General features: G+C 70.3%; 57 protein-coding genes, 2 tRNA genes and 2 rRNA genes (2 of these 61 cut by a window edge). 24 read left to right on the top strand and 37 right to left on the bottom strand.

The annotated features are described in order from the left end of the window. Together MILUP08_RS27890 and MILUP08_RS27895 are read right to left on the bottom strand one after the other, a co-directional pair. Window positions 1–1,063 (bottom strand): 23S ribosomal RNA (locus tag MILUP08_RS27890); it reaches 2,046 nt to the left of the window's first position. A gap of 387 nt (window positions 1,064–1,450) precedes the next feature. Then, window positions 1,451–2,964, bottom strand: a 16S ribosomal RNA gene (locus MILUP08_RS27895). The 16S and 23S rRNA genes sit together here, the layout of an rRNA operon. 634 nt (window positions 2,965–3,598) lie before the next feature. On the opposite strand from MILUP08_RS27895, the gene MILUP08_RS27900 reads away from it, so the two are divergent. Next, window positions 3,599–3,823, top strand: a complete 225-nt coding sequence (locus MILUP08_RS27900; protein WP_007464098.1) for a hypothetical protein — start codon at window positions 3,599–3,601, stop codon at window positions 3,821–3,823. A 4-nt stretch (window positions 3,824–3,827) separates the two neighbouring features. On the opposite strand, the gene MILUP08_RS27905 is transcribed toward MILUP08_RS27900, so the two are convergent. Together MILUP08_RS27905 and MILUP08_RS27910 are read right to left on the bottom strand one after the other, a co-directional pair. Further along, window positions 3,828–4,625: a carbon-nitrogen hydrolase family protein gene (locus tag MILUP08_RS27905; RefSeq protein WP_007464101.1), complete on the bottom strand. Its 798-nt coding sequence runs from the start codon at window positions 4,623–4,625 to the stop codon at window positions 3,828–3,830. A 39-nt stretch (window positions 4,626–4,664) separates the two neighbouring features. Then, window positions 4,665–5,498 (bottom strand): DMT family transporter, encoded by an 834-nt coding sequence (locus tag MILUP08_RS27910; RefSeq protein ID WP_007464103.1) that lies wholly within the window; start codon window positions 5,496–5,498, stop codon window positions 4,665–4,667. Window positions 5,499–5,539: 41 nt separating this feature from the next. Between MILUP08_RS27910 and MILUP08_RS27915 the strand changes: the two genes are divergently transcribed. After that, window positions 5,540–6,160 (top strand): helix-turn-helix domain-containing protein, encoded by a 621-nt coding sequence (locus MILUP08_RS27915; protein ID WP_007464105.1) that lies wholly within the window; start codon window positions 5,540–5,542, stop codon window positions 6,158–6,160. 27 nt (window positions 6,161–6,187) lie between these two features. Here the strand turns inward: MILUP08_RS27915 and clpX are convergent, their stop codons facing one another. The 5 genes from clpX to MILUP08_RS27940 all read right to left on the bottom strand — a co-directional run bounded on the left by clpX (window position 6,188) and on the right by MILUP08_RS27940 (window position 10,795). Continuing rightward, on the bottom strand, window positions 6,188–7,483 hold the full coding sequence (clpX, locus tag MILUP08_RS27920) for an ATP-dependent Clp protease ATP-binding subunit ClpX (RefSeq protein WP_007464107.1): 1,296 nt from the start codon (window positions 7,481–7,483) through the stop codon (window positions 6,188–6,190). A gap of 210 nt (window positions 7,484–7,693) precedes the next feature. Then, window positions 7,694–8,356 (bottom strand): ATP-dependent Clp protease proteolytic subunit, encoded by a 663-nt coding sequence (locus tag MILUP08_RS27925; RefSeq protein ID WP_007464109.1) that lies wholly within the window; start codon window positions 8,354–8,356, stop codon window positions 7,694–7,696. A 10-nt stretch (window positions 8,357–8,366) separates the two neighbouring features. Continuing rightward, window positions 8,367–9,008 carry an ATP-dependent Clp protease proteolytic subunit gene (locus MILUP08_RS27930; protein ID WP_007464111.1) on the bottom strand — a complete coding sequence of 214 codons (642 nt, stop codon included), beginning with the start codon at window positions 9,006–9,008 and terminating at the stop codon, window positions 8,367–8,369. Window positions 9,009–9,256: 248 nt separating this feature from the next. Then, a complete protein-coding gene (tig, locus tag MILUP08_RS27935; protein ID WP_007464113.1) occupies window positions 9,257–10,603 on the bottom strand; it encodes a trigger factor in 1,347 nt (448 codons plus the stop codon). 118 nt (window positions 10,604–10,721) lie between these two features. Continuing rightward, a tRNA-Pro gene (locus tag MILUP08_RS27940) sits at window positions 10,722–10,795 on the bottom strand. A 288-nt stretch (window positions 10,796–11,083) separates the two neighbouring features. Between MILUP08_RS27940 and MILUP08_RS27945 the strand changes: the two genes are divergently transcribed. Further along, window positions 11,084–11,157, top strand: a tRNA-Gly gene (locus tag MILUP08_RS27945). Window positions 11,158–11,252: 95 nt separating this feature from the next. Here the strand turns inward: MILUP08_RS27945 and MILUP08_RS27950 are convergent. The 5 genes from MILUP08_RS27950 to MILUP08_RS27970 all read right to left on the bottom strand — a co-directional run bounded on the left by MILUP08_RS27950 (window position 11,253) and on the right by MILUP08_RS27970 (window position 15,872). Then, a complete protein-coding gene (locus MILUP08_RS27950; RefSeq protein ID WP_144057029.1) occupies window positions 11,253–11,744 on the bottom strand; it encodes a hypothetical protein in 492 nt (163 codons plus the stop codon). An 11-nt stretch (window positions 11,745–11,755) separates the two neighbouring features. Next, window positions 11,756–13,348: a hypothetical protein gene (locus MILUP08_RS27955; protein ID WP_007464119.1), complete on the bottom strand. Its 1,593-nt coding sequence runs from the start codon at window positions 13,346–13,348 to the stop codon at window positions 11,756–11,758. A gap of 79 nt (window positions 13,349–13,427) precedes the next feature. Then, entirely contained in the window at window positions 13,428–14,270 is an 843-nt protein-coding gene (locus MILUP08_RS27960) for a hypothetical protein (protein ID WP_007464121.1), read from the bottom strand. Continuing rightward, window positions 14,270–14,776 (bottom strand): SigE family RNA polymerase sigma factor, encoded by a 507-nt coding sequence (locus MILUP08_RS27965; protein WP_007464123.1) that lies wholly within the window; start codon window positions 14,774–14,776, stop codon window positions 14,270–14,272. The genes MILUP08_RS27960 and MILUP08_RS27965 overlap by 1 nt, the downstream gene beginning before the upstream one ends. Before the next feature lie 100 nt (window positions 14,777–14,876). Then, on the bottom strand, window positions 14,877–15,872 hold the full coding sequence (locus tag MILUP08_RS27970; RefSeq protein WP_007464125.1) for an outer membrane protein assembly factor BamB family protein: 996 nt from the start codon (window positions 15,870–15,872) through the stop codon (window positions 14,877–14,879). Between the two features lie 118 nt (window positions 15,873–15,990). Between MILUP08_RS27970 and MILUP08_RS27975 the strand changes: the two genes are divergently transcribed. Further along, a complete protein-coding gene (locus MILUP08_RS27975) occupies window positions 15,991–18,138 on the top strand; it encodes a M14 family zinc carboxypeptidase (RefSeq protein ID WP_007464127.1) in 2,148 nt (715 codons plus the stop codon). A 58-nt stretch (window positions 18,139–18,196) separates the two neighbouring features. Further along, window positions 18,197–18,463 (top strand): hypothetical protein, encoded by a 267-nt coding sequence (locus MILUP08_RS27980; RefSeq protein ID WP_007464128.1) that lies wholly within the window; start codon window positions 18,197–18,199, stop codon window positions 18,461–18,463. A gap of 171 nt (window positions 18,464–18,634) precedes the next feature. Here the strand turns inward: MILUP08_RS27980 and MILUP08_RS27985 are convergent, their stop codons facing one another. Beyond that, a complete protein-coding gene (locus MILUP08_RS27985) occupies window positions 18,635–19,180 on the bottom strand; it encodes a hypothetical protein (protein WP_007464130.1) in 546 nt (181 codons plus the stop codon). Window positions 19,181–19,318: 138 nt separating this feature from the next. Between MILUP08_RS27985 and MILUP08_RS27990 the strand changes: the two genes are divergently transcribed. Next, a complete protein-coding gene (locus MILUP08_RS27990) occupies window positions 19,319–19,660 on the top strand; it encodes a hypothetical protein (protein ID WP_007464132.1) in 342 nt (113 codons plus the stop codon). 14 nt (window positions 19,661–19,674) lie between these two features. Here the strand turns inward: MILUP08_RS27990 and MILUP08_RS27995 are convergent, their stop codons facing one another. The 4 genes from MILUP08_RS27995 to MILUP08_RS28010 form a co-directional block, all read right to left on the bottom strand. Continuing rightward, complete coding sequence (locus tag MILUP08_RS27995; protein WP_007464134.1) at window positions 19,675–20,142, bottom strand: ribose-5-phosphate isomerase; 468 nt, start codon at window positions 20,140–20,142, stop codon at window positions 19,675–19,677. Between the two features lie 89 nt (window positions 20,143–20,231). Beyond that, window positions 20,232–21,431: a DUF1015 family protein gene (locus MILUP08_RS28000; RefSeq protein ID WP_007464136.1), complete on the bottom strand. Its 1,200-nt coding sequence runs from the start codon at window positions 21,429–21,431 to the stop codon at window positions 20,232–20,234. Window positions 21,432–21,520: 89 nt separating this feature from the next. Beyond that, window positions 21,521–22,198 (bottom strand): hypothetical protein, encoded by a 678-nt coding sequence (locus MILUP08_RS28005; RefSeq protein ID WP_039906724.1) that lies wholly within the window; start codon window positions 22,196–22,198, stop codon window positions 21,521–21,523. 182 nt (window positions 22,199–22,380) lie between these two features. Further along, the gene (locus tag MILUP08_RS28010) at window positions 22,381–23,004 is read right to left on the bottom strand and encodes a mycothiol-dependent nitroreductase Rv2466c family protein (RefSeq protein WP_007464140.1); all 624 of its coding nucleotides are present in this window, start codon (window positions 23,002–23,004) and stop codon (window positions 22,381–22,383) included. Window positions 23,005–23,224: 220 nt separating this feature from the next. Between MILUP08_RS28010 and pepN the strand changes: the two genes are divergently transcribed. Further along, window positions 23,225–25,774, top strand: a complete 2,550-nt coding sequence (gene pepN / locus MILUP08_RS28015) for an aminopeptidase N (RefSeq protein ID WP_039906726.1) — start codon at window positions 23,225–23,227, stop codon at window positions 25,772–25,774. A gap of 84 nt (window positions 25,775–25,858) precedes the next feature. Further along, window positions 25,859–26,422 carry a Uma2 family endonuclease gene (locus MILUP08_RS28020; protein ID WP_007464144.1) on the top strand — a complete coding sequence of 188 codons (564 nt, stop codon included), beginning with the start codon at window positions 25,859–25,861 and terminating at the stop codon, window positions 26,420–26,422. 57 nt (window positions 26,423–26,479) lie between these two features. On the opposite strand, the gene MILUP08_RS28025 is transcribed toward MILUP08_RS28020, so the two are convergent. From MILUP08_RS28025 to MILUP08_RS28100, 16 genes are all read right to left on the bottom strand, one after another. Continuing rightward, window positions 26,480–26,887 (bottom strand): DUF5130 family protein, encoded by a 408-nt coding sequence (locus MILUP08_RS28025; protein WP_039906728.1) that lies wholly within the window; start codon window positions 26,885–26,887, stop codon window positions 26,480–26,482. Continuing rightward, on the bottom strand, window positions 26,874–27,194 hold the full coding sequence (ctaJ, locus tag MILUP08_RS28030) for an aa3-type cytochrome oxidase subunit CtaJ (protein WP_449288942.1): 321 nt from the start codon (window positions 27,192–27,194) through the stop codon (window positions 26,874–26,876). The genes MILUP08_RS28025 and ctaJ overlap by 14 nt, the downstream gene beginning before the upstream one ends. Before the next feature lie 48 nt (window positions 27,195–27,242). Next, window positions 27,243–28,706: an amidase gene (locus MILUP08_RS28035; protein WP_007464150.1), complete on the bottom strand. Its 1,464-nt coding sequence runs from the start codon at window positions 28,704–28,706 to the stop codon at window positions 27,243–27,245. Window positions 28,707–28,760: 54 nt separating this feature from the next. Then, on the bottom strand, window positions 28,761–29,189 hold the full coding sequence (locus MILUP08_RS28040; protein WP_007464152.1) for a PIN domain-containing protein: 429 nt from the start codon (window positions 29,187–29,189) through the stop codon (window positions 28,761–28,763). Further along, a complete protein-coding gene (locus tag MILUP08_RS28045) occupies window positions 29,186–29,404 on the bottom strand; it encodes a type II toxin-antitoxin system VapB family antitoxin (protein ID WP_007464154.1) in 219 nt (72 codons plus the stop codon). The genes MILUP08_RS28040 and MILUP08_RS28045 overlap by 4 nt, the downstream gene beginning before the upstream one ends. A gap of 28 nt (window positions 29,405–29,432) precedes the next feature. Then, the gene (locus MILUP08_RS28050) at window positions 29,433–30,443 is read right to left on the bottom strand and encodes an amidohydrolase family protein (RefSeq protein ID WP_007464156.1); all 1,011 of its coding nucleotides are present in this window, start codon (window positions 30,441–30,443) and stop codon (window positions 29,433–29,435) included. Next, on the bottom strand, window positions 30,443–30,967 hold the full coding sequence (locus MILUP08_RS28055) for a 3-hydroxyanthranilate 3,4-dioxygenase (protein WP_007464158.1): 525 nt from the start codon (window positions 30,965–30,967) through the stop codon (window positions 30,443–30,445). Before MILUP08_RS28055 ends, MILUP08_RS28050 begins: the two co-directional genes overlap by 1 nt. Continuing rightward, on the bottom strand, window positions 30,964–31,395 hold the full coding sequence (locus tag MILUP08_RS28060) for a RidA family protein (protein WP_007464160.1): 432 nt from the start codon (window positions 31,393–31,395) through the stop codon (window positions 30,964–30,966). The genes MILUP08_RS28055 and MILUP08_RS28060 overlap by 4 nt, the downstream gene beginning before the upstream one ends. A gap of 151 nt (window positions 31,396–31,546) precedes the next feature. Continuing rightward, on the bottom strand, window positions 31,547–32,320 hold the full coding sequence (locus tag MILUP08_RS28065) for a 2-keto-4-pentenoate hydratase (protein ID WP_007464162.1): 774 nt from the start codon (window positions 32,318–32,320) through the stop codon (window positions 31,547–31,549). After that, entirely contained in the window at window positions 32,317–33,381 is a 1,065-nt protein-coding gene (gene dmpG / locus MILUP08_RS28070; RefSeq protein WP_007464164.1) for a 4-hydroxy-2-oxovalerate aldolase, read from the bottom strand. The genes MILUP08_RS28065 and dmpG overlap by 4 nt, the downstream gene beginning before the upstream one ends. Next, window positions 33,378–34,310 carry an acetaldehyde dehydrogenase (acetylating) gene (locus MILUP08_RS28075; protein ID WP_039906732.1) on the bottom strand — a complete coding sequence of 311 codons (933 nt, stop codon included), beginning with the start codon at window positions 34,308–34,310 and terminating at the stop codon, window positions 33,378–33,380. Before MILUP08_RS28075 ends, dmpG begins: the two co-directional genes overlap by 4 nt. Next, the gene (locus MILUP08_RS28080) at window positions 34,307–35,104 is read right to left on the bottom strand and encodes a 2-keto-4-pentenoate hydratase (protein ID WP_039906734.1); all 798 of its coding nucleotides are present in this window, start codon (window positions 35,102–35,104) and stop codon (window positions 34,307–34,309) included. Before MILUP08_RS28080 ends, MILUP08_RS28075 begins: the two co-directional genes overlap by 4 nt. Before the next feature lie 38 nt (window positions 35,105–35,142). Next, window positions 35,143–36,624, bottom strand: a complete 1,482-nt coding sequence (locus MILUP08_RS28085) for a 2-hydroxymuconic semialdehyde dehydrogenase (protein ID WP_039908914.1) — start codon at window positions 36,622–36,624, stop codon at window positions 35,143–35,145. A gap of 23 nt (window positions 36,625–36,647) precedes the next feature. After that, window positions 36,648–37,985 (bottom strand): FAD-dependent oxidoreductase, encoded by a 1,338-nt coding sequence (locus MILUP08_RS28090; protein WP_007464172.1) that lies wholly within the window; start codon window positions 37,983–37,985, stop codon window positions 36,648–36,650. After that, window positions 37,982–39,259, bottom strand: a complete 1,278-nt coding sequence (kynU, locus tag MILUP08_RS28095; RefSeq protein WP_007464174.1) for a kynureninase — start codon at window positions 39,257–39,259, stop codon at window positions 37,982–37,984. The genes MILUP08_RS28090 and kynU overlap by 4 nt, the downstream gene beginning before the upstream one ends. A gap of 14 nt (window positions 39,260–39,273) precedes the next feature. Then, window positions 39,274–40,176 (bottom strand): tryptophan 2,3-dioxygenase, encoded by a 903-nt coding sequence (locus tag MILUP08_RS28100; protein ID WP_039908916.1) that lies wholly within the window; start codon window positions 40,174–40,176, stop codon window positions 39,274–39,276. A 148-nt stretch (window positions 40,177–40,324) separates the two neighbouring features. Between MILUP08_RS28100 and MILUP08_RS28105 the strand changes: the two genes are divergently transcribed. From MILUP08_RS28105 to MILUP08_RS28115, 3 genes are all read left to right on the top strand, one after another. Next, the gene (locus tag MILUP08_RS28105) at window positions 40,325–40,789 is read left to right on the top strand and encodes an Lrp/AsnC family transcriptional regulator (RefSeq protein ID WP_007464178.1); all 465 of its coding nucleotides are present in this window, start codon (window positions 40,325–40,327) and stop codon (window positions 40,787–40,789) included. A gap of 96 nt (window positions 40,790–40,885) precedes the next feature. Then, window positions 40,886–41,407 (top strand): hypothetical protein, encoded by a 522-nt coding sequence (locus MILUP08_RS28110; RefSeq protein WP_007464180.1) that lies wholly within the window; start codon window positions 40,886–40,888, stop codon window positions 41,405–41,407. Window positions 41,408–41,482: 75 nt separating this feature from the next. After that, complete coding sequence (locus MILUP08_RS28115; RefSeq protein WP_039908918.1) at window positions 41,483–42,250, top strand: class F sortase; 768 nt, start codon at window positions 41,483–41,485, stop codon at window positions 42,248–42,250. Here the strand turns inward: MILUP08_RS28115 and MILUP08_RS28120 are convergent. After that, window positions 42,196–42,975: a TioE family transcriptional regulator gene (locus MILUP08_RS28120; RefSeq protein ID WP_007464184.1), complete on the bottom strand. Its 780-nt coding sequence runs from the start codon at window positions 42,973–42,975 to the stop codon at window positions 42,196–42,198. The two genes, MILUP08_RS28115 and MILUP08_RS28120, sit on opposite strands and share 55 nt — an antisense overlap. A 54-nt stretch (window positions 42,976–43,029) precedes the next feature. Between MILUP08_RS28120 and MILUP08_RS28125 the strand changes: the two genes are divergently transcribed. Further along, window positions 43,030–44,616 carry a DUF6194 family protein gene (locus MILUP08_RS28125; protein ID WP_007464186.1) on the top strand — a complete coding sequence of 529 codons (1,587 nt, stop codon included), beginning with the start codon at window positions 43,030–43,032 and terminating at the stop codon, window positions 44,614–44,616. Window positions 44,617–44,651: 35 nt separating this feature from the next. On the opposite strand, the gene MILUP08_RS28130 is transcribed toward MILUP08_RS28125, so the two are convergent. Further along, window positions 44,652–45,188, bottom strand: coding sequence for an HNH endonuclease (locus MILUP08_RS28130; RefSeq protein ID WP_007464188.1), 537 nt, complete (start codon window positions 45,186–45,188; stop codon window positions 44,652–44,654). Window positions 45,189–46,938: 1,750 nt separating this feature from the next. Here MILUP08_RS28130 and MILUP08_RS28135 point away from each other — a divergent pair. From MILUP08_RS28135 to MILUP08_RS28195, 12 genes are all read left to right on the top strand, one after another. Next, the gene (locus MILUP08_RS28135; protein ID WP_007464193.1) at window positions 46,939–47,250 is read left to right on the top strand and encodes a putative quinol monooxygenase; all 312 of its coding nucleotides are present in this window, start codon (window positions 46,939–46,941) and stop codon (window positions 47,248–47,250) included. Next, window positions 47,250–48,449, top strand: coding sequence for a helix-turn-helix domain-containing protein (locus MILUP08_RS28140; RefSeq protein ID WP_007464197.1), 1,200 nt, complete (start codon window positions 47,250–47,252; stop codon window positions 48,447–48,449). Before MILUP08_RS28135 ends, MILUP08_RS28140 begins: the two co-directional genes overlap by 1 nt. Window positions 48,450–48,636: 187 nt before the next feature. Further along, entirely contained in the window at window positions 48,637–48,969 is a 333-nt protein-coding gene (locus tag MILUP08_RS28145) for a hypothetical protein (protein ID WP_007464199.1), read from the top strand. A gap of 120 nt (window positions 48,970–49,089) precedes the next feature. After that, window positions 49,090–50,022 carry a hypothetical protein gene (locus tag MILUP08_RS28150; RefSeq protein WP_007464201.1) on the top strand — a complete coding sequence of 311 codons (933 nt, stop codon included), beginning with the start codon at window positions 49,090–49,092 and terminating at the stop codon, window positions 50,020–50,022. Between the two features lie 112 nt (window positions 50,023–50,134). After that, window positions 50,135–51,010 (top strand): FtsK/SpoIIIE domain-containing protein, encoded by an 876-nt coding sequence (locus MILUP08_RS28155; RefSeq protein ID WP_007464202.1) that lies wholly within the window; start codon window positions 50,135–50,137, stop codon window positions 51,008–51,010. Then, entirely contained in the window at window positions 51,007–51,192 is a 186-nt protein-coding gene (locus MILUP08_RS28160) for a hypothetical protein (protein WP_039906735.1), read from the top strand. The genes MILUP08_RS28155 and MILUP08_RS28160 overlap by 4 nt, the downstream gene beginning before the upstream one ends. Before the next feature lie 84 nt (window positions 51,193–51,276). Further along, entirely contained in the window at window positions 51,277–51,795 is a 519-nt protein-coding gene (locus tag MILUP08_RS28165; RefSeq protein WP_007464204.1) for a DUF6197 family protein, read from the top strand. Next, complete coding sequence (locus MILUP08_RS28170) at window positions 51,792–52,214, top strand: DUF6197 family protein (protein ID WP_007464206.1); 423 nt, start codon at window positions 51,792–51,794, stop codon at window positions 52,212–52,214. The genes MILUP08_RS28165 and MILUP08_RS28170 overlap by 4 nt, the downstream gene beginning before the upstream one ends. 776 nt (window positions 52,215–52,990) lie before the next feature. Beyond that, on the top strand, window positions 52,991–53,338 hold the full coding sequence (locus tag MILUP08_RS28180; protein WP_039908922.1) for an RRQRL motif-containing zinc-binding protein: 348 nt from the start codon (window positions 52,991–52,993) through the stop codon (window positions 53,336–53,338). Then, window positions 53,335–53,757 carry a DUF3307 domain-containing protein gene (locus MILUP08_RS28185; protein WP_007464209.1) on the top strand — a complete coding sequence of 141 codons (423 nt, stop codon included), beginning with the start codon at window positions 53,335–53,337 and terminating at the stop codon, window positions 53,755–53,757. The genes MILUP08_RS28180 and MILUP08_RS28185 overlap by 4 nt, the downstream gene beginning before the upstream one ends. Window positions 53,758–53,773: 16 nt before the next feature. Beyond that, window positions 53,774–53,989: a hypothetical protein gene (locus MILUP08_RS28190; protein WP_007464212.1), complete on the top strand. Its 216-nt coding sequence runs from the start codon at window positions 53,774–53,776 to the stop codon at window positions 53,987–53,989. Beyond that, window positions 53,986–54,872, top strand: partial view of a hypothetical protein gene (locus tag MILUP08_RS28195; RefSeq protein ID WP_007464213.1) — the 5' portion only. It continues 4 nt past the right edge of the window; the window shows 887 of its 891 coding nt (coding positions 1–887); it begins with the start codon at window positions 53,986–53,988; its stop codon lies off the right edge, out of view. Before MILUP08_RS28190 ends, MILUP08_RS28195 begins: the two co-directional genes overlap by 4 nt.

Raw genomic sequence — 54,872 nt, forward strand, 5'->3', positions numbered from 1 at the left:
TCCCTCTCGACTACGAAGCTTATCCCCCGCAGTCTCACTGCCGCGCTCTCACTTACCGGCATTCGGAGTTTGGCTGATTTCGGTAAGCTTGTGGGCCCCCTAGACCATCCAGTGCTCTACCTCCGGCAAGAAACACGCGACGCTGCACCTAAATGCATTTCGGGGAGAACCAGCTATCACGGAGTTTGATTGGCCTTTCACCCCTAACCACAGGTCATCCCCCAATTTTTCAACATTGGTGGGTTCGGCCCTCCACGCGGTCTTACCCGCGCTTCAGCCTGCCCATGGCTAGATCACTCCGCTTCGGGTCTAGGACACGCGACTGAATCGCCCTATTCAGACTCGCTTTCGCTACGGCTCCCCCACACGGGTTAACCTCGCCACATGCCACTAACTCGCAGGCTCATTCTTCAAAAGGCACGCCGTCACCCCGCAAGGCTCCGACGGATTGTAGGCGAACGGTTTCAGGTACTATTTCACTCCCCTCCCGGGGTACTTTTCACCATTCCCTCACGGTACTTGTCCGCTATCGGTCACCAGGAAGTATTTAGGCTTACCAGGTGGTCCTGGCAGATTCACGGCAGATTTCAGGGGTCCGCCGCTACTCGGGAACACCCACAGAAGGTCAGCAACTTTCACCTACCGGACTTTCACCGTCTACGGTCAGCCATTCCAGACTGTTCGACTAGCCACTGACTTTGTAACTCCTCAAACAAGTGTCAGCTTGTTTAGCGGGGTCCCACAACCCCGACCACGCAACCCCTGACAGGTATCACACGCAGCCGGTTTAGCCTCAATCCGCTTTCGCTCGCCACTACTCACGGAATCACTATTTGTTTTCTCTTCCTACGGGTACTGAGATGTTTCACTTCCCCGCGTTCCCTCCACACACCCTATGTGTTCAGGTGTGGGTGACACCACATGACTGGTGCCAGGTTTCCCCATTCGGACACCCTGGGATCACAGCTTGGTTGACAGCTCCCCCAGGCCTATCGCGGCCTCCCACGTCCTTCATCGGCTCCTGGTGCCAAGGCATTCACCGTTCGCCCTTGACAACTTGACCACAAAGATGCTCGCGTCCACTGTGCAATTCTCAACAAACGACCAACCCACAACCCGATCCGCCCCACACCAAACCCAACACGCAGTTGGCGGTATGTGGGGCCAGGCCATGCCTGGCAGACTCCCAGCCCCCCACAACGGGAGGGCCGGCCAAGTCTCCGAAAAAACAACCAACGGTTGTTCCTTCAGGACCCAACAGGGTGCTTACATCCTCCCCCAGCCGCACCAGAAGCCACCGTTCCCACCACACCCGAAGGAGTGGCTGTACTAGGCGCCGCCGGCCGTTGCCAGGGCAAAACTTGCCAGTGTCTCCGCCATTCGAGCACCCCACCACCACATTCGGGCAGCGCGGGCTCCTTACCGACTTTCGTCGGAAGGTGCTCCTTAGAAAGGAGGTGATCCAGCCGCACCTTCCGGTACGGCTACCTTGTTACGACTTCGTCCCAATCGCCAGCCCCACCTTCGACGGCTCCCTCCACAAGGGTTGGGCCACCGGCTTCGGGTGTTGCCGACTTTCGTGACGTGACGGGCGGTGTGTACAAGGCCCGGGAACGTATTCACCGCAGCGTTGCTGATCTGCGATTACTAGCGACTCCGACTTCACGGGGTCGAGTTGCAGACCCCGATCCGAACTGAGACCGGCTTTTTGGGATTCGCTCCACCTCACGGTATCGCAGCCCATTGTACCGGCCATTGTAGCATGCGTGAAGCCCTGGACATAAGGGGCATGATGACTTGACGTCATCCCCACCTTCCTCCGAGTTGACCCCGGCAGTCTTCGATGAGTCCCCGCCATAACGCGCTGGCAACATCGAACGAGGGTTGCGCTCGTTGCGGGACTTAACCCAACATCTCACGACACGAGCTGACGACAGCCATGCACCACCTGTGACCGCCCCCGAAGGACCCCCCATCTCTGGAGGTTTTGCGGCCATGTCAAACCCAGGTAAGGTTCTTCGCGTTGCATCGAATTAATCCGCATGCTCCGCCGCTTGTGCGGGCCCCCGTCAATTCCTTTGAGTTTTAGCCTTGCGGCCGTACTCCCCAGGCGGGGCGCTTAATGCGTTAGCTGCGGCACAGGGAACCGGAGAGGCCCCCCACACCTAGCGCCCAACGTTTACAGCGTGGACTACCAGGGTATCTAATCCTGTTCGCTCCCCACGCTTTCGCTCCTCAGCGTCAGTATCGGCCCAGAGACCCGCCTTCGCCACCGGTGTTCCTCCTGATATCTGCGCATTTCACCGCTACACCAGGAATTCCAGTCTCCCCTACCGAACTCTAGCCTGCCCGTATCGACCGCAGGCTTGGGGTTGAGCCCCAAGTTTTCACGGTCGACGCGACAAGCCGCCTACGAGCTCTTTACGCCCAATAAATCCGGACAACGCTCGCACCCTACGTCTTACCGCGGCTGCTGGCACGTAGTTGGCCGGTGCTTCTTCTGCAGGTACCGTCACTCTCGCTTCGTCCCTGCTGAAAGAGGTTTACAACCCGAAGGCCGTCATCCCTCACGCGGCGTCGCTGCATCAGGCTTCGCCCATTGTGCAATATTCCCCACTGCTGCCTCCCGTAGGAGTCTGGGCCGTGTCTCAGTCCCAGTGTGGCCGGTCGCCCTCTCAGGCCGGCTACCCGTCGTCGCCTTGGTAGGCCATCACCCCACCAACAAGCTGATAGGCCGCGAGCCCATCCCAAGCCGAAAAACTTTCCACCCCCAGCCATGCGGCCAGAAGTAATATTCGGTATTAGCCCCGGTTTCCCGGGGTTATCCCAAAGCTTGGGGCAGGTTGCTCACGTGTTACTCACCCGTTCGCCGCTCGAGTACCCCGAAGGGCCTTTCCGCTCGACTTGCATGTGTTAAGCACGCCGCCAGCGTTCGTCCTGAGCCAGGATCAAACTCTCCAACAAAAAATAGTTGAACAGCATCCTGACAACAAACAAATGTTGCCAAAGGAATCCCAACCAGCCAAACCAAAGCCTGACCAGTCCGGGGTATAAATCATAATTGGCACTGGCTTTACAAGCACCCTGTTGAGTTCTCAAAGAACAACCACACACCGATCAGAAGCCCCACATCCGTGGAACCCCGTTTCGGGGCAACCGCTCAAACCTACTTGGTCGAACTTTCATTGTCAACCTCGTATCCGAGGCGATCAATCTGGTTCGTCCGGACCCACGATGACGCACGCCGTACCCGGCGGTCGTTGCTGTCGTGGGAAGCCGCAGACCGGCCGATCACCGCTTCGCGGCTCTCCGCCCGGCTCCTGCCGGCTCCAGAACTCTACCCGGTCGGCTTCGCGTTCGCAACTCCGTTTCCGGAGTGTTCCGCACCGCCCGATCCTCAGTCTCGCTCGGCGTTCCCGCCACGAGCCTGATGCCCGGTCTCGGCCAGTTCGTCCGGCCTCCCCCGTGCAGAGAGAAAGTTACGCGGACCGCCCGGAGAAGGCAAATCAGGGTTCATCACTGGTTCGGTCGAGCGGATCGGCGCGGTCTGCGCCGCGGTCGGCGACGCGGCGCGCGCCGTCGTGCCAGAGTGTCAGGCATGGATGAGTCCGGGCTGGACGCCACGGTGTTTGCCGAGGAAGCGCTGCTCGGCGTCCTCCTGCCGTTCTGGCAGCTGGTGATCGGCGCGGTCGTGCTTGTCGTCCTGGTGCTCTCGGTGGGACGGCTGGCCCGCCGGGGCAGATCCCGGATGACCACCGCCCTGCTGGTCACCGCCGTGGTGATCGCCGGCCTCGCGACGATCGGCGTCCTGCTGGAGGGGTGAGCGCTCAGAGCCGGCGGTTGGCCAGGCTGGGCAGCTCGGCCCGGATCGCGGCGAGGCGGTCGAGGTCCAGGTCGGCGACGGCCACCCCGGAGCCGTCCGGCAGTTGCGTGAGGACCGTCCCCCACGGGTCGACCACCATGCTGCGGCCGAAGCACGTGCGGCCGGGCTCGTGGTCGCCCGTCTGACCGGCCGCCGCCACGAAGCACTGGTTCTCGATGGCCCGGGCCCGCAGCAGGACCTCCCAGTGGTCCCGCCCGGTGTGCAGCATGAACGCCGCCGGAACCACCAGCAGGTGGGCGCCGCCCTCGGTGGCGAGTTGCCGGTACAGCTCCGGGAAGCGCAGGTCGTAGCAGATCGACAGCCCGACCCGGAGACCCTCCACGTCCACGACGACGGGTTGGTCGCCGGGCGCGACGCTCGCCGACTCCCGGTAGGAGACCCGGCCCGGGATCTCCACGTCGTACAGATGGATCTTGCGGTAGGTCGCGGCCAGGCTGCCGGCGCGGTCGAAGACCAGCGACGTGTTCCAGGTGTGCTCCCGGTCCGGGCCGGCCTCGTGGAACGACCCGGCCACCACCCACATGCCCAGCCGCCGGGCGACACCGGCGAAGAAGCTGCCCACCTCACCGTCGACCGGCTCCGGTTCGGGCAGACCGGCCGCGGGGCCGAGATAGTCGACGTACTCCGGAAGGATCGCGAGGTCCGCGCCGCCGTCGGCGGCGCGTTCCAGCAGCACCTCGGCGGCGGCCAGGTTGGCCTTGCGGTCATCCCGGGCGTTGAGCTGGCAGACGGCGACGCGCATGGCCCCAGAGTACGGCCGGGACGGCCGGCGCGGACAGCGTCAGATGCTCGCGAGCACCAGCGCCCCCGCGGCGAACCCGAGGCCGGCGATCTGGACCGGCCGCAGCCGTTCCCTGTCGACGGCGAGCGCGAGCAGCACCGTGCTGGCGGGGTAGAGCGCGGCGACCGCCGCCACGATGCTGAGGTGACCCCGCGCGGCGGCGGCCATGAAGAGCGCGTTGGCGGCGCTGTCGAGCAGACCGGCGACGGCCGCCCAACCCAGCACCCGCCGGTCGAGCCGAAGCCGCACCCCGGTGCCGGCGGCGAGGATGAGGCCGAACGCGATCGAACTGGCTCGGACCGCCGCCACCGGCCACATGCCGGCGCTCTCGCCGGCCTGGCCAAGCAGCGTGAAGAAGACGCCGAAGAGCGCGCCGGCGGCGAGGGCCAGGCCGACCAGCCGGGCGGGAGCGCCGGAACCGCTGCCCCCCTCGCCCAGACTGACCAGGGCGATCGCCACCACCGCCAGGCCGGCGCCGGTGAGCGCCAGCGCGCCGGGGAAGCTCGACGTGAACAGGCCGGCGACGATCGGCACCACCGCGGCGGTGATCGCGGTGACCGGCGCCACCACGGCCATCATTCCGCCGGCGAGGGCCCGGTAGAGCAGCATGACGCCGCCGGCGCCGGCCACGCCGGCGAGCAGCCCCCAGGCGATGTCGGCGACGGTAGGTGTCCCGGGTACCACCAGCACCAGAGCTACCAGCAGGGGGACGCTCAGCAGTTGGGAGACCACTGTCACCGCGATCGGGTCCGCCCAGCGGGACGCCTTGCCGCCGGAGAAGTCGGCGGTGCCGAACGCGATCGCGGACACCGCTGCCAGGAGAATGGGTAGCATGCCACTGTCGTACCACAATAGTGACCGCGAAGGATAGTTTGATGACCGACACAGGTGGCCGGGTGGGCGCGGTGACCGCCGCCGTGGCCCGGCAGGTACGGGAACTGCGCGCCGCCCGGGGCTGGTCCTTCGAGGAGCTGGCCGGCCGCTCCGGGGTGAGCAAGGCGATGCTCGTGCAGATCGAGAGCGCGCGCACCAACCCCAGCGTCGGCACGTTGTGCCGGGTCGCCGACGCGTTCGGCGTCAACATCGCCCGTCTCGTGGAGCCCGACGAGGAGCGGACGGTGCGGATCAGCTCCACCGCCGAGGCGCCAGTGCTCTGGCAGGGCGAACACGGCGGCACCGGCCACCTGCTGAGCGGGCTGGGCGAGCCCGACCTGGTCGAGCTCTGGGACTGGCGGCTGGAGCCCGGCGAAGGGCACCGCTCCGCCGACCACCCCCGCGGCACCCGCGAGGTGCTGCACGTCCTCACCGGCACGGTGATCGTCAACGTCGACGGGCAGGACCACGCCGTCCGGGCCGGTGACACGATCGAGTTCCACGCCGACCGGGAGCACGGCTACCGCAACGACGCCGCGGAGCGGGCCCGGCTGATGATGGTGACTGTCACCCCGTCGGGCGAGTGGGACCGCCGGACACGGTCACGCCGGCCGCGTCAGTAGCGAACGGCCGGCGTGACGCGGGGAGGATCAGGCCGACTTCTCCTCGCGGTCCCGCCGGGCCCGACGCCCGGTGAACTCGCGCGGAACGATTGTCGGGTTGACGTTCTCCAGGACGACCTCGCGGGTGATCAGCACCCGGGCGGCGTCGGGGTTGCTCGGCACCTCGTACATCGCGGAGAGCAGGACCTCCTCGATGATGGCGCGCAGGCCACGGGCCCCGGTGCCGCGCAGCATGGCCTGATCGGCGATCGCCTCCAGCGCCGGCTCGTCGAACTCCAACTCGACGCCGTCCAGCTCGAACAGGCGCTGGTACTGGCGGACCAGAGCGTTGCGGGGCTCGGTGAGGATGCGCACGAGGGCGCTCCGGTCCAGGCTGCGCACGTTGGTGATCACCGGCAGTCGGCCGACGAACTCAGGGATGAGCCCGAACTTGAGCATGTCTTCCGGCATGACCTGGCTGAAGATGTCATCTGTCGACCGGTCCGAAACCGACCGGAGCCGGGCCCCGAAGCCGGTGCCCCCCTGACCGGTGCGGGACTCGATGATCTGGTCGAGACCGGCGAAGGCGCCACCACAGATGAACAGCACGTTCGTGGTGTCGATCTGGATGAACTCCTGGTGCGGGTGCTTGCGCCCGCCCTGCGGCGGCACGTTGGCCACCGTGCCTTCGAGCATCTTGAGCAGGGCCTGCTGCACGCCCTCGCCGGAGACGTCCCGCGTGATCGACGGATTCTCCGACTTGCGGGCGATCTTGTCGACCTCGTCGATGTAGATGATGCCGGTCTCGGCGCGCTTGATGTCGTAGTCGGCGGCCTGGATCAGCTTGAGGAGGATGTTCTCCACGTCCTCGCCGACGTAGCCCGCCTCGGTGAGCGCGGTGGCGTCGGCGATGGCGAACGGCACGTTCAACATCCGGGCGAGGGTCTGTGCGAGGTGGGTCTTGCCGCAACCCGTCGGGCCGAGCAGCAGGATGTTGGACTTGGCCAGCTCGACGGCGTCACTGCCGGAGCCCGGCGCGTTGGCCGCCTCTGCCTGGATCCGCTTGTAGTGGTTGTAGACCGCGACGGCGAGCGCCTTCTTGGCCTGGTCCTGCCCCACGACGTAGTTGTCGAGGAACTGGCAGATCTCCATCGGCTTGGGAAGCTCTTCCCACTTCACCTCGCCGGACTCGGCCAGCTCCTCTTCGATGATCTCGTTGCAGAGATCGATGCACTCGTCGCAGATGTAGACCCCTGGGCCCGCGATGAGTTTCTTGACCTGCTTCTGCGACTTACCGCAGAAGGAGCATTTCAGTAGGTCGCCGCCGTCACCGATCCGTGCCACCTACGTTCTCCCTGCACTCATCGGCCGGAGACCCGGCCCTGACCTGCGGGCGCTGCGCGCCGCCCGGCTTGTTTCACCCCACCGGCTCAACCGGCGAAGCGGTACGGACCCGACGTTACCCGCTGGCGGGGCATTCTCCGACCCCCAAAACGGGTGTGTCAGAGGTCGGCCGGGAACGGGTGCCCCGGCCAACCTCTGACCCGGTATTGCTCAGCTGGCGGAGTGGGTCGCCAGCAGACCCTTCTTGCGGCTGGTCAGGATCGTGTCGACCAGCCCGTACTCCTTGGACTCCTCGGCCGTCATGATCTTGTCACGGTCGATGTCCTTGCGAACCTGCTCGATCGGGCGGTTGCAGTGCCGGGAGAGCATGTCCTCCAGCTGCGTCCGCATCCGCAGGATCTCCCGGGCCTGGATCTCGATGTCCGAGCCCTGCCCGTAGCCGCCCTCGGTGGCCGGCTGGTGGATGATGATCCGCGAGTTCGGAAGAGCCATCCGCTTACCCGCGGTGCCCGCCGACAGCAGCACCGCCGCCGCGCTGGCGGCCTGCCCGAGGCAGACCGTCTGGATGTCCGGACGGACGTACTGCATGGTGTCGTAGATCGCCGTCATCGCGGTGAACGAGCCACCCGGCGAGTTGATGTACATGATGATGTCGCGGTCCGGGTCGGTGCCCTCAAGCGTCAGCAGCTGGGCCATCACGTCGTTGGCCGACGCGTCGTCCACCTGGACACCGAGGAAGATGATCCGGTCCTCGAAGAGCTTGTTGTACGGGTTCGACTCCTTGACCCCGTACGACGTGCGCTCGACGAACGACGGCAGCACGTAGCGGTTGTGCACGGCCGCGAACTGGGGCGGCAAGCTCAGATCGGTCATCGTCAGCTCCTCAGCTCAGGGTCCCGGCGCCATCCGGAACCTGAGCGGCCCCGATGATCACCTTGTCGATGAAGCCGTAGTCCATGGCCTCCTGGGCGGTGAACCAACGGTCCCGGTCCGAGTCCGCCTCGATCTGCGACTGGCTCTGGCCGGTGTGGTGCGCGACGCGCTCCTGGAACATCCGCTTCGTGTAGAGCATCTGCTCCGCCTGGATGGCGATGTCGGACGCCGTGCCGCCCAGACCACCGGATGGCTGGTGCATCATGATCCGAGCGTGCGGCAGGGCGTAACGCTTGCCCTTGGTGCCCGCGCAGAGCAGCAGCTGACCCATCGAGGCAGCCATGCCCATCGCCACTGTCGACACGTCGTTGTCGATGAACTGCATGGTGTCGTAGATCGCCATGCCCGAGTAGACCGAGCCACCCGGCGAGTTGATCCACAGGTTGATGTCGCGGTCCGGGTCCTCCGCGGCGAGCAGCAGCAGCTGCGCGCAGATGCGGTTGGCGACCTGGTCGGTCACCTCACTGCCCAGGAAGATGATGCGTTCCTTGAGCAACCGGTTGTAGACCGAGTCGTCGAGGTTGCCAATGGAGTCGCCACCGCGCGCGTCAATCGCCCGGAGCGACTTCTTGGGGATGTGCATGTCGGTCATGGCAGCCCTTCGCTCTCCGTACCGTCTTTCCCGACACTAACCGCTGTGCGGGGCGGCAGAGTCCCGGTCGGGGCACTGTTCGCTCTCAGCGCAGTTGCGTCGGGCGCACCCGCGGCGCGGGCTTCCGGGCGTACCCGGCAGTGCGTGCTGCCCGGGGCGTACCCGGCAGTGCTTGCTACCGGGCATGCCCGGGACAGGTGTGGCCGCCGCCCACCGCGCAGCGGCGGGCGGCGGCCACACCCGACGAATCAGTGCTCGTGGTTGTGCTCCGCCTCGTTGGCGGCGCGCAGCGCGTCCAGGGTGACCTCGTTGCCGGCCGAGTCCTTGATCGAGATGCGCTCCATGACGGCCGCGAGGGCCTTGCCCCGCCGCACGTCGCCGAAGACGGCGGCAGCGGCGCCGGAGCGCACCAGCTGGTCGTAGTACTGCTGCGGGGCCATCCCGGCGCGCTGGGCCCGGTGCACGATCTCGTGACCGAACTCGTCGTCGGACACCTGCACGTCCTCCGCGTCGGCGAGCGTGTCCAGCAGGAGCTGCACCTTGACGCCCTCGGTCGCCGCCTCGGTCAGCTCGGCGTCGATCTGCTCCTCGGTCTTCTCCTCGGCGGCCAGGTACTCCTCCAGGGAGGCGCCGATCCGCTCCAGCTGGTCGACCATCGCCTGCTTGCGGCTCTCGACCTCCTCGCGGACGACACCCTCCGGCGCCGGCACCTCGGCGGCCTCGACCAGCTGCGCCAGCGCCTTGTCCCGGGCGGCGTAGATCTGCTCGACCTGCTTGCCCTGGGTGACCCGCCCCCGCAGGTCGCCGCGCAGCTCCTCGATCGTGTCGAACTCGCTGGCCATCTGGGCGAACTCGTCGTTCAGCTCCGGCAGCTCCTTCTCCTTGACCGTGCGCACGGTCACCGCCACGTCGGCGTCCCGACCGGCGAAGTCGCCGCCTACCAGCTGGGTGGTGAAGGTGGTGCTGTCGCCGGCGGCGAGACCGACCACGGCCTCGTCCAGGCCCGGCAGGAGCTGCTTGCTACCCACCTCGTGGGAGATGTTGCTCGCCTGGCCGCCCGGCACGTCCTCGCCGTCGACGGTGGCGTTCAGGTCGATCTGCACGTAGTCGCCCTCGGCGGCGGCGCGCTCGACAGTCTTGAGGGTGGCGAACCGCTCGCGCAGGTTCTTCACCTGCTCGTCGATCTCACTCTCGTCGATCTGCAGCTCGTCGACGGTCACCTCGATGGTCGAGGCGTCGGGCAGCGTGATCTCCGGCCGGACGTCGACCTCGGCGGTGAAGTTGAGCGAGTCACCGTCGTTGAACTCGGTGATCTCGACCTCGGGACGCCCCAGCGTCTTCAGGTCGTGCTCGCGCACCGCGGCGAGGATGTTCTCCGGGATGGCGTCCTGGACGGCCTCGTTGAGGACGGTGCCCCGGCCCACCCGCTGGTCGATCACCGCGGTCGGGACCTTGCCCCGGCGGAAGCCCGGGACCTGGACCTGCGAACCGATCTCCCGGTACGCCTTCTTGAGGCTCGGCTCGAGCTCGACGAACGGCACCTCGATGGCGAGCCGCACGCGCGTCGGGCTCAGAGTCTCGACGGTGCTCTTCACAGGCGTACTCCTTGACGGATCTGGGTTTTGATTCTGGGCCTTCGATTGGCCCATCGAGTGTAGGCGAGCCGACGCGGCCGGCTGCTAGCGCCCGGGGCGACCCGGACACTGACGACAGTCGGGGTGGCGGGATTTGAACCCACGGCCCCTCGCTCCCAAAGCGAGTGCGCTACCAAGCTGCGCCACACCCCGTGGCGACGTGCAGTCTATGCCGTCGCCGCGCCCCAGGCGGTGCCGGGGCGTCCCCCACCCGGACAGATCCCCCAGAAGGACCGAAAGGGGCGCTCGCGGCTCGCTCCCCCGCTCCAGGATCGGCGCGACGTCGGGGATGTGGATCCCAGAGCGTTCCCGGACGCTGTGCGGATCTTGAGTGGTGGGATGCGGCGCCACCTAACCGCGCCGCCGCCAGGCGGTGGCGCGGTTACACGTCGGGCACCGGCATTGGGTACGCTGTAGGGCGTCCCGCTCGGCGGGGCGCACGCGGGCGTAGCTCAATGGTAGAGCTTCAGTCTTCCAAACTGACTACGCGAGTTCGATTCTCGTCGCCCGCTCCACAGGCGAAGGCCCAGGCAGACCGCACCGCGGCACCTGGGCCTTCCGCTTCTCCCCATCTTCGATCCACGCGCCGCCCGCGATCCGAGCCGGCGGATCACGCCCGCTGCCGGCGTGGGAAGCCGATGTCGTCGAAGAGTGAGTAGTGCTCGGCGAACGCCGTGACGGCGCGTCGGGCGGCGGCGACGGTTTCGTCCACGGTCGTGAGGTCCTCGGTGACGCGCATGACCGTGTGCTCGCCGGCCGGATACCTGAACACGGGGCGAAGGAGATCGACCTCGATCGCAGCGGTCAGGGTGAACCCGTCCTCGCGGAGCGTGAGCCGCAGGTAGAGACGAATCTCGGAGAGGAAATCGGTGCCCTCCACCGGGAGGTGCGGCAGCGTGAACGTCAGGGCGTGGAACGTCAGCTTCCCGCCGTCGCTCGGATCGAACTCAAGACGGCTCCCCGAGATCAGGACCTCGTCCTCCTCGCCCGGCACCGAGAGGTCATGGTTCAGGCGGACCTCGGTGAAATCGCGCTCGACCTCCCAGGACGCCTCGGTCATCCCGCGCAGCAGAGCAGCCATCCCCGAGCTCACCGTGTCCACGGTGGCCGAGCCTAGCCCGCTCTTACGGTCACCGGCGGACCCGCAAGCCATGCGGTGAGCAGATCGCTCACCTCCTCGCCGAGGGCGGGAGTGGCACGCCGGGCCAGCACGAGAAGGTCCGCGTGCTGCTCGCTCGTCACGTCGAGAGCGGGCAGCGGCGTACGGCGCCAGGTCGTACGGCTGGCGTCTCGTACGAGCCCGGTCACGTCGGCACGACCGCGTCGGGACAGCCCCGCATCGCGGTCGACGGCCAGGAGCAGGGCGGCACGCAACCGCACGGGCACGGGTTCCCTGCCGAGCAGCCGATAGCCCGCGCGCCGCAGTTCCACCCGCGCTCCAGCGAGCAGCCGCCAGGGCAGCTCCGCCGGCAGAGTGGCCGCGACGGGCCGTAGCGCCGTGGTGGCCTCGCGGACGACCGACGGTGAGGGATCGGTGAGCAACGGCATGACCTGGCTCGTCTCGACGGCGTCGAGCTGGCGGAGGCCGCGTACGGCCGCGGCGCGGATCGCCGCGACCGGGTGGGTGAGGAGCCGGTTCAGCAGCGGCGCGTCGGTCTCCGAAACACTCTCGCCGAAGCCGAGGACAGCACCCGGTGTGGGCGCGGGGCCGGTGACCGCCGCCCGGTAGTGCGCCCGCGCGTCGGTGCCGACGCGCCGAGCGGCCGCCCTGGCGATGGCCCGCACCAGCGAGGCGCTGTCGTCGAGACGGGTCGCCACCTCGGCCCGCTCTCCGAGGCGCAGCAGACCGATCAGGGCGATCGCGCGTACGTCCGGACGGCGGTTGCCGGCCAGCCGCCGCAGGATCGGGAGTCGCTCGGTCCACACCGCCTCCCGGCAGGCGGCCTCGGCCGCAAGCGAGCGGATGCGCACGTCGGTCTCGGACTCGGCGAGGGCGACCAGGTCGTCGATCCGCAGCCGGCGCTGCACCACCTCCATCTCGACGACCAGCCGCCGCTGGGCCACCGACCCGGAGGCGCCGACCACCCGGCGTACGGCCGGCGGCGCACTGAGCAGCGCGGCCGTGACCTGGTTGGCGGCGAAGCCGCCGCGCGGCCGGGCGTCCACCAGCAGTGCCATCGGCATCGCCGCCGGAAGGTACGTGGCGGGGTCGTCGGCCAGCAGCAGCGCAAGACCCGCTCGGGCCCGGTCCCGCACCTGCCGGACCCAGTCGCCGGTGCGCAGCACCAGAAACGGCACCAGATCCGGGTCGGGCTCATCAAGCATCGACAGCACCGCACGCTCGCGGACGCGCCCGTCGCCGTGGGTACTGGCCAGCGCCACGGCGAGGGGGTTGACAGTGGGTGGGGACAGGCCGGCCACCAGCCGAGCGAGCGGTGCCGTCGACTGGTCCGACGAGTACCACAGCATCTGTCGGGTGCGTTCGTCGAGCCGAACGACCAGCTTCGGGGAACGAGCCAGCGCCCGCAGCGCCGCCCGGCCCAGGTCGTGGTCGCCGTTGGCACCGACGTCGGCCAGGAGGAGGGCGAGGTGCTCCAGTGCCTTCCTGCCGGCGGCGGCTCGCTGGCCGGCCGCCGCGACGGCCGCCTCCAGCGCCGGTCCCGTCTGCGCGCTGGGCTCTTCCCGGTCCCCCGGCGTCCACGTCATGTGATCATGCTGCCGTACCGGCGGCCCGGCCCGCCTCCGACTTTATCGGCGGCTGGCCCGAGAGGGCCCGGTCACCGCGTCACTTCAGGTGGAACCGTTCGTCGACCGCGAGGGCCGCCAACTGCGGCACGGAGAACGGCAGCTTCGTCAACTCCGGCAGGGTCTCGGCGATCTTCCTGCCCTGCGCGACGAACACGACCACGCCGTCCGGGTGCCGGTAGGCCGACCACTGGTCGAGGCGGTCGTCGGCGCCCGACCGGACCACCACGCCGACCTGCGCCGCCCCGACGGTCTCGACCTGACACTCACCCTGCATGCCCCAGAACTGGCGGGCCAGCGCGCACGGTTCACTGGGTAGTTGGTTGCCGGCGTCGTGCACCTCGACGACCACACGCCCGGTGTCCTGCCCCTGGGCAACGGCGACCGAGGTCAGGTAGCTCCACAGGTCGACGCCGTTCACCGTGTCCTCGAACTGCGCCTGGTGGGTCCGCAGCGTCCTCTGGTCCGCGGGCTGGTTCGCCGGGTCCTCCGGCGCGGTGTAGCCGGCGGGCACGACGGAGACGACCTCGTCGAGCAGCCGTAGCCCCTGGTCGTACTTCGACCCTGCCCGCGCGGTCCGGTCCTCCTGTGGTTGACCGTCCGGCCCGGCCGGCCACGGCTTCTTGGTGTCTGACGCCGACGGGTTCGGAATGGCCTGCGGCCCACCTGCCGGCTGGTAGACGTCGCGCCTGGGTGCGCCCAGCGCCGCGAAACCGACGACCGCCAGCAGCACGGCCGCCGATCCGGCGCACGCCCGGACGGCACGGCGGCGACTGTGTGCGCGTCGTCCCGCGCCGAGCGCGGCCGCCGTACTCAGTGGTGGCGGCGGCGTGGCATCGTCCATCTCCCGGCGCAGCGCCTCACGCAGGTCTTCTCCGTTCATCACTTCCCCATCTCGATCCCGCTGTGTGTGGTTGCCAGGAGGCCGCGCAGCGTGTCCAGCCCACGTGCCGCCTGGCTCTTCACCGTCCCCGGAGAGCAGTCCAGCAGCGCCGCGACGTCCTCGATCGAAAGGTCCTCCCAGTAGCGGAGAACCAGTACCGCCCGCTGGCGCGGCGCCACCGATGCCAGCGCCCGCAGGAGCACCAGACGGGTCTCCGGCGAATCGGACGGTGCCGCTGGCTCGACGTTGTCGCCGCCCACGCGTTCGCGCCGCCACCAGCCGCGGCGGCGCTCGTCGAGGAACGTCCGGATCAGGATCTGCCGCACGTAGTTGTCGAGCACCTCGTGCCGGGAGACCCGGTTCCAGACCAGGTAGAGCTTCACGAATGCGCTCTGGACCAGGTCCTCCGCCCGATGCCAGTCACCGCACAGCAGGTACGCCGTGCCGCGCATCGCGTCCGACCTCGCCGCGAAGTAGTCGGCGAACGCCGCGTCGCGATCGCTCATTCAGGCCTCCGATCCCCGATTCGAGATAGTCACGCCGGGTCCGGCCCGGCAGGTTGCATCGCGAAGAGAAGAACTCGGCGGGGTCGAGGCCGGTTGCGGGTCAATCCGTGACGGAGACGGCGGAGAGCGTGCCCTTGCCGAGGACGAGCAGCAGATCGGGCGCGAGGTGGCGGATGCCGGTGAGCTGCCTGTCGACCAGGGCTCGGACGTGGGGCCGGCCGCTGTCGTCGACGAGCATCAGCATTCCCGGCCGCCGGGTGGCCACGACCTGCCCGGCGCCGATCCGGACGGCTTCCCCGGTGACGTCCGACCCCACGTCGAGCCGCCAGAGCCTGGTGCCGGTCGTCAGGTCCACCGAGACGAGCCCACCCCGGCGTTCCGGCACCCACGCCGTCGCGTCCGCGACCCCGATGCCGTGCTGGGCCAGATCGCCGTCGTGCCGGAAGAACTCTCCCAAGGTGCCGGCAGCGGGCTGGAGCTGCCAGACCGTACGCGCTCCGCAGCGCAGCAGAACGCGGTCGGCGTCGGCGGTGACGAACGCCGGCCACTGGCCGTCGCCGGCCATGAGCGGCTCGGGAAGGGTCCAGCGGAACACCTCGCCTCCGTCGCGCCCGTCGAGCAGTCGCACGGACGTACCGCCCGGCTCGCCGACGAGCACCTGTCCGCCGATCGCAGTGGGCAGCACCGTCGCCGTTCGCTGCGGGTCGGTCCAGAGCGGGCTCCCGGTCCACCTGTCGTACGCCCGGAGCCGGGTGTACCCGCGCCAGCCGCCCGCCAGGACGCGGTCCCCGGCAACCACGATGTGACCGGGGAACGGGGACAGGTCGGCGCTCCAGAGGATGGTGCCGGTGTGCAGGTCGAGGCAGCGCAGCTCGGCGCGGTCCTGACTGATCACCCAGCACTGCGTACCGTCGACGACGACCGCCCGGGGCCAGGTGCCGATCGGGACGTCCCAGCGGGCGGCGCCATCGACCGGGTCGAGGCAGACGAGACGAGTGCCTCGCTCGTGCACCACCACGCAGTCGGGCGCGCTGGCGATCGCCGTCGGGTCGGGTCGCTGGTGCAGCGACCGACGCCATCGAATCTGGAAGATCACTCGAATCTAACCCCCCGGGGTCGCCGTCGTGGTGCCCACGAGCGAGATCCCTTGACAGTCGTCGATCCGTGCACTGGTGTAAGGACCACACACATCGACGCCCGTCACAGGAGGGCACATGATCGTCCGACGACGGTGGGCGGCTGCCGCCACCACAGCGATCCTGATCAGCGCGGCACTGTCCCATCCCGATCCGGCAGCGGCGCGAACCGCCGCCGACGCCACACCGATCACCCTGACCGCCACCGAGACCGCTCTGGTCCGGGTGCAGCTGCGCGATCAGGCCCAGCTCGACCGGTTGGTCGCCGCCGGCGCCGACCTGGCCAACAGGCCCCGGGCCCGGGACGGGCGGATCCTCGCCGACCTGGTGCTCACCGGCGCGCAACTGGCCGACCTGACCGCCCAGGGGGCCACCGCGACACAGATCGTGCAGCGCGCCGGGGACGGCAGCCGGCACTACGCCGACAGCGTCCGCGCGGCACAGGCCCGCACCGCCGCCGGGCTGCGCGCCCCGGCCGCCGGGCAGCGGACCACCGCAGCGGCCGCCGTCGACACGCTCGCGGTGCAGCAGGCGTACTGGTGGACCACCGGGGGGCAGACGTTCCTGCAGGCGCAGGTGGCCACCACCGCCACCGACGACCCGGACGTGGAGGTCACCGTCAGTTGGCGGAGCGCGGACGGCGCCACCGGGTCATTCCCGCTGTACCGGTTCGAGGACTCGGGTGAGTACCAGTACCACTACGCGCTCCCCCAACCGGTGCCGAGCCGGCCGGTTCAGCTGACCGCGACCTCCAGCCTCGGCGGGGTCAGTCGGGCGGTCACCCCGGCGCTCTGGCCGAACGCCGCCCCACCGCCGCTGCCGGCCGGCTACCAGAAGGACTTCATCGACGCGTACCTGACGCCTGTGGACATCCAGGCGCGGATCCGGCGGCTGGCCCGCCAGTACCGGGACCTGGTGGACGTCGTCGACCTGCCGAACAGGACCCAGGGGTACCGCCGCACCGCCGTCGCGTACCTGGGTGACCCGGCGGCCGCCGCCGTGGTCGTCGAGTCGGTCCGCTTCGGTGACCAGGGCATGAACGGCGTGCAGGTACGCACCGTCGACCCGGGCCGGCCGCGCCGGGCGCTCACCGTCGGCTACCGCGACCGCGTCCTCACCGTCACCCTCGCCACCGACGCCGCCGGCAAGACCGTGAGCACCACCGACGACGTCGCGGCGGCGATCAACGCCCGACAGGCGAACCGGTTCCGGGCCACCGTCGAGGACGGCTCCACCGGGCTGCCGATGCCGGTCGCCGGCCCGGCCCGCCTCGACGACGGGCTCCAGGGCACCGAGGTGCCGACCCGCCCGTGGACGGTGCAGGCGCTGCGCCTCGGCGTGCACCGCGACGGCTCCCGGGTCGGGGTGCTGGCGTACTCCCAGGAGCACGCCCGGGAGTGGGCGACCCCGCTTGTGACGTTGGAGTTCGCCGAGCGGATGCTTGCCAACTCCCGTACCGACCCGGCCACCCGGGAGCTGCTGGAGCAGGTCGACGTCTTCGTCATCCCGACCGTCAACCCGGACGGCGCGAACTACTCGTTCAACGACTACAACATGCAGCGCAAGAACCTGGTCAACCACTGCACCGGGGCGGCCCGCGACCCGAGGTACCGCACCTCGTGGGGCGTCGACGTCAACCGCAACTACACAGTCGGGTCGTACTTCGACGGCTACGTGGGCGCGAGCGCCAACTGCCTGTCCGGCACCTACGCCGGCACGGCGGAGCTGTCCGAGGCGGAGAGCGGCAACGTGATCGCGCTGGCCAGGGCCCACCCCAACATCAAGTTCGCGATGAACGTGCACTCCTTCGGCGGGTACTTCATGTGGCCGCCGGGGGCGTACCGGGCCGACGGCCGAATCACCCTGCCCCGGCCCTCGACCGACGAGTCGACGCTGTTCCTGAACAGCGCCCGACGCATCGTGGGCGCCATCGCCACGGAGCGTGGCACCGTCACCTGGCCGTCGCAGACCGGCCCGGTCGCCGACGTGCTGTACTCCGCCGCCGGCAACTCGGCCGACCAGCTCTACTACGAGCTGGGCATCTTCGCCTGGGACTTCGAGGTCGGCAACGACCGCTGGAACCCGGCGACCGGGGAGTGGGAGGGCGTCGGCTTCCAGCCACCGTTCGACGAGGCGCACGGCGAGTCCCAGGAGTACGCGGGCGGCCTTGTCGAACTGGTCCGGGTGGCCCGCGACCACGCCGCCGCCGAGACGGCCACCGGCTGAGCCGGCCGGGCGACAATTTGCCTGTTTCTGGCTCCCGGGCGGCGGGTAGGGCAGGCACATGGACACCAACACCACAGCCCACCTGGTCGGCGGCCCGCGCGACGGCAGCACTCACGACACCGGCGGCGACGCCCTCGTCGAGGTGGAGATCGACGGCATGATGCACCGCTACATCAGGACCACCAAGAAGCACGACGACGGGCGACCGCTCTACAACTACGACGGGATGGTCGCCCCGGACGGCGGCGAGCCCGGCGTCGAGGACCCGGCCGCCCGGGTCGTCTCGCCCCGGGCCGACGCCGAGGGGCACGGCGGCGACCGCTGACCACCGCGGGTCGGCAGACCCGAACGACGGACGCGCCGGCCGGCCACGGATGATCCGTGGCCGGCCGGGTAAGCAGCGGCCCTGCCTGGTGGGGAGACGACCGGTGTCGCGGTGTCCCGCGACGGACGCACGGGCGGGCGGCGCTGACCGGCCGCCCGTGCGCGCCCCAGGTCAGTTCGAGGTGACCCAGTTCCAGGCCGAGACGACCCACTCGGTCTGCTGCAACCAGGCGACGCCGAGACCGACGAGGAAGACAGCGGTGGCCAGGTGGGCACCCCACGCGCTGCGCCGGACCCGCCCGAGCTGCCGCTCCAGCACCAACCGGCCGATCACCCGGGCCAGCGCGAACAGGCCGACCGCCACCAGCAGGCTCAACACGAGCACCAGCAGCGGGCCGGACAGGTTGCCCCCGCCGGAGAGCGCCCAGATCCCCCAGCACACGAACGCGAACAGGCCACCCGCCGCGCTCCACTCGCCGCCGCGACGCAACTGGGCGAGGCGCCAACTCAACGGCCGCCGCGGCGCCGGCTCGTCCGGCCAGCCGGTGCCGGTCGGCTCCTGCTCGACCACCGGGAATGGTTCGGTCCGCGGGGTGCGCGGCTGACCCACCGGCGCCACACCCCGGCGGAAGCCGTCCCGCTGCGGCGGCACCCCGACGCCGGCCTGCGGTGGGACCTCCACGGTTCGCTCCGCCCACGGCTGCGTCTGGTCTGCCATCTCGTCCTCCCCCTGACCGGCGGCACACCACCGCCCGAATCCGAGGGTAGCCAGCCGGCAAATCGGTCGCCGACCCCCGTCCGGCGCGAACCCGGCACGACGTGCCGAATTCCACACCGGGCGAGGTACGGTCGGCTGATGGGTGATCCGGAGCGACGCAGGCGACGACTGCGCCACCAGCCCGACTCCGACCCGGCCGCAGGCGCCGCCGACGGTTCGACGGCCAGCACGGCCGGCGTACACGACGGTGTGGAGTCGCCGCCGCGGCGTCGCGGGCCCGGCGGCGACGACCGCGACGGCGAGCGGGGGTTACGAGGGCTGGTCGGCTCCGGCTCGTCCCAGGTGGGGCTGAGCGCCGCGCTGCGGGCCCGGGACGCCGCCCGGCCGACCGACGACGACCTCGCCGAGGCGGAGGCCCGGATGGTGGTCGTCCGCCGCAACTGGGTGCCCCGCGAGGATCTGCCCCGCTCGCCGCGCTGAGGGCGGTGGCCGGGTCAGGGCAGGTCGGGCAGCTGGCGGGTCTGCTCGTACGTGGCGACCTGGATGATCCGGCGGGCGTGCCGCTCGTTGCCGGAGAACGGCGTGTTCAGGAACGCCTCGACGATGCCGGTGGCCTCGTCCAGGGTGTGCTGGCGGGCGCCCACCGCGACGACGTTCGCGTCGTTGTGCTGACGGGCGAGCTGAGCCGTCTCGACGCTCCAGGCCAGCGCGGCGCGGACGCCGGCGACCTTGTTCGCGGCGATCTGCTCGCCGTTGCCGGACCCGCCGATGACCACCCCCAGGGAGGTCTCGTCGGCCACCACCCGGTCACCGGTGTGCAGGCAGAACGTCGGGTAGTCGTCGTCCGGGTCGTAGCTGTGCGGGCCGACGTCGACCACGTCGTACCCCTGCTTGGCCAGGTGGTTGGCCAGGTGCACCTTCAACTCGAAACCGGCGTGATCGGATCCCAGGTAGACGCGCATACCGGGCAGTCTGTCAGGCCGCGCTCTCCGACGCCGCAGGGGCGGCGTCGGAGAGCCGGGTTCGTCACACGGTCGTGCGGGGCGGTCACTCAGCGCGGCAGTTCGGCGACCACCAGGCCGCCGCGCGCCTTCGGGGTGAACCAGGTGCTCTTGCGGGGCATCTTCTCCCGGGCCAGGTTCACCGCGACGAAGTCCGCCACGGTCACCGGCGCGATGAGGACGGCCAGCTCGGCCCGCCCGGCGTCGACCTCACCGGTGAGCCAGCTCGCCGGGTAGTCACCACCCACGTAGGTGATCCGCTTGTCGCCCGGATCCAACCCCAGGGCGTCGCGCAGCAGCAGCCGCTCGACCAGGGCGTGGTCCAGGTTCTCCAGGCGGGCGTCGGCGGTGGCGGGCAGGCGCACCGCGTACCCCTGGCCGGCCAGCCGGAGATGGACGGTGCCGCCGGCCGCCGGAACCTCGACCGGGCCGTCGATCGGCTCGACCTCGGCCCCCGCCGCGCGCAGCCGGTCGAGCAGCTCGCCCGGCGTGGTGGTCAGCTCGCTGACCAGCCGGTTGTAGGGCTGGATGGCCACCGACGCGGGCGTGGTCACCACGGCCAGGAAGCGCGACAACCCGCCGGTCTGGGCGGCCAGGCTGCGGTGGTTGCCGTCGGCGACGACCAGGTCGCCGCCACCGGCGAGACCTGTCAACGCGTCCTGCTCCGGGCCGGGGCCGACCAGCCAGATGGCGTGGGTGCGCCCCGCCTGGTCGGTGTCGGTCGCGGCGGGCGCCCCGGCCGCGTCGGTCGCCGCCGCGAGCGCGGCGTGCAGCTCGTCGCCACTCCCGGTCTGCAGCAGGAGTACGGGTGAGAGCAGGTGACCCAGCGCCTCGGCCAGCGCGACGCGCTCGCGGACCTTGGCGATGAAGACGTCCTCGTTGCGGATGACCAGGCCCGGCTCGTCGGCGCGGGTGGAGATCTGGTCGGTGTCCACCATCGCGAACAGCCCGTACGCCGTCTCCTCGCCCGGGGCGCTGATCCGGTACAGCACGACCACCTGCTCGGCGGGGGTGTAGCTGCCGTCGGCCTTGGCCTCGGCGAGGCGGGCCACCGAGTCCGGCAGCGCGTCGAGGAAGGACGTGCCCAGGCTGCCGGGAGCCCGATGCGGCATCTCGATGCCGAGGGCACTGTGCGGGTTCGCCTCGATGATCGCGGTGATCTCCGCGTCGTCGGCGAACTCGTCGTAGTTCTGCGCGCCGGTGCCGCCAGTGGTGATCCAGGCCCGGGCGATCGGATGCACGACCGTCATGTCCACTGACGCTACCGGCGGCGACGTCGCGGGCGACGGGGACCCGCACGGCGTCCACCAGATGAAAGTGTCGGGCCTGGACGCGGTGGTCAGCCGGCGCGACCGGACGCGCCGTTGTGCCGCCGGTGTCGGCCGGCCACGACCGGTCCGGCGTTGCCGCGCCGGCCGTTCACGGCGGGTCCGGTGATCGCGTTGCGCCGGGGTGCGGCGGGCGGTCCCGGCACGGGACGCGGTTCCGGCGGTGGCGCCGGAACGGGTCGCGGGTTCAGCGGCGGCGTCGGCACGGGACGCGGGGCGGCGGGCGCCGGCGGGGGTGGTGCGGGCTCGGCCGGCGCGGCCGCCGACACCACTGCGGGTTCCGCGACCGGTTCCCCGGCCGTCGGTACGACCGGGTCCTTCGCCGTCGACACGGGCGGCGCCGTCGACACAACCGGCGCGGTCGACACAGCCGGCGCCATCGACACGGCCGGCGCCATCGGTAGGACCGGCGTCGGCACGACCGGAGTCGTCGCCGACACGGCCGGTGTCGTCGTCGCCGGTGCCGGCGTGACAGGTGTGGCAGGTGTGGGCGTCAGGCGCGAGGTGACCGGCACCCGGGCCACGCCGACCACGATGGGCGGGGCGAGCAGGTCCACGACGTGGGCGGGAAGGTCCGGGCGGACCGTCGGCCAGCGGGAGTCGTCGACCGACCAGTACGCCGCGCCGGGAGTCTCGATCACCCCCTGTCGGGTCGACTGATCGTCACCGGACGCACGGTGCTTGGCCATCGGGATTGCCTCCACGAGCTGCGGGGTGCGGCCCTGCGGGTCGCTGCGGCGGACACCGAGGGAAACGACGCCCCCCGCCCAGCGGTGACGCGGTGACCGCGAGGCGTACCCGTCGCCCGGCGCGACGCGCCCCCGCCCGATCCACCGGACGGTGGCCGGACGGGGGCGTGCACGGACGTGGCTCAGTCGAAGATCGGGCCCAGGTCGCGGGTGCGCTTGAGCTCGTAGAAGCCCGGGGTACCGGCGACCAGCAGCACGCCGTCCCAGAGCCGGCCGGCGGCCTCGCCCTTCGGTCGCGGCGTGATCACCGGGCCGAAGAAGGCGACAGGCGTGCCGTCCGGGCCGGGCGCGTGGATGACCGGGGTGCCCACGTCCTGGCCGACCGGCCGCATGCCGGCCTCGTGGCTGGCCCGCAGCGCCTCGTCGTACTCGGTGCTCTCGGCGGCGGCGGCCAGCGCCGGGTCCAGCCCGACGTCGGTGAGGGCGGCGGCGAACAGCTCCGGCCCGAGCTGCTCCTTACCGAGGTGGATACGGGTGCCCAACGCGGTGTAGAGCTGCCGGACGGCGTCCGGGCCGTGGGCCTGCTCCACGGCGATGCAGACCCGCACCGGGCCCCAACCGTTGTCCATCAACTCGCGGTACTGCTCGGGCAGGTCGCGGCCCTCGTTGAGCACCGACAGACTCATCACGTGGTAGCGGATGGTCACTTCGCGGACCTGCTCGACCTCCAGCAGCCAGCGAGAGGTGATCCACGCCCACGGGCAGATCGGGTCGAACCACATGTCCACGGCGACACGTTCGGTCACGGTGCGGTCCCTTCGCGACGGGTGACGCCGGACGTCCGACGTCTCCTCCGATCCTCACCCCGCGGCACATCGACCGGCACCCGAATGAGAGCGTGACCTCGGCCACCGCTGGCTGTCCGTCCGTGGAAGACTCGGATCGGGCCGGACGTCACGAGCGGTCGGCAGACGGGCGCCGCCGGGCGTACGGCGAGACGTGGGATGGAGACGAACAGTGCCGGGAGTGCGTAACCTGACGCAGGTCGAGGCGACCGAGCGGGCCCGCCTGCTCGAGGTGACCGGGTACGACATCAGTCTGGACCTGTCGACCGCCGTGCTGGCGGCCGACAACCGCACCTTCCGGTCGACGACCGAGGTCCGGTTCCGCTGCGGCGAACCGGGAGCGAGCACGTTCATCGAGCTGGCCGCCGAGGCGGTGCGGTCCGCGACGCTGAACGGCGCCCCGGTGGACCTGTCCGACTGGTCGGCCGAGAAGGGTCTGACCCTGTCCGGGCTGGACAGCGAGAACACCCTGGTCGTCGATGCGGACTTCGCCTACTCCAACAGCGGGCAGGGGCTGCACCGCACGGTCGACCCGGTGGACGGCGAGACGTACCTCTACAGCCAGTTCGAGACGGCCGACGCGCAGCGGGTGTTCGCCTGCTTCGACCAGCCCGACCTGAAGAGCGTCTACACCTGGCACGCGACGGTGCCGGGGCACTGGCGGGTCGTGTCCAACATGCCGGTGCAGCGCGAGGACCCGGCCGGCGAGGGGCTCAAGACCCTCCACTTCACCGAGTCGCCACGGATGAGCACGTACATCACCGCGCTGTGCGCCGGCCCGTACCACGAGGTGCGCGACAGCCACGACGGCATCGACCTGGGTGTGTTCTGCCGGGCCTCCATGTCGCAGTACCTGGACTCCGACAACCTGTTCCTCATCACCAAGCAGGGCTTCGACTTCTTCCACGAGAAGTTCGGGGTCCGCTACCCGCTGCCCAAGTACGACCAGCTGTGGGTGCCCGACTTCAACGCCGGCGCGATGGAGAACTTCGGCTGCGTGACGCACGCCGAGTCGCACTACCTGTTCCGCTCGCAGGTCACCGACTTCGAGTACGAGCAGCGCGCCAACACGATCCTGCACGAGCTGGCCCACATGTGGTTCGGCGACCTGGTCACCATGCGCTGGTGGAACGACCTGTGGCTCAACGAGTCGTTCGCCGAGTGGGCCAGCCACTGGTGCAACACCAACGCCACCCGGTTCACCGAGGCGTGGACGACGTTCCTGTCCATCCGGAAGAACTGGGGCTACCGCCAGGACCAGCTCTCCTCCACGCACCCGGTCTACACCGAGATGCCGGACATGGAGGCCGTCGAGGTCAACTTCGACGGCATCACCTACGCCAAGGGTGCGAGCGTGCTCAAGCAGCTCGTCGCGTACGTGGGTGAGGAGCCGTTCGTGGCCGGGCTGCGGGCGTACTTCGGCAAGCACGCCTGGGGCAACGCCACCTTCGACGACCTGCTCACCGAGCTGGAGGCGGCCTCGGGCCGGGAGCTGCGCAAGTTCGCCGCGCAGTGGCTGGAGACCGCGCAGGTCAACACGCTGCGGCCGGAGGTGACGATCGGCGCCGACGGCACGTACGAGCAGGTGGTCGTCCGGCAGGAGGCGCCGACGGCGTACCCGACGCTGCGCACCCACCGCATCGGCGTGGGCCTGTACGACCTGACCGACGGGCGACTGGTCCGCCGCGAACGGTACGAGGTGGACGTGGCCGGCGAGCGGACCGACCTCGCCGACCTGCGCGGTGTCCGGGCGGCCGACGTGCTGCTGCTCAATGACGACGACCTGAGCTACACCAAGCTGCGCCTCGACGACCGGTCGATGGCCACTGTGGTGCAGCACATCGGCGGCTTCGACTCGTCGCTGGCCCGTGCCCTGTGCTGGACGGCCGCGTGGGACATGACCCGCGACGCCGAGCTGGCGACCCGCGACTACGTGGCGCTGGTGCTGGCCGGGCTGTCCGCGGAGACCGACATCAACCTGGTGACGGCCACCCTGCGCCAGGCCACCACCGCGCTCACCCTCTACGCCGACCCGGCGTGGGCGCCCACCGGCTGGGCGGGGCTGGCCCGCACGGCGAAGGACGCGCTCGCCGCCGCCGAACCGGGCAGCGGCTTCCAGCTGGCCTGGGCCCGGGCGTACACCTCGGCCGCCCGGTCCGAGGAGGACCTGGCCACGCTGCGCGGCTGGCTGGACGGCACCGGCGCTCCGGCCGGGCTGACCGTGGACACGGAGCTGCGCTGGACGGTGCTCGGCGCGCTGGTGGCCAACGGTGCGGCCGGCGCCGCCGAGATCGAGGCGGAGCTGGCCGGCGACCGCACCGCCAGCGGCGAGCGGGAGGCCGCGTACGCGCACGCGCTGGTGCCGACGGCGGAGAACAAGGCGGCCGTGTGGGCGCTGCTGACCGGCCCGGACGCGCTGCCGAACTGGCGGCACCGGGCGCTGTTGCAGGGCCTCGCCCACCCGGCGCAGGTCGAGCTGGTCGCCCCGTACCGGGAGAAGTACTTCGCGGCGATCGGCCAGGTGTGGGCCACGCGGGACAGCGAGCCGGCGCAGGAGTTCGCTCAGTTGGCGTACCCGACCTACCTGGTGGACGACGACACGGTGGCGGCCACCGACGCGTGGCTGGCCGGCGACGGCAACCCCGGTCCGCTGCGTCGACTGGTCGCCGAGGGCCGCGACGGTGTGGCGCGGGCGCTCAAGGCCCGCGCGAAGGACGCCGCGCAGAGCTGACCAGCGAGTACGCGGCCCGGGGCCGGCGTGGATATGAGTCCGCGCCGGCCCTGGGCGTTATCGTGGCGAGAGGAGGTGAACGTGATGGCACAGCCGACCTACGAGTGGCGGCCCCCGGATCGGGGCTGGCGCGAGCAGGATCTGTTCGACCTGCCTGCCGACGGTAACCGCTACGAGATCATCGACGGGAGCCTGCACGTGACTCCTCCAGCCGGTCCAGAGCACCATGAGCTGGCAGACGAGATTCGGATGGCGATTCGCCAGACGGCTCCCACCGGTTGGCGGGTGATCCGGGAGATCGGGGTGCAGGTCCCCGGCGGCAATCTCATCCCCGATCTGACGGTGTTGCTACCAGGCGCACCGCGCGAGCGCATGTGGGCCGAACCCAAGAACATCGCGCTCGTTATGGAAGTCGAGTCGACGGGGAGCCGTCGCCACGATCGCTTCACCAAACCCGCCCTCTACGCCGAGGCAGGCATCCCGCACTACTGGCGGGTGGAACGGGGCGACTTCGGCCCGGTCGTCTACCGCTATCGGCTCGGCGAAGGCGACCATTACGAGCTGTTGAGCACCATCGGTCCGGACGACGCGGTGACCGTGGACGAGCCGTGGACGATGAGGTTGGACCCGAGCGTCTGGCCCCGCTGAGACGTCGAAGCCCGGCCCGCTGAAGAGCGGGCCGGGCTTCGTCGTACGTGGAAGGGGTCAGCCCTTGCCGGCGTGGCTGGCCAACTGGTCGAGGCCGTTGATGATGCCGCCGGCCAGGTCGCCGCCGCTGAACGCGCCGACCATGGAGAGCGCCGCCAGCTTGGCGTACGTGTCGGGGATGCGCTTGCGGGCGTGCCGCCCGGTGACGATCTCCAACTGACGCTGGTTGGGCGACACGGCGATCAGCACCGACTTGTCGGGCTCGGCGAGCTGGCGGTGCAGCCGCTGGGCGTGCTCACGGATCGGCTCGTCGAGGCCGCCGACGAACACCGAGAAGACCAGGCCGGTGCCCTGGTCGGCCAGGCGCAGGGCCTCGTCGATGCGCAGCAGTTGGCGGGTCGAGAACGGCCCGTCCAGCACCTCGGGCGGAGTGTCCGTCCCGGTCTGCTTCTCACCAACGGTCACTTGCGCCTCCGGTTCCACCGGCCGGCGCCTCGACGCTGGCCTGCTGCAGCTTGTGGCTGGTCAGCGCGGGCGCCTGCGCGCCCGCCGCCAGCGCGGTGCCGGCCGAGTCGGCCAGCTGCTCCGGGCGGCCCAGGAACCAGACCGGAGTGAAGTCGAAGGGCCGGCCCGGCCGGTAGCGCTTGGCGCCACCACCGCCACCGGCGCTACCACCACGGCTACCGGCGTACGACAGGCCGGCGATCACCAGCACCGCGGCCACCGGGATGCCGACGAAGACCAGCAACGTCTCGGTAACAGACAATCCCAACGCCCCCAGGCGGAAGAAGGACCTCGAACAATCGGGTCGGATGGACGATCATGATGGCGACCGGCCAGCTCCGTCACCATTCACGTTAGCGGAGTCGACGGCCCGCCAGATTGCGGGGTGCCGATCCCATCCGTCACTGGCGTGCTCCAGTTGCGCAGCGGTCGCGATGAGCCGCGCGTCGTCGCCGTACCGGCCGGTGAGGAGCACCCCGACGGGCAGCCCGTCGGTCGTGGCGCCCACTGGCAGGGACACGGAGGGATCGCCTGTGACGTTGAAGATGGCGCAGTAGGGCGAGAAGCGACGTTGCCTGTCGAAATCGGCCGCCGGGTCGCCGTCGGCGGTGAACCAGCCGACGGGTGCCTGCGGTGTGGCCAGGGTGGGGCAGAGCAGCAGGTCGCAGCCGGCGGTGCGGGAGGCGCCGAGACGGACCTGCGCCTGGAGCTCGCCGAGGGTGGCGGCCAGCGCGCCCGCGGAGACCGTCGCGCCCCGGGCCCGTAGCAGTTGTGTCAGCGGCAGCAGCTCCGCTTCCCGGTGCGGGGGGACGGGGGCGAGCGCCAGCACGTACCAGATGATCTCGAACAGCGGCCACGCCTGGGGGCCGAGCGGCGGCAGCACCTCGACCACCTCGTGGCCGGCGGCGGTGAGCAGGGCGGCAGCCCGGTCGACGGCCGCCACGCAGTGGGGGTGCACCGGCTCGTCGGCGAGCATCGGCGTGGTGAACCGGCCGATCCGCAGCCGGCCGGGCTCGGCCCGGCGGGCGGCGGCCAGGTATCCCCCGGGCGGCGCGGGCGGCGACAGGTAGGGCTCGCCGGGCACCGGCACGGCCATGACATCGAGGAGGGCGGCGACGTCGGCGACGGTCCGCCCGAGCGGGCCGCTGGTGGGCAGCCCGAACGCGCCGGAGCCGAGCGGCCCGCCGGAGACCAGGCCGCGACTGGGCTTGTAGCCGATCAGGCCGCAGAGCGACGCCGGGATGCGCAGGGAGCCGCCGCCGTCGGACCCCTGGGCGATCGGCACCAGCCCGGCCGCGACCGCCGCCGCCGCGCCACCGCTGGACCCACCGGCGGTGTACGCGAGCTGCCACGGATTGCGGGCCGGCGGTGCGACGAGGCCCTCGGAGTAGAGCGAGCAGCCCAGCTCGGAGGTGGTCGTCTTGCCGAGACTGACGAGGCCGGCGGCCTTGATGAACCGGACCACGTCGGCGTCGACCGGCGGGACGAAGTCGGCGAACGCGGCCGAGCCGAAGGTGGTGCGCACCCCGGCGGTGAGGGTGAGGTCCTTGATCGCGGTTGGCACCCCGTGCAGCGGGCCGCGCTCCTCGACGGGCGTGGCGTCGGCGGCGCGCGCGGCCTGCCGGGCGAGGTCCGGTGTGACGGTGACGAACGCGCCCACGGTGTCACCGAGCGCGGCCACCCGCCGCAGGCAGTGCTCGACGAGGTCGACGCTGGTCAGCTCGCCGCGGGCGATCGCGGCGGCCTGCTCCAGCGCGGTCAGGTCGTGCGGCTCGGCCATCCCCTCATCCTGCCCGCTGCGACCGGCCGGAAGCGGCCGACACGGCGTCTGCGATCACGTCAGGGTGCCCGCAGGCGCAACCCATTCGCTGCGCGGCCCACCGATGCCACTGATCAGGTCGAAGTCACGGTCGTAGTGAAGGACGGTCGCGGAGTATTCGGCGGCGGCCGCCGCGACCAGGACGTCGACGGGGCTCGCCGCCCGATGGTAGCCACGGGCTGTCAGCGCCAGTTGAAGATCACGTGCCCGGGTGGCAACGGCCGGAGTGATCGGCAGGTCAATCATCAGCTCGGCTCGGCGAGCACGTACGACCATGGCGTCCCGGAAGTCTCGGGCGCTCCGGCCGTCCTCCAGGTCGAGTGGCACGCAGGTCGCGGCGAGCCGCTCCTCAAGAAGCATCTTGATGCGTTTGCCGACGATCGGCTGGCGCAGGCGTCCCCATGCCGAGGTGTCGATCAGGTAAAGGCCCGCTGGTGGGGTCACGCGACGTCCTGCTCGCTGCGGGGTGTCTTGTCGTCTTCGAGAAGCCCGGTCCAGTCACGATCGACCGACAGCAACTCCTGGATGGCCTCCAGCCGTTCACTCCGCTCCGCGACGAGTCGGAGCGCCGCGTGGATGGTGTCTTTCTTGCTCTTGGTGCCCAGCTCACGGCGGGCACGTTCGAGCAGCTCATCATCAAGGTCGATAACCGTCTTCACGACCCGAGTATATATCGAGCACTCTTCTTTATATACGCGATCGGCCGAGGAAACGCCTGGCGTTCGTGGACAGGAGCTTGTCGCGTTGGGCGTCGGTGAGGAAGTCGGCGGCCCGGACCACCGCGCCGGCCGGGCGCTCGCCAAGCGGGTACGGGTAGTCGCTGCCGACAAGCACCCGGTCCTCCCCCAGCGTGTCGACGAGGAGTCGCAGCGCGGGCGGCGCGAAGACCACCGAGTCGACGCTGAACCTGTCGACGTAGCTGCTGGGTGGGGCCGCGGACGCGCCCCGGACCAGGTCGCCACGGCGGTGCCAGGCGTTGTCGGCGCGGCCGAGCCAGAACGGGAAGCTGCCGCCACCGTGCGCGAAGCAGATCCGCAACGTGTCGGGCACCCGGTCGAAGACGCCGCCCAGGATCATCGCCAGCACCGACAGGTGCGTCTCGGCCGGCATTCCGGCGAGCCAGCGGGCCATCCAGCGGTCCAGCCGGGGACCGCCCGGCATGTCCCACGGGTGGACGAAGATCGGCGCGCCCACCTCGGCGCAGTGTTGCAGGAAGGTGACCACTCCCGCGTCGTCGAGGTCCCGGTCGCCGACGTGGTTGCCGATCTCCACGCCGACGTGCCCGGCGGCCAGGCTGCGGTCCAGCTCGGCGCAGGCGGCGTCCGGGTCCTGGAGCGGCACCTGGCAGAACGGCACCAGCCGGTCACCGCCGGCCGCGGTGACCTTCAGGGTCAGGTCGTTGAAGATCCGGGCGACCTTCACCGCCTGGTCGGCCGGGCGGTCGTAGCTGAAGAACACGGGCGTGGGCGAGACCACCTGCACGTCGATGCCGTCGGCGTCCATGTCGGCCAGTCGCGTCGAGGCGTCCCAGCACTCGGCGCCGACCGGGCGGAACTCCGTCTCCCCCACCATGATCATGGCGGCGCGCTCGGAGTCGACCCGCAACCAGGGCCAACCGGACCCGCCGCACGCTGCGCCGAGGTCCGGCCATCCCTTCGGTACGACGTGCGTGTGCACGTCGACCACGCCAGTGGACATCAGCCCTTGCCCGGGTGCAGCGTGCCGCAGTTCGCACAGGTACGCGCCGCCTCGTCGGCGTAGAACGCCTGGAACACCGGGGGCAGGTCGGCCGCGATGTCGCGGACCTGCAACTCCACCTCGTGCACCAGGTTTCCGCACTCCGGGCAGTACCACTGGAAGGTCTCCAGCGTGCCCTCCTCGCGGACCCGCTCGACGACCACACCGATCGAGCCGGCCTCCGGCCGCTGCGGCGAGTGCGGGGTGTTGCGCGGCAGCATCCACATCTGACCCTCGCGCACGTGCACCGTACGCGGCCCCTCGGGGGTCATCAGGTTGATGTGCATGTTGCCCTTGACCTGGTAGAAGAACTCCTCGTACGGGTCCACGTGGAAGTCGGTGCGCTGGTTGGGGCCGCCCACCACCATCACGATGAAGTCGTCCCCGCCGGGGAACATCTCCTTGTTGCCCACCGGGGGCTTCAGCAGGTGCTGGTTGTCCGCGATCCAGCCCGGAAAGCTGAACGGCTCGGCGATCTCACTCACGACTGACCTCCCGAGGGAAGAAGGGCCACGGCCTGAATCTCGATGAGCAGGTGCGGGTGCGGCAACTGGTGCACCGCCACCGTGGTGCGGGTCGGCCCGGACGGGTCGAAGAACTCCGCCCACACCTCGTTGTAACCACCGAAGTCGTTCATGTTGACCAGGTACGTGCTCACCTGGACGAGGTCGCCGAGGTCCGCCCCGACCGACCGCAGCAGATCGCCGATGTTCTCGATGACCGCTCGCGTCTGCACCCGGATGTCGAGGTTCGTGGTACCGAACTCGTCCACCTCGACGCCGGCGAAGCTGTTGTCCGCGCGCCGCGACGACGTACCGGAGACGAAGACGAACCCACCCGCGACCTTGACGTGCGGAAAAGCCCCCCGCGGCACGGCCTTCCCCGGCACGACCCGAGCACCAGAAACACTCATGACCCACCCCCAACCGGCACCGACGCGACCACGGGGACCAGGTCAGGGGTTCCGGGCAGCCCGACCGGCGCAGGGATCAAGCCTGACCGCCCGGAGCCGGTCGGGCTGCCCGGAACCCCCACGGCCGCGCCCACGAAAGCCCCCACCGCGCTCACAAGGACGCCCGCAACGACGCCGTACCGAGCTTCTCCACGACGGCACGAACGTGGGCGCCGGGACGCAGCGGGACGGCTGCGGTGGCCGCGCCGGCCAGGAACACCCAGCCGGACTCCAGCCGCACCCCGTGCCGGCCGGCCAGCCGGATGCCCTCGTCGAGCGCCCGGCGCGGATCACCGAGGATCGCCGCCGTCGAGCCGACCTGGGCCACCCGCCCGTCGACCTCCAGCAGCACACCCAGGTTGTCCAGCCCTGCCGGCACCGGCGACCACGGCCCGATCACGAACGCGGCGGCCGAGGTGTTGTCGGCGATCACGTCCGGCAGCGAGAAGCGGAAGTCCGCGTACCGGGAGTCGATCAGCTCGATGGCCGGCGCGACCGCGCGGACGGCCGTGGCGAAGTCGCCGACCGGCTCACCCGGCTCGGGCAGCCGGTCCAGCAGGAACGCCACCTCCGGCTCGACCCGGGGATGGATGTACGCGGTCGGGTTCACGGCACCGCCGTCGGGCACCCGCATCGCGTCGGTGAGCCGCCCCCAGATCACCTCGTCCACGCCGACCTGGGCCATCTTCGCCCTGCTGGTCAGCCCCATCTTCAGCCCGACCAACCGCTCGCCACGTTCCAGCCGGCGCTGCACCAGCGCGGCCTGCACGCCGTAGGCGGTGTCCACGTCGAGACCGGTCTCGGCGGCGAGCTGCGGAATCGCGGTGGCCGTGTCAGCCGCCGCGCCCAGCTTGTCGGCGATCCCGGCGATGTCCGGTCCGATCATGAGGTTTGCTCCTTGCCGGCCAGGTCGAGCGCCACGTCCACGATCATGTCCTCCTGGCCGCCGACCATCCGACGCCGACCCAGCTCGACCAGGATCGACCGGACGTCCACGCCGTACTTCGCCGACGCCCGCTCGGCGTGCCGCAGGAAGCTGGAGTAGACCCCGGCGTACCCCAGGGAGAGCGTCTCCCGGTCCACCTGGACCGGCCGGTCCTGCAACGGGCGCACGATGTCGTCGGCGGCGTCCATCAGCGCGAACACGTCGCAGCCGTGCTTCCAGCCGTGCAGCTCGGCGACCGCCACGAAGACCTCAAGCGGCGCGTTGCCGGCGCCCGCGCCCATGCCGGCGAGGGAGGCGTCCACGCGGACGGTCCGGCCGTGGGGTGCGTCGGGGCCGGCCGGCCCTGACCCGGTGATGCGGCCGTGCTCGACGGCCAGCACGCTGTTGGCCACCCCGAGGGACAGGTTGTGGTGCGCGTGGATGCCGATCTGCGTCTCCGGGGCGAGGACCTGCCGGTACGCGTCGACCCGCTGCGCCACGTCGGACATCAGCAGGCGGCCACCGGAGTCGGTGACGTAGACGCAGTGCGCCCCGTACGACTCCATGAGCTTGGCCTGCCCGGCCAACCCGGCCGGGTCGTTCATATGCGACATCATCAGGAACCCGGCCACGTCCATGCCGTTCTCCCGGGCCCAGGAGATGTGCTGGGCGGAGATGTCGGCCTCGGTGCAGTGGGTGGCGATCCGCACGCTCGTCACGCCGAGCGCCTTCGCCGCCTTCAGGTCGGCGATGGTGCCGATGCCGGGCAGCAGCAGGGTGGTCAGCTTCGCCGTGGTCAGCACCTCGGCGGCGGCGGAGATCCACTCGGCGTCGGTGGCCGCACCGTGGCCGTAGTTGACGCTGGAGCCGGCGAAGCCGTCGCCGTGCGCCACCTCGATGGCGGCCACCCCGGCGGCGTCCAGCGCGGCGGCGATCGTGCGCACCTGCTCGACTGTGTACCGGTGGGCGATGGCGTGCATGCCGTCGCGCAGCGTCACGTCCTGGATGTACAGGTCGGTCATGGCGCGGCCACCTCCGAAGACCGCAGGGCGACCAGCCGCTCCGCGGTGCGCAGCGCGGCGGAGGTCATGATGTCAAGGTTCCCGGCGTACGCCGGCAGGTAGTGGCCCGCCCCGGAGACCTCCAGGTAGACCGACACCTGCAGCGCGGTGAGCTGCCGCCCGAGCGTCGGCACGTACACCTGCACCCGGTCGAACTGCACGTCCTGCTTGAGCCGGTAGCCCGGGACGTACTCCTGGACCGTCGCCACCATCTCCGCCACCGAGGCGGCGATGGCGGCGGTGTCGGCGTCGGCGTCCGGGCAGAGGCAGTAGACGGTGTCGCGCATGAGCAGCGGCGGGTCCGCCGGGTTCAACACGATGATCGCCTTGCCCCGCTCGGCCCCGCCCACCACCTCGATGGCCCGGGCCGTGGTCTCGGTGAACTCGTCGATGTTGGCCCGGGTGCCCGGCCCGGCGGACTTCGACGCGATCGACGCGACGATCTCCCCGTACGCCACCGGAGTTACCTTGCGGACGGCGGCGACGATCGGCACTGTCGCCTGCCCGCCGCAGGTCACCATGTTGACGTTCGATTCGTGCAGGTGCTCGTCGAGGTTGACCGGCGGCACCACGTACGGGCCGAGCGCGGCCGGGGTCAGGTCGACCACTGTGCGGCCGTGCGCGCGCAGCACCTCGTCGTGACGGCGGTGCGCGCCGGCCGAGGTGGCGTCGAAGACCAGCTCGACGTCGGCGAACTCGGGCATCGCGACGAGGCCGTCCACGCCGTCGGCGGTGGTGGCGACGCCGAGGCGGCGGGCCCGGGCCAGGCCGTCGGAGGCCGGGTCGATGCCGGCCATCGCCACCATCTTCAGGCTGTCACTGAGCCGCAACACCTTGATCATCAGGTCGGTGCCGATGTTTCCGGAACCGAGCACCGCCACGCCGGTCACCTGTTGCCTCCACCACTGAAACACGTGCGCACCGACCCGAGCCCGGAGATCCGCGCCTCGTACGCGGCGCCCGGCGTGACCGGCACCATCGGGCCGAGCGCCCCGGAGAGCACCACGTCCCCGGCGCGCAGCGGGTCACCGGCGCGGGCGAGCGTGCTCGCCAGCCACGCCACGGCGTGCAGCGGGTTGCCCAGGCAGGCCGCGCCCGCGCCCACCGAGACCGGCTCACCGGCGTGCTCCAGCACCATCCCGCACAGTCGCAGGTCGACGTCGGCGAGGCGGCGCGGCGTGGTGCCGAGCACGAAGAGCCCGCTGGAGGCGTTGTCGGCGACGGTGTCCACGATGGAGATGTCCCAGCCGGCGATCCGCGAGTCGACGATCTCGATCGCCGGCAGCACGTGGTCGACGGCGCGGATCAGGTCGACTGTGGTGATCTGCGGGTCGGCGAGATCCTTGTCGAGCACGAACGCGATCTCCGCCTCGACCCGCGGCTGGAGCAGCCGGTCGATGGGCACCTCGACCCCGTCGCCGACCGCCATCGCGTCGGTGAGCATCCCGAAGTCGGGCTGGAACACCCCGAAGGTCTCCTGCACCGCCCGGGAGGTCAACCCGATCTTCGCGCCGACCCGGCGTTCGCCGCGGCCCTGCCAGGCCCGCGCCTGGAGCTGCTGCACGTGGTACGCGGACTCGACGTCGCCCTCGGGCAGCAGCCGCCCGCGCAGCGGTGGGCAGGGCTTGCCGGTGCTGCGGGCGTCGGCCAGCTCCCGGTTGGCGGCCTCGATGTCGGCTTCCATGCCCGCTCCCTCGCTCATGCCCGCTCCCTCGCTACGGCTCACGACAGGTCCACGCAGACGTTCGTCAGTTCGGAGTAGAAGTTCAAGGAGTGCACGCCGCCCTCCCGGCCGATGCCGGACGCCTTCACCCCGCCGAACGGGGTGCGCAGGTCCCGCAGGAACCACGTGTTGACCCAGACGATGCCCGCGTCCAGCCGGGCGCCGGCCCGGTGCGCGACGCCCACGTCCCGGGTCCACACGGTCGCCGCGAGGCCGTACTCGGTGCCGTTGGCCAGGGCGTACGCCTCGTCCTCGGTGTCGAACGGCGCGACGTGCACCACCGGGCCGAAGATCTCCTCGCGGTTGGTGCGCGCGTCCGGGCCGAGCCCGGTGAGCACCGTCGGCTGCACGTACGACCCGCCGTCGCGGGCGTCACCGAAGGTGGGCGTGCCGCCGCCGGTGAGCACCTCGGCGCCCTCGGCGCGGGCCAGCTCGTACGCGCCGAGCACCTTCGCCCGGTGCTGTGGGGAGATGAGCGGCATGGTGGCGGTGGCCTCGTCGGTCGGCCAGCCGTACGCCAGCTCACCGGCCCGCTTCGCCAGCCGGGCGGTGAACTCCTCGAAGACCGGGCGCTGCACGTAGATGCGCTCGGTGCAGAGGCACACCTGACCGCCGTTGGTGAAGCTGGAGCGCATCGAGCCGGCCACCGCCGCGTCCAGGTCGGCGTCGGCGAAGACCAGGCCGGCGTTCTTGCCGCCCAGCTCGAAGCTCACCGCCTTCACGCCGTCGGCGGCGGCCCGCATGATCGCGCCGCCGGTGGCCGACTCGCCGGTGAAGGTGATCGCGTCCACGCCCGGGTGGCGGGTAAGGAACTCCCCCGCCGAGTCCGGGCCGAACCCGTGCACCAGGTTGAACACCCCGTCGGGTACGCCGGCGGCGGCCATCACCTCGGCGAGCACAGTCGCCGAGGCGGGCGTCTCCTCGCTGGGCTTGACCACGACTGCGTTGCCGCAGGCGAGCGCCGGGGCGACCTTCCAGGTGAGCAGCAGCAGCGGCAGGTTCCACGGCACGATGACCGCGACCACGCCGACCGGCTTGCGCAGCGCGTAGTTGAGCGCCCGACCGCCGGTCGGGGTGACAGTGGTGAACGACTCGGTGGGCGCGGTCGCCACGATCTCCGCGAACGCCCGGAAGTTCGCCGCGCCGCGCGGGATGTCCAGCGTGCGGGCCTGGGCGATGGACTTGCCGGTGTCGGCGACCTCGGCGGTGACCAGGTCGTCGAAGCGACGTTCCAGCTCGTCGGCGACGCGGCGCAGCACCTCGGCGCGTTCCCGCTCCCCCATCCGGCCCCACGGCCCGCGCAGCGCTGCACGGGCGGCGGCCACCGCGTCGTCCACCGTGGACCGGGTGGCCTCGACCACCTCGAAGACCGGCTCGCCGGTCACCGGGCTCACCTTGGTGAACGTCGACAGGCCGTCGACGAACTCGCCGCCCACGAAGTTGCGCAACCGCGACGGCCCGGCCGGCGCGCGGCCGGTCATCAGCGTGGCGTCCCAGGTGCCGGTCATGCGCGCCTCCCTCGGCTGAGCCCCGCCGTGATCGCGCCCAGCACCAGCAGCGCGGCACCACCGGCGACCGCGCCGAGCACCCGGTGCTGCCGGCGGACCCGGCGGCGCACCTCGGCGTACGGGGTGGTGGAGAAGGACACCAGCTCGTACTGGGAAACGTACCGGCCGGGCAGTGCCCGTTCCAGTGCGTGCTCCACCCGCCGCCGGGTCTGGAACACCGGCGAGGCGACCCTGTCCCGCATCTCCACGAAGTTGGTGAGCGCCATCTGCGCGATGGCCTCGGCGTTCTCCTGTCGGCGGCGCTGGAAGAGCGGCAGCGCCGCCAACCAGTCGTCGGCGCACTCGTCGAGACAGCGGTCCAGCTCGACGACGTCCTCGAAGGCGCAGTTGGCGCCCTGGCCGTAGAACGGCACGATGGCGTGCGCCGCGTCGCCGAGCAGGCCGACAGTGCCGTTGACCTGCCAGGGGGTGCTGCGCACCGTGCCGAGCACGCCCACCGGGTTGTGCTGGTAGTCGTCGACCAGGTTCGGGGCCAGCGGCACCACGTCCGGGTAGTGCTCGGTGAAGTGCCGCTCGATCGCCAGCGGATCGTCCAGGGCCGCGAAGCTGCCGGCGCCGTCGTTGGGCCAGAACAGCGTGCAGGTGAAGGACCGGTCCGGGTTCGGCAGCGCGATCATCATCGAGGTGCCCCGCGGCCAGATGTGCAGGGCGTCCGGGTCCAGGGCGAAGTCCCCGCCCAGCGGCGGAATCGTCAGCTCCTTGTAGCCGTAGTCGAGGAAGTCCACGCTCTCGCGCAGCAGCCCGTACGCCAGCAGTTGCCCGCGTACCGCGGATCCGGCGCCGTCGGCGCCCAGGACGACCGACGCCTTCGCGCCCACCGTGCCCTGCGGGGTGTCGAAGGTCAGGGTGCCGTCGGCCGGGTCGAGCCCGACGAGCCGGTGGTCGAAGACGATCCGGACCCCGGGCAGCGCGGCCGCCGCGTCCAGCAGGGCGTTGTTCAGCGCGCCCCGGCTGATCGAGTTGATCGCCCGGTCACCGGCCGCGCTGTACGACTGGAACTGCGGCTCCCCCTCGACCGGGTGGATCATCCGGCCGCGCATCGGCAGCGCGTCGGTCATCACCTGCTCGGCCAGACCGATCCGGCGCAGCGCGTCCAGCCCGCGCTCGGAGAGCGCCAGGTTGATCGAGCGTCCCCGCTCGGCCGTGCCGGCACGTGGGTCCGGCCGACGCTCGTAGAGGGCCACCGGGTAGCCGCGCCGGGCCAGGAAGCAGGCGGCCAGGCAACCGGCCAGGCCGGCACCGATGATCGCGATCTCGTCGCGCCGCTTCGTCATCGGGTCACCCCCACCGTCGCCGCCAGCGCGGCGGCGGCCCGCCAACAGTCGAGGTACGTGGAGTAGAGCGGCACCGGAGCGAAGCGGACGACGTCCGGCTCCCGGGCGTCGGCGATGACGCCGTGCTCGTGCCGCAGCCGCTTGGTCAGCTCGGCGGCGTTGCCGGCGCCGACGCGTACCGACAGTTGGCAACCCCGGCGGGCCGGGTCGCGCGGGGTGACCACGCGCAGCGGCCGGTCGACGGTGACCTCGTCGAGCAGCCGTTCCAGCCAGCCGGTGAGCCGGAGGCTGCGTTCCCGCAGCGCCGGCATGCCGACGGCGTCGAACAGCTCCAGCGAGGTCCGCACCGGGCCCATCGCGAAGATCGGCGGGTTGGAGATCTGCCAGGCCTGCACGGTGGACGGCGGCCGGGACACCGGCGTCATCTCGAACCGGGTGGCCGCCGCGGTGCTCCACCACCCCTCGAAGCGCGGCAGGTCGGGATCGCCGAGGTGCCGCTCGTGCACGAAGACGCCGGCAAGCGCGCCCGGCCCCGAGTTCAGGTACTTGTAGGAGCACCAGGCCGCGAAGTCGACGTCCCAGTCGTGCAGGGCCAGCGGCACGTTGCCCACCGCGTGCGCCAGGTCCCAGCCGACGACCGCGCCGGCCGCCCGACCGGCCGCCGTGATCGCCGGGATGTCCAGCAGCTCACCGGTGAGGTAGTTGACCCCGCCGAGCAGCACCAGCGCCACCCGGTCACCCTCGGCGGCCAGGTAGTCGGTGACGTCCTCGGTGCGCAGCGCGTCCTCGCCGGGGCGCGGGCGCAGCCGGACCACGGTGTCGTCCGGGTCCAGCCCGTGGAAGCGGGCCTGGCTGCGCACCGCGTAGCTGTCCGAGGGAAACGCGCTGTCCTCGATGACGATGCGGGTGCGGGCGCCGGCCGGCCGGTAGAAGCTGACCATCAGCAGGTGCAGGTTGACCGTGAGGGAGTTCATCACCACGGCCTCGGCGGGCCGGGCGCCGACAAGTCGCGCGGCCGGCGCGGTCAACAGCTCGTGGTACGGCAGCCAGGCCCGCTCCGCCTCCAGGTGCCCCTCGACGCCGAGCCGCCCCCAGGCGTCCAGGTCGGCGAGGAGTTCGTCGCGGGTGGCCCGGGGTTGCAGGCCGAGTGAGTTGCCGGCGAGATACGCCGACTCGGGGTGGTCGCCGCCGTCGGCGGGCGGCACGTGGAAGAGGTGCCGGTGGCCCGGGTCGGTCTGGTCGAGGCGGTGGGCCTCGCTCTGTGGGGTGTGCATGTCTCGCTCTCCGGTCACATCGCGGTGCGGGCCGACCACAGCTCCGGGAAGACCACCCGGGCCATGCTGCGCTGCAGCCACGCCAGACCGGCGGAACCGCCGCTGCCGACCTTGGCACCCATCGTGCGCTGCACCGCCTTGACGTGGTTCCACCGCCAGTCGCCGAACTCCTCGGCGACGCCGCTCAGCGCCTCGCCGAGCAGCCGCAGGTGGTTGTCCGGGCCGCCGTCGTCGTAGATCCGTACCCAGGCCGCCTCGACCAACGGGTGCGGGTCGTGTTCGACGGCCACGTCCCGGTCGAGCAGGTCGGCGGGAAGGTCGAAACCGCGCCGGGCGAGCAGCGCGAGCACATCGTCCCAGAGGCTCGGGGTGGCCAGTGCGGCGCTCAACTCGGCGTGCACCTCGGCCTGCCGGCGGAACGGGCGGATCAGCGTCGGGTCGCGCAGCCCGAGCAGGAACTCCAGTTGTCGGTACATCGCCGACTGGAAGCCGGAGGCCTCGCCGAGCAGATTGCGGAACCGGTTGAAGTCGGCCGGGCTCATCCAGCGCAGGCCCTGCCACGCGGCGTTGAGCCCCTCCAGGTGCAGCTTCGCGCGGCCCAGCGGGGCCAGCGCCTCCCAGATCTGGTCGGCGCGGATCAGCCGCTGGGCCTCCCGCAGCTCGTGGCAGGTCAGCCCGAAGTACAGCTCCATGATCTGGCTGACCATCAGGAAGGACATCTCGCCCGGGTCGTCGCTGAGCGGGTGCTGCATCTTGTGCAGAGCACTGGCCTGCACGTACGCGTCGTACGGCACCATGTCGGCGAACTCCAGGGTCGGCTCACCGCCGGTGCGCGCCGCCTGCGCCGCGCGCTGCCCGGGGGTCACCGGTTGCACCGTGGCACGGCGGTTCGGCGCCCGCCGCTCCGTCTGATCCACCATCTCGTCTCCCTCCCCCGGACCAACCGACGTCATGATCTCGCGGTCGGAACGGCGTGCGGAATGCCGGATCAACGGCACTTGTGGGCCTGACCTGACGAACCGAAGGCAGCTAGGCGAATCCGGTTCACGAAAGTAAGGTTCGAGCGTGGACGACATGGACTGGGCGCTGCTGCGCGAGTTGCAGGCCGACGCCCGGCTCTCCTTCAGCGAGTTGTCCCGCCGGGTGCACCTGTCCCCACCAGCGGTCGCCGAGCGGGTCCGCCGGCTGGAGGAGGCCGGGGTGATCACCGGCTACCACGCCCACGTGGACCTGACCCGGGCCGGCCGTACGGTGGTCGCCCTGATCCGGATGTCCTGTTACGGCGCGCGGTGCATCCTGCACGACCCGGAGGTGTCCGGCTGGCCGGAGATCCTGGAGATCCATCGGATCACCGGGGACGCGTGCAGCATGCTCAAGGTGGCCGCCGGCTCGATCGGCGACTTCGAGGCGGTCATCGACCGGCTCGCCCCGTACGGCCAGCCGTCGAGCACCATGGTCCTGTCGTCACCGCTGGACTGGCGGCCGATCACCCCGATTCCGCCCGCCGACGCCGGCTCCCGCCGCCGCTGACCCTGCCCGCCCGCTGGTTTGCCTCCGGGCCAGCGGGAACTCAGCGCCCGTGCCCAGGGGAGGGTTCCGGCGGTTGTCGCCGGTTGGGGGGAAATCATGCAGGGACTTCGCACGATCAACCGCGCGCTCTCGTCCGTCCTGACACTTGTGGGGCTCATCGGGGCGTTCGTCCTGTTGTCGGTCGCGCCGGCGCGCGCCGGGGAGAACACCTTCGTCGAGGTGACGCCGAACAGCGTCCCGGCGGGCGGCCGGGTCACGATCCGCGCGAGCTGCGACAACAACAACGATCGACAGGCCAACGTGCACTCCGACGCGTTCGGGCACGTGATGCTCAGGCCGGACAACGGCTTCCTCAAGGGGGAGGTCACCGTTCCGGGCAACAAGGAACCCGGTGACTACCAGGTCGACCTGCGCTGCCAGAACAACCAGACGGCCCAGACGATGCTGACCGTGCTCAACATGGCCTCGCCCAGCAAGGGGCCGGCGACCGGGGGCGGCGGCACCGCGGGAGGCCGGGGCACCGGCTCGATCCTGGTCGTCGGCGGCGTGGCCCTGGTGGCCGCCGCGGTCGCGCTCGGCATGGCCGGCGGCCGGCGTCGGAGTGGAGCCGGCTCCTGAGCCGGACCTGCCATGACCCGCAGATCCGCGCGTGCGCGGTCGGACCACCGTGCCCGCCTCCGGGCCGCGGCGGCCCTGCGCGCCTCCGGACGGCTGGTGGCCCGGGCCTCGGGTCGGCTGGGCCGGCTCGCCGGGCAGGCGGGGTCCGCAAGCGTCGCCACCACTGATCCGGACGCCCGGCCGCTGCCACCGAGCCGCCGGGTCGGGTCGACGCGCCGTCGGCTGGGCACCGGACCGGGACTGCCGGTCCTGGCCGTGGCCACGCTGATGGTGCTGATCGTGGCGATGCTGGGCGTCGAGCAGGTGACCGGGGTGAGCCTGCTGCCGGAACGGATCAGCGCCGGCCTGCGACCGCCGCCGAAGAAGTTCCCGGTGCTGCCGGCAAGTCGCCCCACGTCTCTCGCCATCGGCAGGATCGACCTGCGGGCGCCGCTGCACGACGTCGGTATCGCCCCGGACGGCACCATCGCCGTGCCCGACGTGGCCCGCGCCCAGGAGGCCGGCTGGTACGACCAGGGTCCCACCCCCGGCCAGTACGGACCGGCGGTGATCGTCGGACACGTGGACACCACCACCGGGCCGGCAGTCTTCCACCAACTGCGGGACCTGCGCGCGGGCGACCAGATCGAGGTCACCCGCTCCGACGGCCGGGTCGCGGTCTTCGAGGTGGACTCGGTGCAGCGGTTCGACAAGGACCGACTGCCGGTGGACGAGGTGTACGGCGACTTCAGCCGCCCCAGCCTGCGGCTGATCACCTGCGGCGGCCGGTGGGTGGGCGGTGAGCGGGGCTACTCGGACAACCTGGTGGTCTTCGCCTCGCTGGTCAAGGCCCGGGATGGTTGATCTCCGGCGCCGGTGTCGAGGTAGTCGGCGAGCCGGGCGGCCCCGGTGAGCATGGCCCGGCCGCGCTCGGTGAGCCGTCGGCGCCACTGGCCGAGCGACGCAGCGAGCGGTTCGGCGCCACCGGCGTCGCGCACCCGACGCAGCACGCCGGCGATGTGGTCCAGCCGGTATCCGCCCCGGCGCAGCAGGTGCGCGAGTTCGGCGTCCCGGACGTCGTCGGGCGAGTAGACGCGGTGGCGGGTCACCCGGTCGCGCTCCGGCCGCAGGATCCCGGCCGACTCCCACTTGCGCAGGGTCGCGGGTCGTACGCCGAGGCGGTGGGCGAGCACGCTGATCGGCACGGCGCCGCGGCCCTGCGGGGCGGGCTCCGCCGCGGTGAGAGTCGTGACCGCCGCCTCGACCGCGTCCAGGGTCTCCCGGTCGCGGTGCAGCAGCCCATGACCGTTGTCGATCGTGCGCAACGCGGTCTCGATCTCGCCCCGGTTGACGGCGCGCATGATGTCGCCGCCGGCCGCGTGACCGTGACCCACGATGAGCGCGAGGTAGGCGCTCAAAGCCTTGGCGTGCACCTCGGTGAACCGGCGGTACCCGGTCGCGGTGCGCTCGGCCGGTGGCAGCACGCCGTCTCGTTCGTAGTTGCGGACGGCCTGCGCCGACAGCCCGTGCCGGCGGGCGAGGTCGACCGGTCGGCGTACACCCGGGTTTGAGGGTTTTGGGGTTGCCACCGCGCTCCCTCGCTCTGAAGTCTCCACCGCTGGTGCAACGATACGGTTGATGCAATGACCACCCTTCTCGACCTGCTCGCCGGCTCGCCGGCACTGCTCGCGCTCGGTGAGCCGACGCACGGCGAATCCGCCTTCCTCCAGATCCGCAACGACGCCTTCCTGACGCTTGCCGAGCACGGCTACCGGTCGATCGCCCTGGAGAGCGACCGGGCCGCGGGACTGCTCGCCGACGAGTTCGTGCAGGGCGGGGCCGTGCCGCTCGACCGCGTGCTCGCCGAGGGGTTCAGCCACGGGTGGGGCGCCGCGCCGGCCAACCGTGACCTGCTGCTGCGGATGCGCGAGTGGAACGACGGCCGGCCCGCCGCCGAACGCCTGGGTCTGCACGGCTTCGACGCCCCGCTGGAGATCGAGGGCGCCCCGAGCCCGCGGCGTCACCTGCTGCGGGTGTGCGACTTCCTCGGCCTGGACCGGTCGGCGGAGATCGACGACCTCGTCGGGGACGAGGCCCGGTGGAGCGACACGGCCGCGATCTGGGAGCCGGGCCGGTCGATCGGACGCTCGTCCGACGCCCAACGTCTGCGGGTGCTCGCCGACGACCTGCTGACCGAGTTGTACCTGCAGGCACACCGACGGTCCGACGGCTGGGCGGCGGCACTGGTCCACGCCACGTCGGCGGTCGCGCTGCTGCGCTACCACGCGGCGGCCGCGGCGCCACTGGCCCAGGAGGAACGCTTCGCCCGCCTGGCCGGTGTCCGGGACGCGCTGATGGCCGAGAACCTGCTCGCGATCCGGGCGGTCGAGGCACACCGCGGACCCACGCTTGTCTTCGCGCACAACACACACCTCCAGCGCCACCCGAGCACGATGACGGTGGGCGCGACGGAGGTGTCGTGGGCCGGCGCCGGCGCGATAGTCGGAGCGCTGCTCGGCGAGCGGTACGCGGTGATCGCCGGCAGCCTCGGCGCGAGCCCCGCGCTCGGCATCTCCTCGCCCGCCGCGTCGACCTACGAGGGCAGGCTCCAACAGAAGCTCACCCTCCCGGGGTACGTCCCCACGGCCGAGATCGGGCCGGCCGAGCGGAGAACGCACGACTACCGTTACTTCCCACTTGACCAGGCCACCATCGATCACGCCGACGCGGTGCTGCACATCCCGACCGGAGTCGACGCGGCAGTGCTCGCCGACCGGATCCTCGCGCTGCCCGGCGTCGAGCAGGTGGTGGCGAGCGTCGAGAACGGGTCACCCGAGGGCGCCTGGGGCGACCGGTTCTTCCACGTCGGCTCGGATCGCCGCCAGCCGTTCGCCACAATCGTCGAGCACGACGTGCCCGGCTTCGACGAGGCCGCGCGGCTGGACCGCCCCGGCGTCTTCCGCCTCAACCTGGACCTGGGCCGGGCCGAGTTCGAGAGGCTGTTCGGCTTTCCACCGAAGGCGTTCGAGGAGCACCGCGACGCCTTCGACTTCGCCCGGCTGGACACGGTCACACCGCACCCGGGGTACGCGCTGTACGGCTTCGCCAGCATCGTGATGCCGGGTCCGCAGATGCTGCCCGAGGTCGACCGGCTACTCGCGATCGCCCACGGCCGGGCGGTCGACAGGCACGAGCGCGCGACCCGACGGGCGGCCGACCAGCGGGACTGAGCCGGCCGGCGCTTCTGCCGCATCCGGGCTCGGGGTCAGGCGGCCGCCTCGGGCTCGCGCAGGTCGAGCCAGTCGGCCCAGCGGGGGTCCGGAGCGCGGTGCCCGAGGACCCGCCAGGCGGTGCCCTTCGGCGCGGCCGGCAGGGCGTGCAGCCGCCAGCCCAGCTCCGCGGGGGTCTTGTCGCCCTTGGTGTGGTTGCACCGGGCGCACGCGGCGACCACGTTCTCCCAGGCGTGCCGGCCGCCCCTACTGCGCGGGAAGACATGGTCGATGGTCTCGGCCGGCCCCCGGCAGTAGGCGCACCGCCAGCCGTCCCGGGCGAAGATCGCTCGGCGGGACAGCCCGACGTGGGCGCGGTAGGGCACCCGGACGAAGCGGGTCAGGCGGACCACCGACGGCACCGGCAGCGCGTCGCGGGCGCTGTGCAGGATGCCGTCACCGTCGGCGACGCAGACGGCCTTGGCGGAGAGGACGAGGATCGCGGCGCGACGCACCGACACGACACACAGGGGCTCGTAGGTGGCGTTGAGAACCAGCGCGCCGGAGCCCACCGTGGGTCGTATGTCAGGCATCGCGCTCACCCTCCCGGTTCAGCGGCTGCTGCGAAACGCCGCCGACCGGAGCCGGGCACGAGGGCCCGCACCGTCGACGCCCGCTCGATCACCGACGTCCGTTGCGCCAATAGTCCCTGATCGGACCCCGGATTGCACGTACTAATCCCGCATGGGGTATGAGGATCATCCGCAACCGGGCGGATCGCCATCCCGACCTGGGTGAACTCTGCCGTTGCCTGACACTGGTTGACAGCCCTTGCCGGTCTCAGTTGTGCCGGATCTGTGCCCGAGGATCTTCGCCCGGCCCCCTCCCCCGGCTGCCCCCTAGCCATCCCGTCGGCCTTCGTCCGCACACCGTGGAGTGGGTGGGGCCTGCCCGGTCAAGGTGGAGCACACCACCGTCTGAACGACCTTGACCGGGCAGGCCCTGCCCGCTCGGCTCTGCCCGGACGGAGGCCGTCGGGATGGCGCCTACATCCCGGAGTGCCAGAGCGCCCCGCCGGAGGCGCAAGTCCAAGACGCCGGCTTGCGAGCGAGGTAACTGCCCGCGATGACTGATGGTGAACCGTGCACGAACAGTCGGTCCCAGTGAACCGGCACATGCCGGCTTGTCCACCAGCTACCAGTGCATCGTCCCCAGCCGGCGGCGGAGCTGCTGATTCGACAGATTCCGCTGCCCGCCATCGGTCCGTCGCTGGCCTGTGTTCGACAGCACCCGGACGGCCGGCCCCTTATCTGCGAAAGACGGTCTGCCTTTCGCCTAACCTGACCTACCCGCAACCGCTGGTGCCGCTTGCGGGAACCCACTCTTGACACACCACTTCTTCCTGGGCACACTATCCGCTATCGCGACATCGACCGGAACTTACACAAGAAACGGGGAACGCATGGCTCACGACTCGGGCATAAAACGACGCGAAATAATGGGCCGCCGAAAGCTCGTAACAGCAATTCTCGCCACGATCGCCACGGTATTCAGCGTGGCAGTTCTTCCGTCACCAGCCTTGGCCGCCAGCTGGAAGTCGTATACCAAGAATTCCGATTGGAAATCCTGCGGGGTCTACAACAACCTCGGCGGAGTTGCGGGACTTGCGGCAGAGGGTTGCCTCGTCATGAGGGGAAACCTTGTTCAGGCGGTGACGATTGTGACCAATAAGACCGGAAACTCGATTACGATATATGGCTCAGCTGCCCTTTATTCGAACGGCGTTCGAATAAATTGGGAACCCTGCGCGGACACCACCCTGAGCAATGGCTACTCCACCGCTTGCTTCGGTCCCACGCAAAGCCTGGCTTGCCTGGACTTCAACGCCCAAAATGTTGGTGACGTCTGGACGAATATAACTGGACAGCACCACACGGTTTACTCTAAGTCACGCTCGACGTGCACGTAAGTAATTGTGCTTTCCTAGCCCCCAACCTATTTTAGGCCGAAAGCCCCGGACCGCCGTCACCCCGGTGGTCCGGGGCTTCGTAACGTTCCGCGCCGCCGGCGGGCTGTAACCGACGCGCTGGCGGCCGAAGGCCAAAGGCGCGGCGGCGGGCCACCGGCCCGGCCCAGGTTCGGCGGCGCGAGCGGCCTGCGAGGCGGGCCGCCTTGATCTCGTACAGAAAGTTCTCACAAGGGCACTACTTGCCCAGAGACCCCAGCAGTCACCACCTACCACCTGAAGCAAATCCGTAATAGAATACGGGTGGCCGCACATGAGTGCGGCTAGAGTTGCGTACACGAGTCGTAACTCTCAGCTCCAATCAGGGGGTTGGTTGCATGTTCGCACTAGTGGTGCGATTCGACCTGAAAGACGACGAGAGCGCGCAGGCGTTTGACGCTCTTGTAGCTGAAACCGGGGCCGGAATCCGTGCCCACGAGCCGGGGACTCTGATCTACGCCACGCACTCTGTCGAGGGGGCACCGCTCGCTCGGGTCTTCTATGAGTGCTACGCGGACCGAGAGGCATTCGATGCGCACGAGCGGCAGCCTCACGTGATTCGATTCCTCAAAGAGCGCGAACTGTATACGCAGGACGTACGGGTCGAGTTCTTGCAAGTTGGACCCAGTAAGGGCGTCGAGTCAAGCTGATGACTGACGGGACCAATGAGCAGGGCCGACTTATAGCCACGCGTCGGCAGAAGCGTGGACTTTCTCAACGTGAATTTGCCGAGATGATCGGGCGTTCCGAGGCTTGGCTGTCACAGGTCGAGCGCGGGGTCCGCTCGATTGACCGCGTCTCCATCCTGGAGCGGATCGCGGGTGCCCTCGGCATCCCGATGGCCGAACTTTCTCCTGGTACTACTGACGTGGAGAGCGTCGGGGTTCCCTCGGCGGCAGCCGAGCTACGTTCGGTGCTGAGCACCAGTTACGTCATGGCCGCGATCCTGGGCAAGGATCGAGAGCTTCCCCTCCCGGATACGACCGAGCGGGCCGCTCGCTGCTGGACGCTGGCTCACGCTGCCCACTACGAAGATTTGGCCGACCTGCTGCGGGGCCTCCTGCCAGACCTAGAGAGAGCAACACGATCCACGAAGGGCGGGGCACGAAAAACGTACCTCGCCGAGCTGGCCTCGGTGTATCACGCTCTCTCGGCAGCACTGTCGAAGCTTGGCCAGCACGAAGCGGCCTGGGTCGCAACCGATCGCGCGCTGCTCGTTTCCGAACAGGTCGGCGATCCGCTACTGGTTGCCGCTGGGACATTCCGCCTTGCCCTGGTCTTCCAGGGCGGTCGGCAATTCGATCAGGTCATCAGTGCCGCGTCGTCGTCTGCCGCAGCACTTGAACCCGAGGTGTCGGCAAGCAACCCGGCAGCGGCCTCCTTGTTCGGCGCACTGAATCTTCAATTGGCTGTGGCCTCGGCTCGGATGGGTGACGACCAGGGGGCTCACCGCTATCTGGGAGTAGCCCGTGAGGCTGCCCAGCTCCTAGGGGCTAACCGCAACGACTACGAGACTGAGTTTGGCCCCACGAACGTTCAGCTGCATGAGGTTGCGGTGGCAGTCGAACTCGGCGATGCGGGTTCCGCGCTTCGCGCTGCGGAGCGGATCGATCCGTCCGGCCTATCGGTTGAGCGGCAAGCTCGCCTTCTCATCGACGTTGCGCGCGCCTGGACTCAGCGCCGAAGGGTGTCCGAGGCGGTTGATGCGCTTGAGCGGGCCGAAGCGCTCACTCCGGAGCAGGTCAAGGGACATCCGATAGTCGAGATAACGGTTTCTGACCTGGTCCGGATGGACCCCACCCCCTCTGACCGGCTGACTGCCCTGGCCCGCCGGGTCGGGGTGGCCTAGCCTGCCGCACTGCTAGCCGTACTGCCACGAAGGGCGTCCCACAGCGGGGCGCCCTTCTTCGTTGCTCCACAACGGATGATGATCAGTATTTGAGTACTAGACACGTACTTTTGTACGGGCTACTCTGATCCCATTGAACACGGGCAATCGCTCAAGGTGAGCGAGCCCTAGTTGAAGGGAGTCAGTCATGGGACGTCTGCTGCTGGACACCTCGAAGGTGTCGTACGAGGTCGCGGTCAACCCGGTCCCGAAGCTGGACCAGTCGGGTCAGCAGAAGTTCGACCGGGAGACGAAGCAGCCGATGTGGGCGGTGCAGCTCTACGCCCTGTCGGAGGGAAGCGCGGAGGTCATCAACGTGACGGTGGTCAGCCCGGTGATGCCGGCGGTGGCCGTTCGTCAGCCGGTGGTGCCGATGGACCTGGAGGCGCTGCCCTGGGTCAACGACCGCGACGGCAAGGTCCGCTCCGGTGTCGCGTTCCGGGCGTCGGCGCTGACCGCGATGGAGACCGCCGGCGTCTAGCGGCCGGTGTTCCTGTTCGGCTCCACAGAAGCGAGATGAGGACACGGGGTCGCCGTTGATTGGCGTCGTCTGCGACCCCGCGTCCTGTCCAACAAGGTCCCTACAGAGGGAGGACTTGTCGTGTCCAAGTCTAGCCAGAGGTCCCCGTTCGGCTGGTCGAACCGTGGGGGTCAAGTCACTGTCATCGAAGCGCCGGTTGCCCGCTCGCATCGTCGTCGGGCCATCATCTCGTTCTGGGTCACCCTCGGCGTGGTCGGTCTCCTGGCCGCCACGGTGGCCTCCTACTACCTGCACCCGATCCTGGGTGCGCTGCTCGGCGTCGTCCTCGGCGCGGTGCTCGGCGCGGTGGTGTTCGCGCTGATCGCGGCGTGGCCGGTCCTGCGCGTGTTCTGGCACTGGCTGCCAGAGATCGTGCTCGGCCTGGCCGTCGTGTACGGCTGGACCACGCTGATGCAGTCGACCCCGCTGTGGGGTTCGCTGCTCATCGTCGCCCTGGTCGTCGGCGTCCCCGCCGCCATCAAGCCGATCCGGCTGCGGGTCATGGCCTGGGTGTGGTGCCTGATCGTCCGGCACCGCCTGCGGTTGTGCTTCGCGGCGTTCATCGCCACCAACCGGCACGGCTCACTCCCGCTGATCCTGCCCGCCAAGCCAACCCCGGCCGGCGAACGGGTCTGGGTGTGGCTGCGCCCCGGCCTGTCTCTGCGGGATCTGGAGCAGGACGGCCAGGTGCAAAAGCTCGCAGTGGCGTGCTGGGCCAACGAGGTCCGCGTCATGCGCGCCAACCGCAAGTACGCGGCGCTGATCCGCCTCGACATCACCCGCCGCGAACCCCTGGCGCACACCATCGTGTCGCCACTGCCGGACTACGTCCCCACGGACATCCCGGCCAACGCCCCCACCTCACCGGGCATGCCACCCGTCGGCCTCGACCTGCCCGACGTGCCGGACCAGCCGGCCACCGCATCCACCGATGCGCCCCGCCAGCGCAAGCCGCGCAACAACACCACCAACACCACGAGCCCGAACGGGTTCGACCCCTCCGACTACGCCTAACCACCGGGACGGCGCGGACCACGCACCCCCGACGGGTCAAGCGTCCGCGCCCCACCCAATCCCCCACCCGCCCTGACACGTACGTGTCAACCAACCCCCGGGAGTCGTCGTCATGGACCTCACCGACACCATCGAACTACCCACCCCGGCCACTGCGGCGGACACGGTTCCGGTCGCCGGTGGCCTGTCCATCTTCGACCCGGTGTTCCTCGGCATCGACGAGTTCGGCCACCCGGCCTACCTGCCGATGATCTACCGCAACATCCTCATCGGCGGTGAGCCCGGCGCAGGCAAGTCCAGCCTGCTGAACACCATCGTCGGTCACGCCGCGCTGTGCCCGGACGTCAGGCTGTGCCTGCTCGATGGCAAGCAAGTCGAACTCGGGTTGTGGAAGGACGCCGCCGACGTGTTCGTCGGCCCCGACATGGACCACGCCATCCGCACCCTGCGCCGCGTGCAGACGGTGATGGACAACCGGTACTCGTTCCTGCTGGCCCGCCGCCGCCGGAAGATCGGCCCCAACGACCTGTTCGGTCAGATCCTCGTGGCCTGCGACGAGATCGCCTACTTCTCCGCCACCGCCGGAGACAAGAAGGACCAGGACCTGTTCGCCGCGCTGCTGCGCGACATCGTCGCCCGGGGCCGCGCCGTCGGCATCATCGTCGCCGCCGCCACTCAACGCCCGTCCTCGGACATCATCCCGCCGTCACTGCGGGACCTGTTCGCGTGGCGCTTCGCTGGCCGCTGCACCAACGACGTGTCGTCGGACATCGTGCTCGGGCACGGCTGGTACGCCCGCGGCTTCTCCTCCAACAGCATCGACCCGAACAACCAGGGCGAGGGCTACCTCATCGCCGAAGGCGGCATCCCCAACCGCGTGAAGGCCGCCTACATGACCGACGCCGACATCATCCGCGTCGCCGACTACGCCACCTGGACCCGCCGCCGCAGCGGCCTCGCCGCCCCCGCCGCGAAGGTCGCGGCATGAAGACCCGGACCGCTGTCCCGACTCGCGTCCTGGACCTCGTGCTCATCGGCGACGGCGAAGACATCGCCGCCCTGACCGCCATCGCCCGCCACGCGGGCGCGCTCGTCTTCCGCTCCGCACCCACCGCCGCCACCGACGGCAGGCAACGGGTGACTCTCCGGCTCCACCTGCACCACCGATAGAAGCGGCCGACGAACCGGGACCAGCCCTAGGAAGCAAACCCGGCTCGCCGACCCAACCACCGCCCACGAAAGGACGTGGCCGCCATGAATCCTACCCAAAAACAGCCCACCACCTCCGGCGCGCTGGCCGACCTGACTCCGGCCTACATCCTGCGCTGCGCCGCCCGTTACCTCGAAATCCGAGGCTGGACCCAGGGCAGCTACTACGACTGCACCACCGAAACCGCGTTCCCGCCGGCCTGCCTAAGCGGCGCTATCGGGATGGCTGTCTACGGCGACCGCATGGCCGTCCTGCTCGGCGAAAACGCCGAATGCGACAGCACCTTCCGGCACCTCGCCGACTACCTGTGGCGCGACGGCCGCACCCCTGAGCACAACTACTACGGCGCGCTGTGCTCCTCCGACCGAGAGATCGTCGCCGACTTCAACGACCACGTCGGCCACACCCTCACCGATGTCCTCGACGTCCTGCGCGACGCCGCCGATGACTACGAGTGGACCCACGCCACCGAAGACGACCTCGAAACCTACGCCGAACACGAGTACAGCCAAGAACGGCTACCCACCCGCGCCGGGTTCCTCGCCTGGCGGGCCGCCCGATGAACACCGTCTCCGCTCTGCTGACCGGCAACGTTCACGCCGTCCATGACCGCGCCGCCCTCTACCTGGGCCGCTACGGCTGGACCCCCACCGGCCTCTACGACGCCCACGACGCCTGCCCGGCTAAGTGCGCCTGCCACCGCACCGGCACCTACCCGGCGTCGATCCTCGGCGCGATCCGCGCCGCCGTCTTCGGCCGCCCCCGCTGGTACCTGACCGGCATCACCGACGCCGACCAGCACTCCTACAGCGCCGCCGTCGAGTGGTTCAACACCTACCTCATCGCGGTCGGCCACGCCGGCCTGCACGCCCCGGTCTTCGACTGGGAAACCCTGCCCGGCCGCACCCCGGCCGACGTCATCGAGGCGCTGTGCGCCGCCGCCATCGCCTACCGCCGACACACCATCCGGAGGGCCGCATGAGCACCGCCGCCCAGATCACCGACGTGACACGTACGTGTCAAGACTCCGTCTCCACCGCTGGCCTCGTCGCCGCGCTGGAAGCCGCCTGGTCGGCCATCCGCGCCCAGCACTCCGAAGTTCCGGCCGCTGTCCTCGTGGTCGGCTCCGGCTCCCCCACCAAGCCCAGTCAGGGCATGAAGTGGGGCCACTTCGCCGCCCTGCGCTGGCAAGCCGGCGAACAGCAACTGCCCGAAATCCTCATCTCCGGTGAAGGGCTCTCCCGCGAACCGGAAGCCGTGTTCACCACGCTCCTGCACGAAGCAACCCACGCCCTCGCCGACGTGCGAGGCATCCAGGACACCTCCCGGCAGGGCCGCTGGCACAACAAGAAGTTCGCCACCCTCGCCGCCGAACTCGGCCTGTCCACGACCAAGGACGACAAGCTCGGCTACTCGCCCTGCACCCTGACCGACCTCACCCGCGCCCGCTACCGGTCGACCATCACCGGCCTGACTGAGGCGTTGCGGTTCTACCGCCACCCGGAACCGACCGGGGAAGGCAAGACCCGCACGAACAACAACAACGGCGTCTCGTGCGAATGCGAGTGCCCCCGCAAGCTGCGCATCTCCAAGGCCGCCTTCGAGGAAGGCCCGATCGTCTGCGCCCTGTGCTCGGCGGCGTTCCTGCCCGAGGACATCGACCGCGACACCTACGAACACCCCACCTTCACCACCGGCAGCACCCCTGCCGGCGACGACCACGACCAGGACCAGGCCGACGACGACTCGGAGGACCCGATGGTGTTCTACGACCCGACCGGCGAGCGCTACGGCCTGCCGACCTACCCCTACAAATTCGCGCCGAGCGACCTGCTGACCCGCCGGCAACTGCGTGCCCGCAACCTGCGCCCCGGCGGCCAAGACCCCGCCGCACAAATCATGTGGCGTCGCGGAAAGCGCGTCGCCTACCTATTCCGCCTCGACCTCGCTCTCCCGAAGCGGACCGCTACCCCCGCCCAGTTGGCGGCCATCGACAAGGCGCTCACCGCCCGGCGCACCTGCCCCGACTGCGGCCAGGTCCAGCCCTACTACATCCCCCGCCGAACCGGCACCTGCCTCGACTGCACCCCGGAGGTAACCCGATGAACCCCGCACTCGTCTTCGCGGTCATCACCGCCGTCCTGATCCCGGCCCACCAACTCGCCGACCACATCGTGCAAACCGACGCCGACGCGTCCCACAAAGCCGAGCCCGGCTGGACCGGCTGGCGTCACCTCCTGACGCACGTCGCCACCTACCACCTCACGGTCGCGGCCATGCTCGCCGTCACCGTCGCCCTGCTCGACCTACCGGTGTCCGCCCTCGGACTCACCGCCGGCCTGGCCTTCTCGGCCATCACCCACGCACTCCTGGACCGCCGCTGGACGGTCCGCCTCATCCTGCACGCCACCGGCTCCGCCGCCTTCGCCGACCGACAGACCCCGGTCTGCGGCATGTACCTCGCCGACCAATCCCTTCACTACGCCTGCCTCTGGGCCTCCGCCCTCCTCATCGCCTGCCTCTGACCGAAAGGACACAGTCATGCACCGCTACATGATCTCGTTCACCTACAAGGCCCCTCAGGGCATCGGCTTCATGTCCGTCGAATGGCCCTGCAAGCGGCACATCCGCTCCATGGCCGACATCACCAAAATCACCAACGACCTGCGTAGCACCGGCTACATCGAGGCAGTCGTCCTCAGCTTCTCCCTTTTCGCCGACCCAGCCCCCACGCCCGCCTCGAAGGCGGCGTCATGAACACCTCCAAGAACGGCCGCGTCTACGCCTACATCGGCGCACTGTCCGGCGGCACTGTCTCCGTCGCCGCCAACATCGCTCACTCGTTCATCGCCCCGACCGACGCCCCGGCCGATTGGTCGCCGGAGCCCGGCGCGGTCATCTCCGCGATCGTCTGGCCACTGTTCCTGTTCATCGCCATCGAGATCCTTGCCCGCACGCCCTGGCCGACCGGCTGGGGCTGGAACGTGCTGCGCTGGGTCGGGCTCCCGCCCGTCGCCCTGGTCGCCGCGTTCGTGTCCTACCGGCACCTGTCCGGACTGCTCGACCACTACAACGAGGAAACTCTCGTCGTCTGGTTCGGTCCCCTCGCCGTCGATGGCCTGATGCTCATGGCCACCGCCGCGCTCCTCGCCACCGGAAACCGCACCACCCGGCCCACTGAAACCGTCCCGGCACCTGCGCCGGCCACCCTCGCCGAGGCGTCGTCACCCGACATCCCCGCCTCGCCGACGGTCCGCCCGGCCGCCGCGACCCCGGCCACCAACCCCGCACCCGAGATCACCGCACCCGCTTACGAACCCACAACCCTGCCCACCTCTGGCGAGGACACCGACACCCCGACGACGGTCGAGCCCACCCCGGACACCACCGACAAGGACCCGACCCCGGCACCCGCCGCGCCTGCGGTAGCCACCGCCGGCCCCGCGCCCGCGCTGCTCTCCGGAGCCCGGATCGTCGCCAGCGCCCACGAGAAGGCCCACGGTGAACCCATCACCCCCGGCCAGCTCGCTGTGCGACTGCGCGTCCCCACCCACACGGCCGCCGACATCCTGACGGCCCTCAACACCCAACCGAGCATCAACGACAAGGCCCACAACGGCACCGCTGTTGGAGCCACCGC

This window comes from Micromonospora lupini str. Lupac 08 (genome assembly GCF_000297395.2).
Classification (GTDB): Bacteria; Actinomycetota; Actinomycetes; order Mycobacteriales; family Micromonosporaceae; genus Micromonospora; species Micromonospora lupini.

What these genes read in the sequence shown, in the direction of transcription:
- MILUP08_RS27900 (WP_007464098.1), top strand. Translation starts at nt 3,599, where the DNA reads ATGGATGAGTCCGGGCTGGACGCCACGGTGTTTGCCGAGGAAGCGCTG.
- MILUP08_RS27905 (WP_007464101.1), bottom strand. Translation starts at nt 4,625, where the DNA reads ATGCGCGTCGCCGTCTGCCAGCTCAACGCCCGGGATGACCGCAAGGCC.
- MILUP08_RS27910 (WP_007464103.1), bottom strand. Translation starts at nt 5,498, where the DNA reads ATGCTACCCATTCTCCTGGCAGCGGTGTCCGCGATCGCGTTCGGCACC.
- MILUP08_RS27915 (WP_007464105.1), top strand. Translation starts at nt 5,540, where the DNA reads ATGACCGACACAGGTGGCCGGGTGGGCGCGGTGACCGCCGCCGTGGCC.
- MILUP08_RS27925 (WP_007464109.1), bottom strand. Translation starts at nt 8,356, where the DNA reads ATGACCGATCTGAGCTTGCCGCCCCAGTTCGCGGCCGTGCACAACCGC.
- MILUP08_RS27930 (WP_007464111.1), bottom strand. Translation starts at nt 9,008, where the DNA reads ATGACCGACATGCACATCCCCAAGAAGTCGCTCCGGGCGATTGACGCG.
- MILUP08_RS27955 (WP_007464119.1), bottom strand. Translation starts at nt 13,348, where the DNA reads ATGACGTGGACGCCGGGGGACCGGGAAGAGCCCAGCGCGCAGACGGGA.
- MILUP08_RS27960 (WP_007464121.1), bottom strand. Translation starts at nt 14,270, where the DNA reads ATGAACGGAGAAGACCTGCGTGAGGCGCTGCGCCGGGAGATGGACGAT.
- MILUP08_RS27965 (WP_007464123.1), bottom strand. Translation starts at nt 14,776, where the DNA reads ATGAGCGATCGCGACGCGGCGTTCGCCGACTACTTCGCGGCGAGGTCG.
- MILUP08_RS27975 (WP_007464127.1), top strand. Translation starts at nt 15,991, where the DNA reads ATGATCGTCCGACGACGGTGGGCGGCTGCCGCCACCACAGCGATCCTG.
- MILUP08_RS27980 (WP_007464128.1), top strand. Translation starts at nt 18,197, where the DNA reads ATGGACACCAACACCACAGCCCACCTGGTCGGCGGCCCGCGCGACGGC.
- MILUP08_RS27985 (WP_007464130.1), bottom strand. Translation starts at nt 19,180, where the DNA reads ATGGCAGACCAGACGCAGCCGTGGGCGGAGCGAACCGTGGAGGTCCCA.
- MILUP08_RS27990 (WP_007464132.1), top strand. Translation starts at nt 19,319, where the DNA reads ATGGGTGATCCGGAGCGACGCAGGCGACGACTGCGCCACCAGCCCGAC.
- MILUP08_RS27995 (WP_007464134.1), bottom strand. Translation starts at nt 20,142, where the DNA reads ATGCGCGTCTACCTGGGATCCGATCACGCCGGTTTCGAGTTGAAGGTG.
- MILUP08_RS28000 (WP_007464136.1), bottom strand. Translation starts at nt 21,431, where the DNA reads ATGACGGTCGTGCATCCGATCGCCCGGGCCTGGATCACCACTGGCGGC.
- MILUP08_RS28005 (WP_039906724.1), bottom strand. Translation starts at nt 22,198, where the DNA reads ATGGCCAAGCACCGTGCGTCCGGTGACGATCAGTCGACCCGACAGGGG.
- MILUP08_RS28020 (WP_007464144.1), top strand. Translation starts at nt 25,859, where the DNA reads ATGGCACAGCCGACCTACGAGTGGCGGCCCCCGGATCGGGGCTGGCGC.
- MILUP08_RS28035 (WP_007464150.1), bottom strand. Translation starts at nt 28,706, where the DNA reads ATGGCCGAGCCGCACGACCTGACCGCGCTGGAGCAGGCCGCCGCGATC.
- MILUP08_RS28050 (WP_007464156.1), bottom strand. Translation starts at nt 30,443, where the DNA reads ATGTCCACTGGCGTGGTCGACGTGCACACGCACGTCGTACCGAAGGGA.
- MILUP08_RS28060 (WP_007464160.1), bottom strand. Translation starts at nt 31,395, where the DNA reads ATGAGTGTTTCTGGTGCTCGGGTCGTGCCGGGGAAGGCCGTGCCGCGG.
- MILUP08_RS28065 (WP_007464162.1), bottom strand. Translation starts at nt 32,320, where the DNA reads ATGATCGGACCGGACATCGCCGGGATCGCCGACAAGCTGGGCGCGGCG.
- dmpG (WP_007464164.1), bottom strand. Translation starts at nt 33,381, where the DNA reads ATGACCGACCTGTACATCCAGGACGTGACGCTGCGCGACGGCATGCAC.
- MILUP08_RS28080 (WP_039906734.1), bottom strand. Translation starts at nt 35,104, where the DNA reads ATGGAAGCCGACATCGAGGCCGCCAACCGGGAGCTGGCCGACGCCCGC.
- MILUP08_RS28085 (WP_039908914.1), bottom strand. Translation starts at nt 36,624, where the DNA reads ATGACCGGCCGCGCGCCGGCCGGGCCGTCGCGGTTGCGCAACTTCGTG.
- MILUP08_RS28090 (WP_007464172.1), bottom strand. Translation starts at nt 37,985, where the DNA reads ATGACGAAGCGGCGCGACGAGATCGCGATCATCGGTGCCGGCCTGGCC.
- kynU (WP_007464174.1), bottom strand. Translation starts at nt 39,259, where the DNA reads ATGCACACCCCACAGAGCGAGGCCCACCGCCTCGACCAGACCGACCCG.
- MILUP08_RS28110 (WP_007464180.1), top strand. Translation starts at nt 40,886, where the DNA reads ATGCAGGGACTTCGCACGATCAACCGCGCGCTCTCGTCCGTCCTGACA.
- MILUP08_RS28125 (WP_007464186.1), top strand. Translation starts at nt 43,030, where the DNA reads ATGACCACCCTTCTCGACCTGCTCGCCGGCTCGCCGGCACTGCTCGCG.
- MILUP08_RS28130 (WP_007464188.1), bottom strand. Translation starts at nt 45,188, where the DNA reads ATGCCTGACATACGACCCACGGTGGGCTCCGGCGCGCTGGTTCTCAAC.
- MILUP08_RS28135 (WP_007464193.1), top strand. Translation starts at nt 46,939, where the DNA reads ATGTTCGCACTAGTGGTGCGATTCGACCTGAAAGACGACGAGAGCGCG.
- MILUP08_RS28140 (WP_007464197.1), top strand. Translation starts at nt 47,250, where the DNA reads ATGACTGACGGGACCAATGAGCAGGGCCGACTTATAGCCACGCGTCGG.
- MILUP08_RS28145 (WP_007464199.1), top strand. Translation starts at nt 48,637, where the DNA reads ATGGGACGTCTGCTGCTGGACACCTCGAAGGTGTCGTACGAGGTCGCG.
- MILUP08_RS28155 (WP_007464202.1), top strand. Translation starts at nt 50,135, where the DNA reads ATGGACCTCACCGACACCATCGAACTACCCACCCCGGCCACTGCGGCG.
- MILUP08_RS28160 (WP_039906735.1), top strand. Translation starts at nt 51,007, where the DNA reads ATGAAGACCCGGACCGCTGTCCCGACTCGCGTCCTGGACCTCGTGCTC.
- MILUP08_RS28165 (WP_007464204.1), top strand. Translation starts at nt 51,277, where the DNA reads ATGAATCCTACCCAAAAACAGCCCACCACCTCCGGCGCGCTGGCCGAC.
- MILUP08_RS28170 (WP_007464206.1), top strand. Translation starts at nt 51,792, where the DNA reads ATGAACACCGTCTCCGCTCTGCTGACCGGCAACGTTCACGCCGTCCAT.
- MILUP08_RS28180 (WP_039908922.1), top strand. Translation starts at nt 52,991, where the DNA reads ATGGTGTTCTACGACCCGACCGGCGAGCGCTACGGCCTGCCGACCTAC.
- MILUP08_RS28185 (WP_007464209.1), top strand. Translation starts at nt 53,335, where the DNA reads ATGAACCCCGCACTCGTCTTCGCGGTCATCACCGCCGTCCTGATCCCG.
- MILUP08_RS28190 (WP_007464212.1), top strand. Translation starts at nt 53,774, where the DNA reads ATGCACCGCTACATGATCTCGTTCACCTACAAGGCCCCTCAGGGCATC.